Genomic DNA, 56,420 nt, shown 5'->3' with positions numbered 1-56,420 from the left:
CGGCGCCGGCGATCACCACGGTCATCGGGCACCTCCGGCCGGCTCGAACAGCGGCACGGTGACCTCGCCCCGCCGCTCGAACACCACCTGCAGCTCCATGTCCAGAGGCAGGTTCTCGGGGACGTTCGGCACGCCCACGATGTTGGTCATCATCCGCACGCCCTCCTCCAGCTCCACGACGGCGATCGCGTACGGGGCCTCCTCCTCGAAGCCCGGCGCCGGACGGTGGTTGATGACGTACGAGTAGAGGGTCGCCCGCCCGCTGGCGCGGACCCATTCGACCTGGTCGCCGCCGCACCGGGGGCAGGTGGGGCGGGGGTAGAAGTAGTGGCGCTCGCAGGTGGTGCAGCGCTGGATCCGCAGCTCGCCCGCGGCCGTCCCGTCCCAGAAGGGCTGGGTCTCCGGTGTGGGCTTAGGTGCCGGCTTCATCAGCCTCCCCAATCCTAGTTCTAGAATTCCACTCTAGATCTAAGTTCTGCCGCACCTCAAGAGCCCTGATGCTCAGCGACTGGGGATGCCGTTGCCGTTCCTGCCGCGGCCGGCCAGCACGTCCTCCAGCGTCGGGCGCTCCTCGGCGGGCTCGCGTGGCCCCGGCTGGGCGAGCTGGATGAGCACCCCGTGCGCCTCCTTGGGGTGCAGGAACACCTCCTGCCAGCGCGGATCCGACCGGTTGAGCCCGTGCAGCCGATAGCCGCGCTCGGTCAGCCGGGCCACCGCCGCGCCGAGATCGCTGACGTGGAAGTTGAGGTGGTGGACGCCGCCTCTGCCCCTGGTGAGCTCGAAGAAGCTGTCGAAGAACGTCGATCCGGCCAGCGGCTCCATCAGCTCGACCTTGCCGCCGTTGCCGTACGTGAGCTGCAGCGTGCGGTAGCCGGCCCGCAGGTTGTCGCCGCCGCCGCCGAGATGCCGGCCGCCCAGCAGGTCGCGGTAGATCGGCAGCAGGTCCCTGATCCGGGGCGCCGCCACGGCGGTGTGGTCGAAGTGTACGTCGAGACCGTCCAGTTCCAGGTCCACGCGGGGGGCTCCTCGCTCTCGGCAATCCTAGAATTTCATTCTAGCCACCGGACCCGGCTCACACCCTTGACGGAGTCAGATGTGAGAGGCAGCATCGCAGAAATAGATTCTAGAGCTGTCTTCTAGAACTACACGGGGGGTAAAGCTCGACCAGAAAGGTTGGCCATGAGGCTGTCCTACGTCCGTGAGCTCGACGAGTACCCGACCGGCGCCCGGCGCATGAAGATCCTCACGATGGCCGTACTGGCCATCCTCATCGGCTCGTACGAAGGCCAGATCGCCCCCGTCGTGCCCCTGCTGCTCAAAGACCTCGACATGTCGCTGGCCACGTACGGCGCGGTGTCCGGCGGCGCCGCCGTGACCGGGGCCATCGCCTCCATCATCGGCGGCCGGCTCACCGACCGCCTGGGGCGGGTCAGGCTGCTCATCCCCCTCATGGCGCTGACCGCCGTCCTCTGCTTCACCATGACCCTCGTCCACACCCCGCGCGACCTGCTGATCGCCCGGATCGCGCTGGCGTTCGTGGACGGCGTCGCCATGGCCAGCACCGCGCCGCTGATCCGCGACTTCTCACCGCGCCTCGGACGCGCCCAGGCGTTCGGCTTCTGGACGTGGGGCCCGGTCGGCGCCAACTTCCTCGCCGCCGCCGTCGCCGGATGGACGCTGCCCATCTTCAACGACTCCTGGCGCTCCCAGTTCGTCATCATGGGCTGCTTCTCGCTGGTCATCTCGATCGTCATCGCGCTGAACATCGCCGACCTCTCCCCCGAGCTGCGGGCCAGGATCCAGCACACGGAACGCGCCGCCAGCCAGGTCGTGGACCTCTCCAAGCCGCCCACCCTGCGCTCGCTGTTCAGGCGGCGCAACATCTGGGCCCACGTCGTCGGCATCTCCCTGTGGCTCGTCCTCTACATCACGCTCTCGCTGTTCGGGCAGACCATGCTGGTCGGCGCACTCGGCATCAGCAGCGCGGAGGCGTCCACGATCATGGCCGCCTTCTGGAGCCTCAACCTCATCACGCTCATCATCACCGGCCGCCTGTCCGACCGTACGCAGCTGCGCAAGCCGTTCTCGCTCGGCGGCACCATCGCCGCCGTCCTCGTCACCGCCTACCTCGCCGTCTCACTCGGCCAGGAAGGCGTCTCCACCGGCCTGCTGATGGTGATCGGCGCGCTGCTCGGCGGCTCGCTCGGCGTCGCCTACGCCCCCTGGATGGCCAACTACTCCGAGGACGCCGAGGACGCCGACCCGCGCCTGCAGGGCACCGCGTGGGGGCTGTTCGGCTTCCTCAGCAAGGGCATCGCGGTGATCGGCCTGCTCGTCATCCCGCACGTCGTCGAGGCCACCAACTGGCAGACGTGGCTGTTCGTGGCGCTCGGCTGCCTCGTCCTGTTCATCCCCGCCATCCTGCTGTTCAATGGGCCCTGGCGGCGGCCCTCGCAGCCCGCGCCCACTCCGGTCGCCGTCGGGGAGGCGGAGGCATGACGAAGCTGTCCGACGTCGCGGAGTCCTCGCTGCGGCAGATCCGCGACCTCGACATCGACGACGTCCTCGCATACGTGCACCACGACCTCAAGCGCCTGCCCAGCTACACCGAGCTCTACAAGCGTTACCTGCGCCAGCGCTGGGACGTCTACGAGCTCGACTTCTCCCAGGACGCCGTCGACTGGCGCGAACGCATGACGCAGGACGAGCGGGACGCGTTCGTCGGCATCTCGGCCGGCTTCCACCACGGCGAACGTCAGGTCGAGGTGGAACTGCCGGTGTTCATGCTGGGCGGCTCCGAGGAGTCCAAGATCTACATGTCCAGCCAGATCGAGGACGAGGCCCGCCACACCGTCTTCTTCGACCGGTTCTACCGCGAGGTCGTCGGCATGCCGGGCGAGTCCGTGCAGGAGGTGCTCGACGCGTCCTTCGAGCACGTGTCGGAGACGTTCGTGGGGCCGTTCGGGCTGCTCGCGTACCAGGCCGACGAGCTGCGCAAGGACCCCGAAGACCCGGCTGCGAGGGTGCGCTATGGCACCACGTACTTCCTGTGGATCGAAGGCGTGCTCGCGCTGTCCGTCATGAAGATCACGCTCACCTACTGCCGGCGGCGCGGCTTCCTGCCCGGCTACTACACCGGCTTCACCGCCACCTGCCGCGACGAGGCCCGTCACGTGCAGTCCGGGATGCGGTTCCTGCGCGACTCCGTCCAGGACGACCCGCGGCTGCTGCTCCAGATCCACGAAACCTTGCGCACCATCCTCGCCATCAACGGCGCCACCAGCCGGCAGCTCGCCCTGGAGGCGCTCGGCTGGACGCCCGAGGAGGTGCGCCGGCTGATGATCCGCCAGCTCGACATGAAGCTGACGGACGTCGGCATCGCCCTCCCGCCCGACCTGCGGGAGAAGGTCTCCCGCATCGAGCCCGAGCTGGCGGGAGGCTGACGCGCGATGACGTTCTCCTCAGGCGCGACGACGTTCTTCACCGCCGAATGGGCGCAGGCCGTGCGGGTGGCCGTCGACGACGGGCCGCCGCAGGAGGGCAAGCTGCCGTCGTACTGGCAGTGGATCGACCGGGCCCGCTCCGGCTACACCGCCACGTGGGCGCTCGGGGTGCGGGAGACGGGCGCGTACCTGGTGCTGGTCTGGAAGGACGGCACCTGCGTCGACGCCCACATCACCACCGACCCCGGCACTGCCGACTACGTCCTGGCCGCCACCGAGACGACCTGGCACGAACTCCGCGCCGGCGCCGACCCCGGGCGGGTGGTGATGTATCGGGGGCTGCGGCTGGAGAGCGGGGACGTGCTGGCGTTCTTCCGCGTCATCTACTTCTTCATCGAATCCCTCGCCGCCCTCAGCAAAGTCCCCTGAGCCCTGGCCGCCCTCCCCACCTTGACATCGAAGACCGCCCCCGCCCGAACGAGCGAACCTCGCCCCACCCGACACCCCTCGCCGGGCACCACCGCACCGCCGCACCGCCGCACCAACAAACCTCACCCGCGCCACAACCCCCGTGGCGCCATCCGGCACCACTGCCGCCACAGCACCTCAACCTCACGCGGAACCATCAACGCCATCGGCACCATCAATCTCACCGGCACCGTCAACCCATCAGAACCCCAGGCCCCACCCGGCATCGACCGACGCCTGGGAACGCCGAAACCACCACCATCAGGCAAATGCCGTGCGGCGCCTGACGGTGGTGGCGGTGTGCGTTTGAGTTACCTGCCGCACGAGCCCCGCGCGACCTACGGGATCAGTCGCGGTGGAGCTTGCGGTAGGTCACCCGGTGCGGGCGGGCCGCGTCGGCGCCCAGCCGCTCGATCTTGTTCTTCTCGTAGTCGGCGTAGTTGCCCTCGAACCAGAACCAGTTAGACCCTTCCTCCCAGGCCAGGATGTGGGTCGCGATGCGGTCGAGGAACCACCGGTCGTGGGAGGTGATCACGGCACAGCCCGGGAAGTCGAGCAGCGCGTTCTCCAGCGACGACAGGGTCTCGGTGTCAAGGTCGTTGGTGGGCTCGTCGAGCAGCAGCACGTTGCCGCCCTGCTTGAGGGTGAGCGCCAGGTTGAGCCGGTTACGCTCGCCGCCTGACAGCACGCCGGCCTTCTTCTGCTGGTCAGGGCCCTTGAACCCGAACGCCGCGATGTAGGCCCGCGACGGCATCTCCACGTTGCCGACCTTGATGTGGTCGAGCCCGTCGGAGACGACCTCCCAGACGTTCTTGCTCGGGTCGATGCCGCCCCGGCTCTGGTCGGCGTACGAGATCTTGACCGTGTCGCCGATGATGATGGAGCCCTCGTCGGGCGTCTCGCCACCGGTGATCATGCGGAACAGCGTCGTCTTACCGACACCGTTGGGACCGATGACGCCGACGATGCCGTTACGCGGCAGGTCGAACGTCAGCCCTTCCATGAGCAGCCGCTCGCCGAAGCCCTTGGTGAGCTTTTCCGCCTTGATCACCGTGGTGCCCAGGCGCGGGCCCGGCGGGATCTGGATCTCTTCGAAGTCGAGCTTGCGGTACTTGTCGGCCTCGGCGGCCATCTCCTCGTAGCGCTGGAGACGGGCCTTGCTCTTGGTCTGGCGGGCCTTGGGGTTGGACCGGACCCACTCCAGCTCATCTTCCAGGCGCTTCTTGCGCTTGGCGTCCTTCTGGCCCTCGACCTTGAGCCGCTGGGCCTTCATGTCGAGGTAGGTGGAGTAGTTGCCCTCGTAGGGGTAGCACCGGCCCCGGTCGAGCTCGAGGATCCAGGTGGCGACGTTGTCGAGGAAGTAGCGGTCGTGGGTGACGGCCAGCACGGTGCCCGCGTACTTCTCCAGGTGCGACTCCAGCCACTGCACGCTCTCGGCGTCGAGGTGGTTGGTGGGCTCGTCGAGCAGCAGCAGGTCGGGCGCCTCGAGCAGCAGCTTGCACAGCGCCACCCGGCGGCGCTCACCACCGGACAGCGTCGAGACGTCGGCGTCGGGCGGCGGGCAGCGCAGCGCGTCCATCGCCTGCTCGAGCTGGCTGTCGAGGTCCCACGCGTTGCGGTGCTCGAGCTGCTCCTGGAGCTTGCCCATCTCCTCCAGCAGCTCGTCGCTGTAGTCGGTGGCCATCTGCTCGGCGATCTCGTTGTAGCGCTCGAGCATCGCCATCGTCTCGGCGACACCCTCCTGCACGTTGCCGAGGACGGTCTTCTCCTCGTTGAGCGGCGGCTCCTGCTGAAGCATGCCGACCGTGAAGCCCGGCATCAGCTTGGCCTCACCGTTGGACGGCTGCTCCAGGCCGGCCATCATCCGGAGCAGCGTCGACTTTCCGGTGCCGTTCGGCCCCAGGACACCGATCTTGGCTCCGGGCAGGAACGACAGCGTGACGTCGTCAAGGACAACCTTGTCGCCGTGCGCCTTGCGCACGCGCTGCAGCGTGTAGATGTACTCCGGCATGCCATCTAGCTTAGGGGCTCCCGACCCGGGCTTCCGCCGCTCCCACCCGCCAACCCCACCAGCCACCGCCCCAAGCCCCGGGCTGTCACCCCCGACATGCGAGAACACCCCTCCTTGCGGGAAGCAAGCCCCAAGGGGCAACACAACCCTCCCCACCCCGCCCACCCAGAGGTCCACGATCCCCCGCCCCCCCGCCGTCGGCGGGCCCGCCGGCAGCGGACCAACCGACGGCGGAGCGACCGACGGCGGAGCGACCGACGGCGGAGCGACCGACGGCGGAGCGACCGACGGACGGGCTTGAGGTGCGGCGGCGATCAGGGCGTGCTGCCGGGGCAGGCATGCCCCCGCACCCTCAGCCCGGTGACCCCATGACCCCGCCGCCACGCCCCCAGCCCAGTGACCCCATGACCCCCGCCGCCACGCCCGAATCCGGTGATTCCATGACCCCGGCCCCCGCGCGCCCAGCCCGGTGATTCCATGACCCCGGCACCCACACCCCCAGCCTCCGAACCCCTCTCAACCCCGCGGCCGGGCCTCACCAGCCGACAGGCGTGACGGCACCGCCTGAACCCTTTTCAGACCCGCCGGGTGGTCGCCGTCCTGACAGCGCTGACACCACACGCCGCACACAGCGGCGGGACGGCGGGGAACGACGAGGTGGGGAAGGGAACGGCTTGCGGATGCCGGACGGAAGAGAACGGACATGCGGATGCCGGACGGAAGGGAACGGGCATGCGGATGTGGAGCCGGGAAGGCCGGGTGGCCTGGTCAGGGGGTGGGGTCGGGGTCGGGGTCCTGGTGCGGCGCGGGGGCGGGGTCGGGGGGTGGGGTGGTGTCCGTGGAGAGGGGGTGGGGTGGCGGGGGCGGGACGGCGGGGATGCAGACGCGGTCGCGGCCCAGCTCCTTGGCCCGGTAGAGCGCCAGGTCGGCGGCCGTCAGCAGGTCGATCAGGTCGTCACCGTGCACGCTCATCAACGCCACACCCGTCGAGACCGTGACCTTGACCAGGGTGTCCTCGACCGGGACGGCCATGTGGCTGATGTGGACGCGCAGGCGTTCGGCGACGCGGCGGGCCTCGTTGATGTCGGCGCCGGGCAGCAGCACCACGAACTCCTCGCCGCCGAACCGGCCCACCACGTCGTAGTCGCGCAACTGACTGCGCAGCATGGACGCCACCCCCACCAGCACCTCATCGCCGACGAGGTGGCCGTGAGCGTCGTTGACGCGCTTGAAGTGGTCGATGTCGATGATGAGGAGCGCCAGGGACTCGCCGGTGCGCCGCGCTCGTACGATCTCGGTGTCGGCCTCGCGCTGCCAGGCGGCCGCGTTGAGCAACCCGGTCTTGGCGTCAGTACGGGCGGCGGCCTGGAGCTGCGCGTGCAGGAGGCTGCGCTGCAACAGCACCACAGGCGGAAGCGCGAGCAGCAGCAGAGCCATGTTGAGCCCGCACGCGATCGAGACCGTGACGCCCAGGCACAGCTCGACGATGTCCAGCAGCACGCTCTCCCGGTCCCACAGCACCTCGCGCCAGGTCATGTCGGGGTCGGCGGTGTGGGCGGCGATGGCGATGAGCGCGATGTTGAGCACCGCGAAGAGCGCGGCGGCGGCCACCGCGAACATGATCGGCGCCCCGCTCCCCTGGGCCAGCACCGACGGGTCGGGAACGAACCAGTGGAAGCCCAGGGACGCCGTGCACCCGGCGAGCCCGATGGCGGCCGAGCTGAACACCCGGCGATAGAGGACGGTGGCGCGTACCCGCACCTGGAGCAGGATCTGCAGCACGATGGGGGCGAAGAGCGCGTACACCGGCGGGAGGAGCAGCGCCACCGGCAGCCACCACGCCGACAGCAGGTCGCGCGACACTCCGGCCGGCATGCCGAGCCGCCTGGTCGCTTCGATGCAGACGGCGCCGCACGCCATGAGAGCGGCGAACGTCAGCGCGTCCCGCCACTGGAAGACGGTGAACGCCGAGAGCATGACGATCGCGACGAGATCAAGAGCGACGATCGCGCACAAGTAGCCGACCAGCGGGCGACGTTGCCCGAGCAATGGCCAGCGGTCGGTCAGTGTTGACACTCCGTCGCGAGGCTTGATCGAGGCGTGACTGGTCACCGCCATCTCGTCTCCTCTCAGACTAACGATGTGTAACACAATAATTGCGGAGTGTGCGATGTGCGATGGGAACCGATACGTTTGGCAATGACCACACCTGCTCAATTCGCGAGCGGGCCATGACGGACAGCCGCGCTGGAAAGGAGCAACCATGGTGCGGGGCGTGACCTGGACATGACAGGTGCTCTAGCCCACTGAGGCGGGCAACACACCATCGGCCGTCCCTCGGGGGCGTTCGCGAAATTCCGGCCGGTGCCCCCCTCCCCCTCCCGCCTCACCACCAGCCCAGTCACACCGCCCAACGGCACGCACCCCGCCTCCCCACCCCTCCCTTGCTCCCTCCGCCGGACTCCCTCCCGGACAACTCCCTCCGCCGGACTCCCCTCCCGGACAACTCCCTCCGCCCAACTCCCGCCCGCCCGACTCCTCCCCCGCCCGATCCCCCATGCGCCCGTCTGCACCTCTCCCCCGGCCTCTCGCCCGTTCCCCTTTCCTGCTTGCGCGCGGCGCGTGCGCGCCACCACGGCGCAGTGGGGCTGGTGGCGACCTCAAACGATGCCGGCTGCGGACCAGGGACGCTGAGCGGTGAGCGCTGAGCGCCCCCGCCACCCGCTGGGCGTGCGGGGTGAGCGCGCCCGCCACCCGTTGAGCATGCAAGGTGACCGTGCCGCCGCCCGTTGAGCATGCAAGGTGACCGTGCCGCCGCCCGTTGTGTGTGCAGGGTGAGCACGCCCGCCACCCGTTGGACGTGCGGGTCAGCGCGCCCGTCGTCCGTTGGGCGTGCGGGGTGGACGGGGATGTCGGCGTGTTCCGCGGTGTCCCGTGCCGCATGGTGGTCAAGGCCGGTGCGGCGCTGGCCTATGCGGCACGGGGCGAAGTTGCCTGTCAGGCGGCGGCGCGTTCTTCTGCTGCCGGGTGGTCTTGCTCCTCAGTCGCTGCCGTCGCCTCGGGGTCGGTTGCTGTGGTGGTGGCGGTCAGGATGCGGACTGTGTCGTCGTTCGGGCCCAGGGTGCGGACGAGGGTGTTGCCCGACCTGGTGTCCTGAGCCGGTGACTGCGGCTGCTCCGAGTCCGCGGCGGTGAAGTCGGGCATGGGGGTGCGGCTGGGGCGGGTGCCCATGGCCCAGTCGCGGGTCTCCTCGTCGAGCTTGTCGCGCATCTCCTTGCTCATCGAGCCGATGCCGCTGCGCTCGGGCTTGGTGAACACGCCCGAGCCCCACCGCAGGTCGTGGCCCACGGCGCTGGCCTCGATCTCGGGCATGAAGCGGCGGTCTCCCTCGGTGCCGAACTCACGGATGCGGAGCTTGCCCGACACCACCACCGGCTGCCCCGCGCGTATGGACGCCGCGACGTTCTCCCCGAGCGCACGCCAGCAGCGAACCGTGAAGCAGACCTTCTCGCCGTCCGTCCACTGGCCGGTCTTCCTGTCGAAGTAGCGGTGTGAGGTGAGGACCTTCAGTGAGGTGACCCTGGTGCCTTCGTCGAAGCTGTACTGCCTGGGCTCGGCTGCGACGTTACCGGTGAGCGTGATGTAGATGTCGTTCATCCCGTGCCTCCCATGCGGCGGGCCCGCTGCCCGCGACCTGGGCAATACGGTGCCGCGGGAGGGTGGGGTCAGGGACGCCCGAACGGGGTTCTGTGGAGGAGCTGCCTAAACGGGCGCCGCCTGTGGACAAGGGGGCCCGTTCGCGATGGCGACACCGCAGGCGCCGGTCGATGGTGGCGGTGTCTCTAAGCGCTGAGCGGCGATGGTGGTGCCTCCACACGCTGAGCAGCGGTGATGGCGGTGCAAGAGCATGAAAAGGCTGCCCGTCGTACGAACGCGGGCAGCCCCCCGACACCCCTCAGACGGACAAGTCGCGCATGGCCGTGTAGAAGGCGTGGTGCCGTTTCAGCTCTTCCTCCACCGGCTCCACGACCATGGTCGCCGACACGGCCGCGACCCGCCGGCGCATCTCCCGTTCGAGGCGCTCCCGCTCCCGCGAAGCGCCCAGCTCGACGAAGTTCCGGGAGGCGATGCCGGACAAAGCCCCCAACCCCAGGACGGATGCCATCATCAGCCCCACCCACGGCAACGTCGCACTGTCACCCAGGAGCTCCAGGGCATCCGGCAGCTGACCGGGCATGAGCAGCCCGACGACGAGCCAGGCGAGCCCGGCCACGAACGCCAGCACCAGCAGGTACTGCCAGACCTTGAGCACCCACCACCACACCGGTACGCGATCGAGCTGCGGCGCCACCTCGGCGAGATCCTCGGTGAGCGCCTGCGGCAGCCCCCTTGACCGGCCACGAGCCGCCTTGTGGACGGCCGTCCGCCACACCGGATGCATGCCGCCGGACAACCCGTCGGCCAGCGCCTGCACCGCGTTCGCCACCTCGGCCGACTGCGCGGTGACCGACGTGGTGCTGATGCCGCGGATCTCCTGCGCCACGTCGTCGAGCTTGAGGCTCTTCAGCGGATCGGCACGGAACTTCTCGGCCCACCGCGGGTACGGCCACCCGACGTACCGGTTCGACCGTTCGGCGTACATGTTCTCCATGGCCTCGCCCACGGCCGGCACGCCCACCGCGTCGCACAGCGCGTCGGTGAGCCCCATGCGGCGGGCCTCGTCGACCGCGGACGGCGCCGACAGGGCCTCCCCCATCGGCATGGCCTGGCTGAGCTTCTGCTCCAGCCGCTGCAGGTCGGCTTCGAGCTTCTGGATGGCGGCCCTGCGCCGGGCCACCGCGGTGGCGATCACGCTCTTGAGACTCTCGACGCCGCGGCCGGTGACGGCGGAGGTCGGTACGACGCTGGGGTGCTCGACGCCTTCCTTGCGCAGCAGGTCGTTGAGGTCGATGACCAGCTCGGCCAGCTCTTCGGTGGTCAGCCGGTCGGCCTGGTTGAGCGCGAACACGGTGACCGCGTCGTGCCCGGCCAGCTCGGTGACGTAGCGCCGGTGCGTGGACGCGTCGGCGTACTTCTGCGGGTCGAGCACCCACACCACCAGGTCGGCCAGCCCGATCAGCCGGTCGGCCTCGGTGTCGGTGAGCGCCCTGATCGAGTCGTGGTCGGGCAGGTCGAGCAGGATCAGCCCGTGCAGCTGGCTGTCGCCCTTGTCGAGCGCGCTCGCCCGGGAGAAGCGGTGGCGCCACTGGATCTGCAGCCAGTCGAGCAGCGGCCCAGACCCGTCGAGCCCCCACACGCAGGCGTGGGTGCGGGCGGTGGTGGGCCGGCGTACGCCGGTGGGCGACAGCTCCAGCCCCGAGATGGCGTTGAACAGCGACGACTTGCCGCTGCCCGTGCCGCCCGCGAGGGCGACGACGGTGTGCTCGGACGACAGCTTGAGCCGGTCGCCGGCGCGCAGCAGCAGCGCACTGGCCTCGTCGAGCAGCTTCTGGTCGAGCCGCCCCTGGCCCAGCTCCACCACTTTGGCGAGCGCGGACAGTCGCGGGGCCAGCCCCGGCCTGGTGGTCGTGGTGGTCATCGAGCGACCTCGAGGTTGTACGTAGCCTGGTAGAGGCGGGTTGCGACGGAGTCGTCCGGGATGCCGGCGGAGTCGAGCGCCTTCACGTAACGCATGGCTTCCTCGTCGAAGAGCATGCCGATCCTGGCCCGGAGATCACTGAATGCCTTGGTGCCGATGCCGCGCAGGGACTCGGCGCCGAGCAGGGCGTTGACCAGGCGGTGCGGCACGCCCTCGCCGTTGCCCCCGCTGAACATGGCCACCATGAAGATCAGGGCGAGCGACTCGGGGTCGAACGAGACGATCTTCGACACCGAGCGCTTGGCCACACCCTCCGTGCGTACGAGCTCGCCGAGGTGGTCCTGCCAGGACGCGATCGCACGACCGGTGTGGCGTACGAGGTCGTCCGACGGCCTGTCGAGGTCCTCCCCGAGCTTGGCCCCCAACTCCGAGCGGTGCCGCCAGCGCGCCGCCACCTCCTTCGAGGCGCGGTTGGCCGCGGCGACGATCACCGACTCGAGCCCCGACCTGATCGCCGCCTTGAATGCCAGCACCCGCTCCGGCGCCTGCCTGGCCGCCCTGCCGCGCCTGCGCAGGTGCAGCGCGCGCATCAGGTCGCCGGAACCCGCGAAGTCCTGCCAGCGGGCCAGCACCTCGCCGTGCAGCAGCGAGCCGTTCTTGGACGCCTTGTCGATGTCGCTCAACGCGCTCAGGAACGCCGCCTCGACGTCGCCGCGCAGCTCCGCCCTGATCGCGGCCCCCGCCTCCAGGTGCTTGGCCAGCGCCGGCACGCGGGTGCGGAAGCTGTTGAGCACGCCGTTCAGCGTCTCGCGTACGGCCGCCGCCCGCCTTGCCTCGTCGACCGACAGCTCCGCCAGCCACAGCCGCAGCTCCGTCACCTCGCTGTCGGGCAACCTGCCGTCGGACACCTTCGACTCGTGGATGACGAACCGCTCGATGTCGCCCAGACCGTACTCGGTCAGCATGCGGACGAAATGCTTGAGCACCACGTCGGCGGACTTGTCGGGCACCCGGGACAGAACGATCGCCAGCCGGGCGCCACGCTCCTTGGCCAGGCGCAGCACGTTCCAGGCCGGCGCGTCGGCGTAACGGGCGGCCGTCGTCACGAAGATCCACAGGTCGGCGGTGTCGAGCATGCGGCGGGCGATCTCGTGGTGCTCCTCGACCACCGAGTCGATGTCGGGGGTGTCGAGCAGCGCCACGCCCTGCGGCAGCTTCTCCGTCGGGGCGATGACCACGCTGTCCAGGCCCGCCTCGGGGGTCGGCTTGTCGAGCCGCTCGAGGCCGCCCAGCAGCTCGCCCTCCGCGAACCACTTGTGGTCCTCCGGGTGGCAGACCAGCACCGGGGTGCCGGTGGTCGGGCGGCGTACGCCGGTGCGCGAGACGTTCTTCTCGGCCAGGCTGTTGACCAGCGTGGACTTGCCCGCGCCAGTCGAACCGGCCACCACGATCAGGGCCGGGGCCGTGCTCGTCCTGATTCTCGGGACGACGTAGTTCTCCATCTGGGCCAGCAGGGCCGCCTGCGCCTGCCGCGCCTCGGCCGACCCTGGCAGGTCGTCGCAGAAGCGTACGTCGGCGATGCTCTCGCGGAGGGCGTTCAGGGCCGTCGTGAGCGCCTCGACCGTCTCGGGCGGCAACTCCTCGACCCGCTCACCGGGCCCAGCCGGCGACGCCTCGGGCCACCCGGCCTCGCCCCCATCCTCCTGAGCGTCCTGGGCCTGGACGTCCTCGCCCTCAGCCTGCTCACCGTCGTCAGCGGACTCGCCGTCCTTCGGCTGCTCGTCGGAGGTCTGCTGCTCCCGGGAGCCGGTCTTCTCGCCGGAGGTGTGCTCGCTCTGGGAGCGCGGCTCGGACGCGGCGGGCTCGGAGGTCTCCGGCTTTCCGGCTTCGTCCGCGCTCACCGGCTCATCGGGCTGCCGAGCATCCTGTACGTCACCAGCGCCGGCCGACGGGGACGGCTGTTTGCCCACCGGTGGCTGCCGCAGCACGGCCGGCTTCTCGAAGAGCGAGGGACGCCCCGAGGAAGGCTCAGAGGACGCGGCCGGCACGTCGATGGACGGGAATGACGGCCAGTCGATCGACGGGACAGACGGTTCGTCCGTGGTCCGACGGGACGGCCCATCGCTGGACGGATAGGACGGCGCGTCCGTGGACGGGTACGAAGGCCCGTCGGTGGACGCGAAGGACGGCCTGTCACCGGGCGCGGGCTCCCGGAGGACGGCCGGCTTCTCGAACATCGAAGTGCGCCCCGAAGGCGGCTCGGGCTGCTGCTCGACCTTGCGCGCCGGGCGGAACGCCCACGAGGTCCCCTCATCGGCCGCCGGGCCCTCGGCACGGGACGACCGGCCGGGCGCCGGAAACTCACTGGAGGGGCTGTCGGTGGCAGGAGGGTTCTGCAACACGGCCGGCTTCTCGAACATCGAAGGTCTGGGGGACGAAGGCTTCTCGAAGAGCGAAGGCCGACGCCCGCCCCGCTCCTCGGACGCAGAAGCAACGGCATCCGCCCGCTCACCAGCATCCGACGCAACGGCATCCGCCTGCTCACCAGATCCCGGTGCCAGGGCATCCGCCCGCTCACCAGATCCCGGTGCCAGGGCATCCGCCCGCTCACTAGATCCGGACGCAACGGCATCCGCCTGCTCACCGGAGGCTGCGCTGACGGTGCTCGCCTCGGCCTGGCCCTGGGCAGCAATTTCAGCGCCCCCGGGAGCGGTCGCTTCCGCAGTCTGGGGCGGATCGGACTCAGCGGCTCCGGTCGGGCCGGTCTCTCCGGCTTCGGCTGTCTTGACGTCGCCGCCGGCGGCCGCTTCGGGCTCGCTGGGTTCGGGCGCATCGGCCTCGTCAGGCGTTACGGCGTCTGTGGCACCGGATGCCGCGGAGCCCTCGGATGCGGAAGCCGTGGAGTGCTCCGGGGTGGAAACTGTGGGGCGTTCCGGGGTGGAGGTTGTGGGGTCCTCGGGGGTGACCGGGGGGGCTTCGGTCAGGGGGGTCGCCTCCTGCAGGGGGTTGCGGGGCTTGGACTTCTTGGGGCGGCGCGGGTGGTCGTCGGCGGATGTGGGGTCCCCCGTGCCCTCTCCGGAAGCCTCTGGGAGGGCGTCGTCGGTTATCGGGCGGAAGCTCATCGTCTGCTCCCCGGGCGGCTCCGGCCGCCCGTCATCCATGGCCGTGTTCACGGCAAGCGCTCCGCTCGAACCATCTCGACCTCCTGGCCGACCCTCACGACGTCGCCGACGATGACGATCGCCGGCGGCCGGATCCCAGCCGCGGACACGCGGTCGGCCACGGTGGAAAGCGAAGCGGTGACCGCCCGCTGGGTCGGAAGGGTACCGTCCTGCACCACCATTACGGGAGTCTCTGGAGAACGTCCGTCACGGATGAGGGCTTCTGCGACTTTTGGCAGGCGTTCGACGGCCATCAGCAGCACCAGAGTGCCGTGAGAGCGCGCCAGGGCGGGCCAGTCGACGGTGGAGGCGGGGTCGTCGGGCGCCACGTGCACGGAGATCACGTGGAACTCCTGGCTCACCCCGCGATGGGTGACGGGCACGCCGGCCGCGGCGGGCACGGCGACGGCGCTGGTGAGGCCGGGCACGATGAGCACCGGGATGCCGGCCTCGGCGCAGGCGATGAGCTCTTCGCCGCCCCGCCCGAACACGAACGAGTCGCCGCCCTTGAGCCTGACCACGAACTTGCCCTGCCTCGCCCGGTCGATGAGCAGCTCGTTGATGGTCTCCTGGGGCAGCGAACGGCCGTAGGGGACCTTGGCGGCGTCGATGAGCTCGACGTCGGGGGCCAACTCGTCGAGCAGGGCGCGCGGCGCGAGGCGGTCGGCGACCACGACGTCGGCCTGGGCGAGCAGCTGGCGCCCGCGCACGGTGATGAGGCCGGGATCGCCGGGGCCGCCGCCGACGAGGGCGACACCGACGGGTTTGGTGCGGTTTCGCCGGGCGTCGACGGTGCCGTCGCGCAGCGCGCCGACGATGGCGTCGCGGATGCCCGCGGCCCTGCGCGGGTCGCCGCCGGCGGTGACGGCCACGCCGATCTCATCGACCCGCCCGGTGGCAGGGGTCCAGGCGGCGGAGGCGTCTTTGTCGTCGGCGCGCACGCACCACACACGCTTGGCCTCCGCCTCGGCGGCGACCGCCGTGTTGACCGACCGGTCGTCGGAGCACGCCTGTACGAGCCAGGCCCCGTCGCAGTCGCCGACCTCGTAGGGCCGGGCGTGCCACGTGACCCTTCCCGCGGCGATCAGGTCGTCGAGCGCCGGTGTGACGGACGGCGAGACGACCGTGACCTCCGCACCGGCCTCTAGCAGCGCGGGCACCCGGCGCTGGGCGACGCGGCCGCCGCCCACGACGAGCACCCGGCGGCCGGAAAGCCGCAGGCCGAGGAGGTAGGGACCCATGGGGGGAATCTCCCGTTCGCGAAGGTTGTGTTAGGAGGTAAACCTACCGGCTTCGCTTGTGTCATTTGCTGCGCACACGTTAACGAGCGTGGAAAGCGACCGCGCGAGGCCCGCCCTCATCGTCACCACGGCGTCCGGCCATCGCTGTCAGGCACCAAGGATAACCCGATCCCGCAGGCCATCGCCCTGGACGTACGCCTGCAGGCGCGGTGAAGAGCGGCGAGCCCCCGGTCGCCGTACGGCACGTCACACGGGCTTCTCGGTCACCCCGGCCGAGTCGAACGTGGCCACCTCGTGCAGCACCCGCACCGCCGCGCACACCGTCGGGAGCGCCAGCAGGCCGCCGGTGCCCTCGCCGAGCCGCAGCTCCAGATCCATGATCGGGCGCAGCCCGAGGTGGTCGAGCGCGGCGCCGTGGCCCGGCTCGGCGGAGCGGTGGCCGGCCACGCAATGGTCGGTGACGGCGAGGTCGAGCGCCGCGGCGACCAGCGCGGCGGCCCCGGAGATGACGCCGTCGAGTATCACCGGCACGCGCGCGGCGGCCCCGGCGAGGATGAACCCCGCGATGGCCGCGTGCTCGAACCCGCCGACGGCCGCGAGCGCACGCAGCGCCTCGCTGGGCGAGGAGGCGACGTCGGCGAGGGCGTGGGAGCGCATGGCCTGGCGGACGATGCCGACCTTCAGCTCGTACGTCTCGTCGTCGATGCCGGTGCCCCGCCCGGTCACCTCGGCCGGGTCCCTGCCGGTGAAGGCGGAGACGAGGGCGGCGGAGGCGGTGGTGTTGGCGATGCCCATGTCGCCGGTGATGAGGCAGCGGGCGCCGGAGTCCACGAGGTCCCTGGCCACCTGGATGCCCGCCTCCAGCCCCCGGACGGCCTGGTCGACGGTCATGGCGGGGCCCGCGGACAGGTCGGCGGTGCCGTACGCGATCTTGCGCTTGATGAGCCCCGGCGCGTCGGGCAGGTCGGCGGCGACGCCGACGTCCACCACGGTCACGGACGCGCCCGCCTGCGCCGCGAAGGCGTTGGCGACCGCGCCGCCGGCGAGGAAGTTGGCGACCATCTGCACGGTCACCTCCTGCGGCCATGGGCTGACGCCGCGCGCGTGCACGCCGTGGTCGGCGGCGAAGATGGCCAGGGCGGCCGGCTCGGGCATGGGCGGCGGGCTGACGCCGGCCGCGCCCGCGAGACGGATCGAGACCTCCTCCAGCGCGCCGAGCGAGCCGCGGGGCTTGGTGAGGCGGTCCTGGTGGGCGCGGGCGTCGGCGAGCGCCCCAGGGTCGGCGGGGCGGATCGCGGCGAGCGTCTCGGCGAGCACGAAAACCTCCACTTACGGGACGAGTTGGAGCGCTTCTTCGTAGCGGTCGATGACGACGTCAGCGAGTGTCTCGCAGTCGCCGATCACCTCGGCGCAGCGGATGTCGAGATCGGGGTGCCCGGCGCCGTACGCCAGCGCCTGCGCCCACACTCGCTCCAGCAGCCCGCCCGCGAACAGCAGGTACGGCACCACGATGACGCGCTTGGCGCCGAGCCGGCGGCAGCGTTCGAGCCCGCCGGGCACGCCGGGCGGCGTGACGGAGACGAACGCGGTCTCGACGGTCATGAAGTCGTAGGCGTGGGTCTCCCAGAACAGCCGGGAGACGCGGTGGATCTCCGCGTTGGCGGTGGCGTCGGTGGAGCCCTCGCCGACCAGGACGACGGCGGTCTCGCCCGGCTCGACGTGGGCGTGGAGGTCTTCGGACGGCGAGGCGTCGACCGCGCGCAGCCGGGGCCTGGCACCGGCGAGCTCCAGCGAGCGCGGACGGGAGATCTCGGTGGCGGCCTCGTTGAGCCGCTCGGCCAGCAGCGCGAGCACGCGCGGGTCGGGGCCGAGGGGGCGGCCGTAGTCGTACATGAGCGTGGGGTGGCGCTGCTGCTCAAGCGCCATCGCGGCCGGGAACTCCTCGCCCACCCTGCTGAGGCTCAGCGGCAGCGCGACCAGCCGGTGGTGCCCCCGCGCGACGAGGGAGGCGACCGAGTCGCTCAGCCGGGGCGTGGCCCGCTCGAGATAGCCGCCAGAGACGTCGGCGCCCGTCTGGTCGAGGCGGCAGCGCAGGCGGTGTACGAACCTGCCGAACTCGGCGGCGTAGGCGTCGTCCTGTGAGCCCTGCCCGATCAGCAGGAGCGGCGGCTTCATTGAGGGATTCTCCGGTGCGGTAGACAAAGTCACGCGAGGATAACCGATGCGCGCCGGTAGGGAACAGGTCACCCTGTGTGCGCGGGCCTGGCGTGCACCACGAAGACGGGGTCGGCGGCGGTCAGGCGGTGTGCGCCGTCGGGGTCGACGCTCAGCCTGGAGGCCAGGATCTGCGTACCCTCGCCCCGGTAGCCCTGCTCGCGCAGCCGGTCGAGCACGGCGGGCACCTGCTCGACCTTGCGCAGCGCGCAGACCAGCGCGCGTGGCCGCCGCGCGGCGCAGGCGTCGATCACGTCGAGCCCGCCGCCGCCCACGTAGACGGCGTCGGGGTCGGGCAGCGGCTCCAGCGCGGGCGGCGCCTGTCCCCTGGTCAGCGCCACTTTCACCCCATGTTCGAGTACGTTGGCGCGCAGCGCGGCACAGCGGGCCTCGTCGCGTTCGACGGCCACGACGGCCGCGCCGAGCCTGGCGCACTCGACGGCGATCTGGCCGACGCCGGCGCCGACGTCCCAGACCAGGTCGCCGAGCCGCGGCCCCAGCTTGGCCAGCACGTACGCCCGCACCTCGGGCGGGATCCCGTCGTCGCCGAACGCCAGCGCCCACTCCTGCGGCCCCGGCTGCGCGCCCGCCACCCAGCCCCGCTCGCCCGGCCGGTGCAGCGGATCGACGACGAGCACCACGTCGGGGTCCTTCCACGGCCGGGTGGTGGCCTCGCCCATGCGGCTGTGGGTGACGCGCTCGTCGGGGCCGCCGAGGTCCTCGCAGACGATGAGCGCGCGCGGCGTGGTGGGCGCCAGCTCCCTGGCGATCTCGGCGGGGCCGACGCCGGGCGCGACGAGCAGGGCGACCTTGGGGTGGGCGCGGCAGGCGTTGACCACCCTGGCGAGCTGGGCGGGCCCGGACGGCGCCACGACCAGGGCATCGTCCCAGTGCAGCCCGGCGCGGGCGAAGGCCCTGCCGACGAGGGACGTGGCGGGCAGGACGTCCGGTTTGAGGCCGTGTGCCCGCAGCTCGCGGACGACGCCGAAGAAGCCGGGGTCGCCCTGGACGAGCACGACCGCGGGGCCCTCGCCGTGTTCGAGATGGTCGTCGATGGTCTCCAGCAGCGACGTGTCCCGCGCGGTCGCCGCGTTCAGCTTGAGCTGCCCGATGATCGCGTCGGGGCCCACGACGAGCCCCGCCTCGTGCAGCCTGGTCACCGCCCTGGCCGACAGCTCGGAACCGTCCCAGCCGACCACCGTGATCATGCGCCTCACCGTCCTCACCTCAAGGGTGACGGCTGCGGAGGGGTTTCACAAAGGGGGACGGGGTCAGTCCGCCGTGCCCTCAGGCCAGATCCGACGGGATGAGGCTGTAGACGACCAGGTCCTCGCCGGCCAGCGACGAGCGCGCGACGCCCTCGCGGACGAAGCCGGCCTTCTCGGCGACCCGCTGGGAGGCGGTGTTGGCGGTGGCGGCGCGCAGCTGGAGCCGGGCGAAGCCGTGCCGCTCGAACAGCCAGCGGGCGACGGCCAGCACGGCTTCGGCCGCGTAGCCGTTGCCCCTGGCCCAGGGCGCGGTCATGTAGCCGACCTCGGCGGTCCTGTTGTGCCAGTCGAGGTCGCGCAGGTCGAGGTTGACCGCGTACCTGCCGGTCGCGAGCTCCTCGGCGGTCCAGGCGACGCCGATGCCGCGGATGCGCTGGCGCTCGGTGTGGGCGATGTAGGCGCGCGCGTGCTCCTCGGTGTAGCCGCGCGGCACGCCCGTGTACTCCTGGGTGAGTGGGTCGGCGCCGGTGGCCGCCAGGTGCGGCGCGTCGCGCGGCTCCTGGGGGCGCAGCCGGAGCCGCTGGGTGAGCAGGTCCGCCTTCGGCAGCGTGGCGCCGGGTGCCGGGCTGTCGGTGCGCAGCAGGCCGAGAACGACGAGGTCGTGCGTGCCGTCGTCGTCCAGCACGGCTTCGCGGACGACGCCCTCCCAGGTGAAGCCCGCTTTGCGGGCGACGCTGAGCGAGGCGTGGTTGTCCAGGTTCGCGGTCAGGTCGATGCGGCGCAGCCCGACGGTCTCGAACGCCCACTTCGCCAGCCCGCGCACCGCCTCGGTGGCGAAGCCGCGCCCCCGGTAGAGGGGGTGCACGCCGTAGCCGACCTCGGTCGTCCCCGTGCTCCATGAGGTCTTGAACAGGCTGATCGCGCCCACGATGATGCCCTCGCCGTCGGTCATCGCGAGGTGGATGCCCTGGCCGCTGCGGCGCAGCTCGTGCACGCCCTGCCGCAGCCACTGCTCGACGCCGCCGGCCTTGGCGGGCGCGCCCGGCGGCAGGAACCGTACGCCGGACTTGACGATCGAGCGGATCCTGGGCTCGTCCGCAGGGCCGAACGGCCGCAGCGTCAGCCGGGCCGTGGCGATGCGCACATCGGGGTCGAACACGCTGGGCAGGGTACACAGCCGCGATGTTTGCCCACGAAAGCGGGGGTAGGGGCGCATCAGAGAGGAGTGAGAGAAGCATGGAACGTGGGAGCGACAAGCACGGACCCCGCCTGGACGAGGAGCAGAAGCACGAGACCGAGGGCATGATGCGCGGCGGCGGCACGACGCACGCCGAGGAGTGGAAGGAGCCCGAGGCCATGCCGTCCGCCGGAGAGGAGTCGTCGTCGTACCCGCCCGGTCACGCGCCCGGCGTCTCGGAGGGCATGACGCAGCGTGACGTGGACGTCCGCAGCGACCTGGCGAAGTGGCTGAGCGACACCCATTGGCCGGCCTCGAAGGAGGAACTGCTGGCCAGGGCCCGCCGTGAAGGCGCTCCCGATCCCGTGACCGACATGGTGGAGTCGCTGCCCGATCGCGACTACACGAACATGTCCGACATCGCCAAGACCCTCGGTCTCGGCGTGGAGCAGCGGAGGTTCTGAACCGTGCGGCTCGACTTCATCCGCCCCCTGTACGACCGGCGCGGACCGTACGCGTCGGTCTACATGGGAGCGCTCACCGTCCCGGAGCGCAAGGCCCACTGGCGCAGCGTCCGCGACCGGCTCGACCACCAGGTGGACGACGCCACCATCGAGGCGCTCGAAGAGGAGGCGCTGCAGGCCGCCGCCGGGCGGGCGCTGTTCGCGACGGACGGCACGGTGGTGCTGGCGGAGTCGCTGGCGCGGCCGCCCGATGAGCTGGCCACCTGCTCGCCGCTGCCGCACGTCACGCCGATGCTGATGCGGCGCGGGGAGAACGTGCCGCACATCCGGGTCATCGTGGACCACGCGGGGGCCGAGGTGACCGTGTACGGCGGCGGCGCGCCGCGCAGGACGACGGTGGAGGCCGAGTCGTGGCCTTTGCAGAAGACGTCACAGGGCGGCTGGTCGCAGCGCCGCTACGAGCAGGCCGTCGAGGACACCTGGGAGAAGAACGCGGTCGCGGTCGCGCACGAGATCGACGAGCAGGTACGCAGGATCGGCGCGGAGCTGGTCCTGGTGGCCGGGCAGCCGAAGTCGCGCTCGTACCTGCTGCGCCATCTCGGCACCCAGTCGGCCGACCGCGTGACGATCGTCGAGCACGGGAGCCGCGACGACCACGGGCAGTTCGAGAAGGACGTGGAGCGCGCGCTCGACGAGTGGCTCGCCCGCCGCTGCGCCGAGTTGCTCGAACGTCACCAGGAGTCGGCCGCGCCCGCCGGGCCCGCGCGCGTCGCGCAGGCGCTGCGCGAGGGCCGCGTGCACGCGGTACTGATGCCCGGTGAGCTGCCCGCGCCGGTCTGGGTCGGCGATGGCGGCACGCAGGTGGGCACCGACCCCAACGAGCTGCGCCACTGGGGGGTGGCCGAGCCGGTGCGTGAGCGCGCCGACTCCGCGCTGGTCAGGGCGGCCGCGATGACGGACGCCGAGGTGTGGTTCACCGACGACGTCAAGGACGTCGCCGCGGTCCTGCGCTACTGACAGAAACGCCGCCACGGCGCCTCACCACAGGCCAGGACGCCGCCACGGCGCCTCACCACAGGCCAGGACGCCGCGACGGCCCATCGCCCAGACCAGGACGCCGCGACGGGCCACCGCCACCGGCCAGGACCGGCGGTGGCACTCAGCAGAGTGCCTCAGGTGCTGATGACCACTTCCAGGGTCCGGGGGCCGTGGACGCCCTCGACCCGGTTCAGCTCGATGTCGCTGGTCGCCGAGGGCCCGCTGATCCAGGTGAGGGGCCGCGACGGGTCGAGCCTGGCGATCGCTTCAGGCACGCCGGGGACGATCTGGTCCGCCCGCACCACGCACAGGTGGTAGTCGGGCACCAGCGTCTGCGCCCGCGTGCCCTGGCCGGGGCCATGGTCGAGGACGATGGTGCCGGTCTCGGCGACCGCGACCGCGCAGCCGGTGATCACGCCGTCGGCGGTCCGCAGGTCGGGCCAGCCGCCCTCCCGGTCGAAGCCGTCGGGGACGACCATCCTGCGCTCGCCCAGACACGCGTCGATGGTGGCCGGCACGTCGGCAGCCGCCACGACGTGCACGATCGCGCGGTAGTCGTCCACCCGCTCGGCGAACAGGCGTACCAGCTCGGCCGTGTCCACCTCCCGCCGCACGCGGTAGCCGCGCGGGATCTCGACATCGGGCGCCCCCGCCACGGCCCTGCCGATCCTGGCCAGGATCTCCTCACGCGCGCTCATTCCGCCTCCTCGCCCGCGCCGCCGCCGGTCCGCTTCCACCAGTCCCTGAACGGCTCCTCGGGGATCTCCGGCACGTCCCTGGTGTCGGTCCACGCCGACAGCGGCCCCGGCAGCCGTCTCGGTACCACCTTGCGCAGGCGGGAGGCCGCGCGCTGCGCCTTGGCCAGGCGTTCGTGGTCGTCGAGCACCCAGCCGGCCACCTTCATGCCGGCCTTCTCGGCCGCGCCGTGCGGCGCCTTGGCGCGCAGGTCCACCAGGACCTCTGGGATGTCGATGGCGACCGGGCACACCTCGTAGCAGGCGCCGCACAGGCTGGAGGCGTACGGCAGCGAGGCGTCCAGCTCCGAGGTCATGCCTCTGAGCTGCGGGGTGAGGATCGCGCCGATCGGCCCGGGATAGACCGAGCCGTACGCGTGGCCGCCGGCCCGCTCGTACACGGGGCACACGTTCAGGCAGGCCGAGCAGCGGATGCAGCGCAGCGCCTGGCGGCCCACCTCGTCGGCGAGCACGTCGGTGCGGCCGTTGTCGAGCAGCACCAGGTGAAAGTCCTGGCCCTCGACGGCGCCGGTCCACATGCTCGTGTACGGGTTCATCCGCTCGCCGGTGGAGCTGCGCGGCAGAAGCTGGAGGAACACCTCCAGATCCCGCCAGGACGGCAGCAGCTTCTCGATCCCGACGACGCTGATGAGGGTCTCGGGCAGCGACAGGCACATGCGGCCGTTGCCCTCCGACTCCAGCACGACGAGGGTGCCGCTCTCGGCCACCATGAAGTTGGCGCCGGAGATCGCGACCTTGCTCCTGAGGAAGCGTTCGCGCAGGTGGAGCCGGGCCGCCTCGGTCAGCGCGGGCGGGTCGTCGGTGAGGTCGGCCGAGACGCCGGGCATCTTGTCGAGGAAGATCTCCCGGATCTCCGAGCGGTTGCGGTGGATGGCGGGAACCAGGATGTGGCTCGGGAAGTCGTCGCCGAGCTGCACGATCAGCTCGGCGAGGTCGGTCTCGTACGCGCTGATGCCGTGCTCGGCGAGCGCCTCGTTGAGCCCGATCTCCTGGGTGGCCATCGACTTGACCTTTACCACCTCGTGCTCGCCGGTGGCCTTGACCAGCTCGGTGACGATGCGGTTGGCCTCGGCGGCGTCCCTGGCCCAGTGGACGGTGCCGCCGGCCGTGGTGACCGCGGCCTCCAGCTGGAGCAGGTAGCGGTCGAGGTTGCGCAGCGTGTGGTCCTTGATGGCCTTGCCGGCGGCGCGCAGCTCCTGCCAGTCGGGCAGCTCGCCGACGACGGAGGCGCGCTTGCCGCGAATGGTGTGGGTGGCCTTGCGGAGGTTGAAGCGCAGCTGCGAGTTCTGGACAGCTTTCTCCGAGTTTTCCGGGAAATTTCCTGGCATTCCGAGGAATGTCGCGCTCATTGGGCCTCCTCCGTGGACGCGAGGATCTCGGCCAGATGCATGGTCCTGACGCCCGCCCGCTGCCGGCCCAGCGTGCCGCCGATGTGCATGAGGCAGGAGTTGTCGGCCGCGCACAGCACCTCGGCGCCGGTGTCCAGGATGTTGCGGGTCTTGTCGGCGCCCATCGCGGCGGAGATCGCCGGGTTCTTCACGGCGAACGTGCCGCCGAAGCCGCAGCACTCCTCGGCGCCGGGCAGCGGGACGAGTTCGAGGCCGCGCACGTTCCGCAGCAGCCGCAGGGGACGGTCGCCCAGGTGGAGGCCGCGCAGCGAGTGGCACGTCGGGTGATATGTCACCCGGTGCGGGAAATATGCCCCGACGTCGTCAACCTTCAGGACGTCGATCAGGAACTCCGACAGCTCGTACACCTTGGGCGCGACCTCCGCGATCGCCGCCGCGCCCCGGCTGCCCGGCTTGGCCAGCTTCGGATACTGCTCGCGCACCATGGCCGCGCACGATCCCGACGGCGCCACCACGGCGTCGTACCCGGCGAAGACCTCCGTGAAGTGCCGCGCCAGCCGTACGCCCTCCGTCCGATAGCCGGTGTTGACGTGCATCTGCCCGCAGCAGGTCTGGGCGGCGGGGAAGTCCACCTCGCAGCCGAGCCTGCGCAGGAGCGACACGACCGCCTTGCCGGTGCCGGGGAAGAGCGTGTCGTTCACGCATGTAATGAACAGGGCGACTCGCACGACTCTCCTTCCAAAGGTATGGTCCGACCACAATATGGTCAGACCATACTCGAAGCCATCATGTCCGGCCAGGGAGGGCTGTTGGACGGAACCGGCTGGCGTCCCGTCAAGCGGACGCGGACGTTCGAGGACGTCCTCGCTCAGATCGAGCGGCGCATCGCCGAGGACGGCCTCACCGTGGGCGACCGGCTGCCCGCCGAGCGGCACCTCGCCGAGCAGTTCGGCGTGAGCCGCTCCTCCGTACGCGAGGCGATGCGCGTGCTGGAGACCCTCGGCGTGGTCTCGTCGCAGGCGGGACGGGGCCCCGACGCGGGCGCGGTGCTCACCTCGCGCCCCGACTCGGCGCTGAGCGACCTGCTGCGCCTCCACCTCGGCCTGACCGGCCTGGAGATGCGCGAGGTCATCGACACCCGGCACATGATCGAGCAGTGGGCGGCCGCCCACGCCGCCACCCGCGCCGCCACAGTGAGTGCCACAGTGAGTGCCGCAGGGGGTGCCGCCACCACGGAGCTGGCGGCGGCGCTGGCCGGGATGGACGCGGCCGGGTCGCCTGAGGAGTTCGTTGAGCACGACACGGCCTTCCACTGCGCGATCGCGGACGCCTCCGGCAACCGGCTGGTGGCCGCCATCATGCGGTCGCTGCGCGACTCGATGCGCAAGTACTCGGTGGAGGCGGTGCGCCGGCTGGGCGACACCTCGGTGCTGCGCGCCGACCACGTACGCATCCTCGAGGCCATCGACGGCGGCGACCCCGAGGAGGCGGCGCGAGCGGTCTCCGAGCATCTGGCGCACGCCTACCCCACGCTCTTCCGCTGACCCGCTCACTCCACCCGGTCTCACTCCACCCGGTCTCACTCCACCCGGTCGGCCTGCCGGCAGGTCGCCCCCGAGCACGCGACCATCGCCGACAGCCGCTCGTCCAGCCGGGCCAGCAGCGACAGGTCGGCGGACATGGCGAGGTTGTCGAGCTGGTAGGGGTCGGCGTCGAGGTCGTAGAGCTGCCGCTCCCCCGTCTCGTACCGCACGTACGTGTACTGCTCGGTGCGTAGCGCCTGGTAGGCGGGCACGGGCGTCTGGGCCGCCGACATGCGGTTGGCCGGGCGGACGAACTCCACGAGCACCTGTCTGCGCCACTCCGGCGGCGGCTGCCCGCGCAGCAGCGGCGCCAGCGAGCGCCCCTCGGCGAAGTCCGGAACGGTGGCGCCGCCCAGCTCGGCGACGGTCGGCGCGAGGTCGATCGTGGCGCTCATGTGCGCGACCGTCGAGCCGGGCGCGACGCCCGGCCCTCTGACGACGAGCGGCACCCTGATCGCCTCGTCGAACGGCGTGGTCTTGCCGTGCTTGATCCGGTGCGTGCCGAGGTGGAAGCCGTTGTCGGAGGTGAAGAAGACGTAGGTGTTCTCCAGCTTGCCCGACTCCTCCAGAGCCCGCAGCACCGAGCCGACCAGGTCGTCCACGCCGAGCATCGAGCGCAGCCTGGCGCGGTGCCGCTCGTCGACGGCGGCCTCCGCGCGCGGCGACAGCGGCGGCTGCATCTGCATCCACAGCGGCTCGGCACTGATGTCGTCCTGGTCGTACGACGGCGTGCGCGGCGCGACCTCCATCGGGAAGGCCTCGGCGTGCCGGAAGGCGGGATTGGCCGGATTGTGCGGGCCCACCGGGTTCAGATAGAGGAAGAACGGCTGGTCGGAGGCCGTGATGAAGGAGCGGGCGTGACCGGCGAGCACGTCGGACAGGTAGTCCTGCTCGGCCCAGCCGTAGTCGCGCAGCGCGCCGTTCTCGTTGAGCCGGTAGCCGTACTCCTCGTAGAGGGCGCGTACGGGGACCCGCCAGTCGTTCCAGCCGGGCGGCACGTACGTCTCGGGCGCCGAGTTCCCCGGATAGTGGTTGAGGAACTTGCCCATCAGCGCGGTGCGGTAGCCGGCCTGCTGCATCCAGGTGCCGAGGGTGGAGCGTTCCAGGCCCAGCTCGTGGAAGCGGTGGAAGCCGCCCTCGGGAGCGGTGTTGGTGAGCACGCCGTGGCTGTGGACGTGCTGGGAGCGCAGGATCGACGAACGGGACGGGCAGCACCAGGAGTTGGTCACGAAGTGGCGGTCGAACGAGGCGCCCTGGGCCACGAGCTGCTGGGTGATGGTCGGGAAGTGGTGGAGCGTGCCGGTCTCGAGGTCGTCGGCCATGATGACGACGATGTTGGGCCGCGACTGGCTCTGGGCCACGCTGGGCTCGGCCGCCGGCAGCAGGAGCAGCAGGCAGACGAGTCGCGACAGGGCCTTCAGCACAGAGTGTGACTTCCCCGGAGGATCCGCCATTGACACGTTGGGCCGCCACGGCAGTAATAGAACTTAATTCCGGAGGTGGTCCTTGAAATGAAGCTCGGCCTGAACCTCGGCTACTGGCAGCGCGGCGCCGACGACGCGACCGAATCGGTGCTGGCGGCCGAACGGCTCGGCTACGACTCGGTGTGGACCGCCGAGGCGTACGGCAGCGACGTGTTCACCCCCCTCGCCTGGTACGGCGCGCGTACCAGCCGCATCAAGCTCGGCACCTCGATCGCGCAGATCTCCGCCAGGCCGCCGGTCACGACGGCGATGACCGCGATGACCCTCGACCACCTCACCGGCGGCCGGCTGCTGCTGGGCGTGGGCGCGTCGGGCCCGCAGGTCGTGGAGGGCTGGTACGGCCAGCCGTTCGCCAAGCCGCTGGCCAGGACCCGCGAGTACGTCGAGATCATGCGCAAGGTGTGGCGCCGCGAGGAGCCGGTGACCGGCGAAGGCCCGCACTACCCGCTGCCGCTGCCGGGCGGCCTCGGCAAGCCGCTCAAGCTCATCACGCACCCGCTCCGGCAGGACATCCCCGTCTATCTCGGCGCGGAAGGGCCCAAGAACGTGGCCCTGGCCGCCGAGGTGGCACAGGGCTGGCTGCCGCTGTTCGCGTTCCCCGAGAAGATCGAGCAGATGTACGGCGACGCGCTCGCCGGCGCCCCCGCCGGCTTCGACGTGGCCGCCATGGTGCTGGTGGTGATCTCCGACGACGTACGGGCCGCGCTCGATGGCGTCAAGACCATGCTGACCCTCTACATCGGCGGCATGGGCGCCAAGCAGCGCAACTTCCACGCCGACATCATCGGCCGCATGGGCTACGCCGAGGCCGCCGAGCACATCCAGTCGCTCTACCTGGCAGGACGCAGGGACGAGGCGTTCCGTGCGATCCCGGACGAGCTGGCCGACGGCATCTCGCTCGTCGGCCCGCCCGGCCGGATCAAGGAACGCCTCGAGCTGTGGCACCGCAGCCCGGTCACCAGCCTGCTGGTGATGGGGGTGCGGGACGAGCCCTCGCTGAAGCTCGTCCGCGACCTCGTGCTCGGCTAGCGGCTAGTCGGGGCGCGGCGCGGGGTCGGTGGTGACCGAGCGCAGCAGCGGCCGGCTCAGCGCGCCCGCCCCGATCACCCCGGCGAAGCCGGCGACGACGCAGACCGCGAGGGTCAGCGCGCCGGTCACGTTGGGCTCGCCGAGCATGAACGGCAGCCCGCAGAACACCCCGGTCAGGATCGCGCCGCCGCCCATCACGGTCAGCGGGATGAGCGTCTCGGACCTGCGCGCCTTGTCGAGCACCTCCAGCGGCGTGCCGGCCAGGCGCAGCAACCCGTACGTCTGCCGCCGGTCCAGCACCGACGACATGGCGGTGATCCCCGAGCTGGTGATGGCCACCAGGAACGACACCGACAGCACCACGATCGTCCCGACCCTGATGTCGGCGAGGATCTCCGAGCCGAAGCGCCGGCCCTCCTCCTGGGTGGTGGGCGTGTGGCCGGGCACGAGGCCGGCCAGCGCGGTACGCGCCCTGTCCAGGGTCGCGGCGTCGGCCGAGCTGCCCAGCGCGGCGACCACGGCCTTGTCCCGCGGCTCGACGGTGGCGGTCACGCCGGCCTCCTTGAGCCGGTCGCGGGCCTGCCCGGCCACCTCGGCGAGCTTGCCCTCGGTGACGCTCACGCTGAGCTGGGGCGGCCCTGTGACCTCTTCGAACGCCCCAGGGCTGAGCAGGCCGAGGAAGCCCGCCACGAACCCGGTCAGCGCCACGCCGCTCACCGTGCGCCAGGCCGAGCGCGGGTCGTCCACGAGCCGCCGGGCGGCCAGCAGCCCGGCCGGAGCGCGCGCGCTCTTGGCCGCGATGCGGCCGATGACGCCGACCACCCAGGGTCCCGCCAGGTTGAGGCAGAGGAACGCCAGGGCGAGCGCGATCGCGATGAGGGTGACGCTGGTCTCCCTGCTCAGCAGGGGGAAGACGGCGAGGGCCGCGAACAGGGCGAGCACCCGGAAGATCCGCATGGCGGGCGGCGTCTCCCGCTTGGCCACGCCGAGCGGGCTCACCACGACCCGCCGCAGCCCGGCCACCGCCGACAGGCCGACCAGCAGCGGCACCGCGACCAGCGCCCCGGCGAGGAGCAGCGGGCCGGGCAGCAGGTCGCCGGCGAACCAGGGGCCGCCCTGCATCTCGATGCGCGTCAACAGCGGCACGGACAGCGCGTAGACGACGGCTCCGGTGAGCGCGCCGGCCAGCGCGACGAGCACCGCCTCGGTCACGGTCATCGCGACGACCTGGCCGGGTGTGGCGCCGACCAGCCGCAGCGCGGCCAGCCGCCGGTCACGTCTCGCGACCGTGAGCCGCGCCGCCGCCCCGCCGAACACCAGCAGCGGCACCACCATGAGCACCATGGCGATGGCGGACAGCCACTGGTAGGCGACCGCGTCCTCGCTCGGCTCCCCGGCCAGGCTCGCGACCTTGACCGGCGGCCTGGACATGACCCAGTCGTCGAGGCGGGGCGCCGTCATCGCGGGCGCGTCCGGTGCCTGGCCGAAGACCGCGACCAGCTCGCCCGGGTACACCAGGGCCTCGTCGCCGATGACGCCCGCGCGCTTCGGATAGCGCGCGGCCAGCTCGGCCGCGGGCAGCTCGTCGGCCAGCTCGGCGAGCGCGGGCGACAGCCACACCTCGCCGGGCGCGGGGAAGCGCGGCAGGCCGGGCGGCGCTTCCGGGTCCGCGCCCTTGAGCGCGGCCAGGTCGATGACGGTGATCTTCTGGTCGCGGACGAAGTCGAAGCGCTGCGCCTCGACGGCGACCGCGCCCGTGGTGGCGGGCACCGGGTTGCGCCAGGCACCGCGCTCGGCCCTGGCCTGGAAGGCGAAATTGGCGGCCACCGCGAACAGCAGCAGCGCCGTCGCCACGGCCACCGCCCCGAACGTCAGCCAGGTGCCGAGCATCCCCTTGCGCCCGCCGCCCTTGATGAGGCGCCAGGTGAGGTCTAGGTTCACGCCATCGCCCCGCTCGCCAGCAGGCGGCCGTCGCGGACCTCGACCGTGCGGTCGCACCAGGAGGCCACGTTGGGGTCGTGGGTGACGACGATCAGGCAGGCGCCGTTGTGCTTGGTCGCCTCCACCAGCAGCCGCATGGTCTCCTGGCCGGTCTGCTGGTCGAGCGCCCCCGTGGGCTCGTCGGCGAAGACCACCGCCGGCTTGGTCACCAGGGCCCTGGCGATGGCCACCCGCTGCGCCTGGCCGCCGGACAGCTCGCCCGGCCGCCTGGTCTCCATGCCGTTCAGCCCGAGCGGCCAGAACCACTCGCGGGCCTGGCGTACGGCCTGCGTCCGCGGCACCCCGCCCAGCATGAGCGGCAGCGCCACGTTCTCGTCGGCGGGCAGCTCGGGCAGCAGCTGGCCGAACTGGAAGACGAAGCCGAAGCGGGTGCGCCGAAGCGCGCTGCGCCTGCGCTCGCCGAGCTTGTCGATGCGCTGCCCGAGCAGGTGCACCTCGCCGTCGTCCGGCTTCATGATGCCGGCCAGGCAGTGCAGCAGGGTCGACTTGCCGGACCCGCTCGGTCCCATGATCGCCACCGCTTCGCCGGCCGGAACGGTGATGTCCACGCCACCCAGCGCCGTCGTCTGCCCGAACCGCTTGGTCAGGGCTCGTCCAACAAGTACGTCGTTCATGGCGACCAGCCTTCCGGGAAGGAAGGGACCGGCGGATCGGCCGTGCGGTCGGTCCGTCATCGGCCGAACGGCCGATCCTCGTCCCGGCCGCTCCATAGAGTTGTCGGGTGACTATTCGGGTACTCATCGCCGACGACCAGCAACTGGTAAGAACCGGCTTCCAAATGATCCTGGACGCGCAACCGGACATGGAGGTCGTGGCCGCCGTCGCCGACGGGGCGGAGGCGGTGGCCGAGGCCAGGCGGCTGCGCCCGGACGTGTGCCTGCTCGACATCAGGATGCCCAAGCTGGACGGGCTGGAGGTGACCAGGGCGCTGGCCGGGCCGGGCGTGGAGAACCCGCTGCGGGTCGTCATCGTCACCACGTTCGACCTGGACGAGTACGTCTACGGCGCCCTGCGCTCCGGCGCCACCGGCTTCCTGCTCAAGGACAGCGGCCCCACGCTGCTCGTCGAGGCCGTCAGGGCCGCCTCGGTGGGCGACGCGCTGGTGTCGCCCTCGGTGACCGTACGGCTGCTGCAGCACCTGTCGCAGCCCCGCACGCCGGCCCCGCTGCCGGCCGCCGACCCGCTGACCGACCGCGAGCTGGACGTCGTGCGCCTGGTGGCCAGGGGACGGACCAACAAGGAGGTGGCCGCCGAGCTGTTCGTGTCGCTGTCGACGGTGAAGACGCACCTCGGGAGCATCCAGGCCAAGCTCGGCGTGCGCAACAGGGTCGGAATCGCGGCATGGGCGTGGGAATCCGGCGTGGTGAGCTGATTAACAGCGGGGCTCCCGGGATACAAGTGAATCAGAACCTCAGCGCATGGCCCGGGGGGAGAACAACGTGCGCTACACCCAGGCATCACCCGCCAGAGCCGCCGCCGTCTACGTGACGCTGACCGCCCAGGTCCTCTCCCTCGCCGCCCTCGTGATCTTCGAGCTGACCCGCGGCCGCGACCTCGCCGTGCAGCTCGCCGCGTTCGGCGGGCGGCCCCAGGGGGCCGACGCCGAGGCGGTGGTGGGGGCGGTGACCCTGTTCGCGGTGCTGATGATGCTGGTGGCGGGCACCACGATCGCCGCCGCCGCCGCGTACGCGACCTGGTTGGTACGTGCCAGGCGGGCCAACGACCGCTCGGCGGCGACCGGTCCGGTGGCGGCGGCCTGGCTGATCCCGCTGGTCAACCTGGTCGCGCCCGTGGTGCTGGTCGATCAGGTGTGGCGGGGCGCCCGCCCGCCGGCCGGCCGCCGGGGCAGGTGGCTGGTCCTGCTGGCCGCGTGGTGGCTGAGCTGGCTGGCCACGCTGGCGATGGTGACGATCCGGCTGCCGCTCGGCTCGTCGGACGTCGACCTGACCGGCGTGGGCGTGCCCGAGCTGGCCTGCGCGGCGGTGGCGGCGGTGCTGTGCGCCGCCACGGTGCGGGAGCTGGCCGGGCTGCAGCGGGCCGCGCGGACGACGTGGACCCTGGAGTCGGGCACCCTGCGGGTCTCCGCGCACCCCAAGCCCGCACCCCAGCCCCGGACACAGCCCCAGACACAGCTTCAGACACAGCTTCAGACGCAGCTTCAGCCGGTGATCCCGCAGCAGCCGCAGGCGCCCGTACAGACCCCTGTGCAGCCGCCTGTTCAGGCTCCTGTTCAGGCGCCGCCTCAGACGCAGCCGCAGACCGGCTGAGCGGTCACGCCGCCGTCGGGCCCGAGCTGCCGGGGCTGGCGTGCCAGAGCTGCCGCGGCGGGTTCGTGGTGACGGCGGGGGCGAGGTCGGAGTAGGGCGACAGGCGGAAGCCGTTGGCGTACTCGATCGGCCGGCCGCCGACGCCCGCCGCCTCCTCGGGAGTCCGGTCGATGAGGGCGCGCACCGCCTCGATGCCCTGCGAGCGCCAGAGCGCGTCGAGGTCGGCCAGGTTCCAGCAGTCGACCGCCCGCATGGTCACCGCCCGCGCCCCCGTGCGCCTGACCACTCCCCTGGCCAGCATCAGCCACGAGCCGAACACGATCGAGGCGCACCGGCCCTGCACCGACTCGAAGAACGTCAGGTCGATCGGCCCGGTCGAGTCGTCGAGCGTGGTGAAGATGATCCGCTGGCCCGAGCGGATGGCCGGCGTCTGGGTGGCCACCTTGACCCCGGCCACCAGGATCTCCGCCCCGTTGCGCTGGCGGAGCAGGTCGCTGGAACGTACCACTCCGAGCGCGTCGAGCAGCTCCTGGTGGAAGCTGATGACGTGCCGGCTGACGTCGATGCCGAGGATGTCCAGCTCGGCCTCGACCATCTCGGTCTCGGTCATCTCGGGCAGCTCCCCCGGCGGCAGCCTCTCGCCGAACCCGAGCGGAAGCTGCACCGCCGGAGGAGCCGCGTTCTGGGGAGGCGACACGTCCCTTTGAGACATGTGGGAGCTGTAGCGGCGGGACTTGCGCGGGCCCGCCTGCACGCCGTGGGCCGAGGCCCGGTCGAGCACGCCCACCTGGGCGATCAGGTCGCGGCGGGTCAGCTCGCCGGGCCGCCAGCGCGGGCCGCCCGGGTGCAGGTCGTGCAGCGCGTCGAGGCCGCCGACCTGGACGATGCGCTCGATCGTGGGCCGCGACGGCCTGGCGCGGTCCCAGAAGTCGGCCAGCGACGTGTACGGCTGCCCCGCCACCATCCGCTCGACCTCCGCCTCGCTCACGCCCTTGATGGCCGAGAACGGCACGCGCAGCGCGTACCCCTTGCCGATGTCGCCGATCCTGAACTCCCTGCGCACCCGCGAGCCGCCCTCCAGCCCGGACGGCCGCACCCGCACCTGCACCCGCGGCCCGAGCCGCTCGACCTGCCAGTCCTTGCCCGACTTGTTGACGTCGAGCGGGAGGATCCGCACCCCGCACTGCCTGGCCTCGTCGATGATGACGCGCGGCGGGTACATGCCGGGCTCGTGGGTGAGCACGCCGGCGAAGAACGCCGCCGTGTGGTGCCGCTTGAGCCAGGCCGACTGGTAGGTGGGCAGCGCGAACGCCGCCGCGTGCGCCTTGCAGAACCCGAAGGAGCCGAACGCGTCGAGCACCTGCCAGGCCCGCTCCACGGCCGCGTCGTCGAACCCGTTGGCCCTGGCCAGCGGCATGAACGCGCGGCGCACCCGGGCGCGGCCCTCCGGCGTGTCGAGCGTGCGGCGCAGCTTCTCGGCGTACGACAGGTCGCGCCCGGTCATCACCGAGATGATCTTCAGCACCTGCTCGTGGAACACCACCACCCCGTGGGTCTCCTTCAGCGCCTCGCGCAGCCGCTCGTGCGGGTAGTACGGCTGCCGCCAGCCGCCCCTGGCCTCCAGGTAGGGGGTGACCATGTCGGAGTTGACCGGTCCTGGACGGAACAGCGAGATGTCCACGATCAGGTCGTGCATCCTGCGCGGCTCCAGCTTGGCGACCAGCTCGCGCTGGCCGGGCGACTCGATCTGGAAGCAGCCCAGGGTGCGGGAGGCGCAGATCATGTCGTACGTCTCCTGGTCGTCGTGGGGGACGTACTGGACGTCGGGCTGCTCGTCGCCGTGCTGGGTGTCCAGCTTCACCTCGATGCCGTCCACCCGCTTGATCTCGCTCAGCGCGTACGCCAGGGCCGACTGCATCCGCACGCCCAGCACGTCGAGCTTGAGCAGCCCAGCCTCCTCCACGTCCTCCTTGTCGAACTGCGACATCGGGAACTCCAGCAGGCTGCGCTCCACCGGCGTGCGGTCGCGCAGCCCCGCGTTGCCGATCAGCACGCCGCACGGGTGCAGCGCGATGTGCCTGGGCAGCCCGTCGAGCTTCTCCGCCAGCCGGAACACCCGGTCGAGCCCCGCGTCACCGAGCCGGCTCTCGCGCAGCTCGGGCAGGTCGTGCAGGGACGCGGTGATCTGCTTGGCCCTGATGTGCGGGAACGCCTTGGCGATGGCGTCGATCTCGTGGGGCGGCAGGCCCATGGCGCCGGCGACGTCGCGGATGGCGCTGCGGGCGCGGTAGGTCTCCATCATGGACACGCAGGCCACCCTGGACTCGCCGTAACGCTCGAAGATGGCCTGGTAGCAGTCGAGGCGGCGGGCCGACTCGACGTCGACGTCGATGTCGGGCAGCCCGATGCGGCCCTCCGACAGGAAGCGCTCCATGAGCAGGCCGTGGTCGAGCGGGTTCACCTCGCCGATGTCGATGAGGTAGTTGACCAGGCTGCCCGCGCCCGAGCCGCGGATGGCGCAGCGGATGCCCATGCCGCGGATCATGTCGGTGATGCCGGCCACCGCGATGAAGTAGCCCGACAGGCGCTTGCGCTCGATGATGGCCAGCTCGTCGTCCAGCCGCCGCCTGGCCTCGGCCGAGCGGTCGAGCCCGCGCCTGAACAGGCCGTCCTCGACCCGGTTGCGCAGCAGCGGCACCGGGTCGCGGCCGATCTCGGGCAGGTGCAGCGCGGGCGGGTCGTTGCGCAGCGCCAGCAGGTCGAGCGGGTCCATCGCGCAGGCCTCCGCCAGCCGCCTGGTGGTGCGCAGCAGGTGGACCATCCGCTCCTGGTCGCCCGCGCACACCTTGGCCGCCACCTGCAGCATCTCCTTGGTGCCCTTGAGGTAGGCGTGGGAGGTCGTGCGGTCGAGGTGGCGCGGGTGCAGCGGGACGAGCTGGCGGGCCGCGTCGAGCACGTCGCCCACCTGGTGGTCGGCGGGGTCGAGGTAGCGCACGGCGTTGGTCAGGACTGCGGGCACGTCCATCGACTCGGCCAGGCCGAGCATGCGCACGGCCGTGGTGGCGTCGCGGAAGCCGTACTGGTCGACCAGCTCGACCACCACGCCGGGCAGGGCGGCGCGCCACAGGCCGAGCAGCGTCCTCGCGTGCTCGTCGCGCCGCTCCGCGACCGCGCGGCCCACGTCGGAGCGGGGGCCGAGCAGCACCACGAGGCCGTCCTCGGCGCCGAATCCGGGCGTGCCGGGGCCGCCCGCCCACTCGGCGAGCAGCTCGCGGGTCACCTTCGGCGCGCCCCGCTCGCCCGCGTAGTGGGCGGCGGTGACCAGGCGGGCCAGCCGCGACCAGCCCTTGCCGCGGGCCAGCACCGTGACGCGGTCCTCCGCCGCGGGGCCGGTGCGCGGGCGCGGCGTGCGGATGCCGGGCACCGGGGTGAACGCCCCGGCGGGCGCGTCGAGGGCCAGGTTGACGCCGACGACGGGCGCGATGCCGGCCTCGGCGCACGCCTGCACGTGCTTGATCGCACCGTAGAGGCCGTCGCGGTCGGTCAGCGCCAGGATGTCCATGCCGTAGTCGGCCGCCCTGCTCACCAGCGCGCGCGGGAACGCGGTGCCGTAGCGCATCGAGTAGGCGGAGCTCACGTTGAGGTGGGGGAACGGGGGCGCCATCAGTCCCACGCCCTCAGCAGCAGCCAGCCGTTGCCGGCGGTGTCGTAACGCAGCTCGTAGGAGCCCACCTCGCGGCCGGGGCTGGCCTCGACCCGCCAGAACTGACGCTCACCCGGGTCGCCCTCGCCGGTCTTCCACCACTCGCGCGCGACCACCCACTGGTCGAGCACGCGGCGGACGAGATAGAGCCGGTCACGCCAGACGAACTGGGTGGGCTCCCCGTCTCGGGTCCACACCTCTATCGGATCGCCATAGAGTCTGCTCAAGACGCGTCTCCCCGCGGCTCTGGTGGTGCCTGTGCTGAGCCACCCGGGGGAAGACGGGCGCTTATGACTCGAACATATGTTCTCCCGGCCCGAAACGCAAGTCGCCCGCCTGCCGGGCGAGCGGGTTCGCGCCGATCGAGTTGCGGATGCTGAAGGCCACGCTGCCCGGGCGATAGCGGTCGTCCGACGACTCCACCGGCCTGCCCTCGTGGGTGGTCGTCACCCGTCGCTGGCGCAGCAGCGGGCTGCCCCTGCGCACGCCCAGCAGACGGGCGTCCTCAGCGCCCGCGGCCACGGCGTCGATGAGGTGCTCGCCATAGGCGAACACCAGGCCGGTGGAGGCGTACAGGGCCTCGGTGACGGACTCGCAGTCGGCGGGCAGCTCCTCGACGGCGGCGGCCACCCACCCGGCGTACACCGTGCGTTCCAGCAGCACGGGCTCGCCCTCCAGCGAGCGCACCCGCAGCACTTCCAGCACCTCCTCACAGGCGAGTCTGGCCGACTCGGCGCCGCTCGCGCGGCGGCGGCGCTGGGCGATCACCTGGCCGCCGAAGCGGTAACCGTTCGCGCGGGCCCACTGAGCGAAGCTGTGCAGTTCGGCGAAGCTCTGGCTGCGCGCTCTGCCGAGCACGATGCGCCTGGCCCCCTGCCGGGAGCCGACCAGGCCCTCGGCGGCCAGCACGGCCACCGCCTGGCGTACGGTGCCGCGCGCCGCCGCGTGCCGCTCCGCCAGCTCGGCCTCGCTGGGCAGCTGGGAGCCGACCGGGTGCACGCCGGACAGGATCTCCTCGCGCAGGGCATCGGCGATCCGTTCATAGCGCGCGACCATTCCCGACCCTCCCCATTCATGAAAGAGCAACATTCATGCGACTTACTGGTGCTCGCTTGTTTGTACAAGTTCCCCTACCTTCTTGCTACACCCCCTGGAAAATGGAGGCGTCGTGTTCACACCTCGCGCCCGTGCGGCCGGCGTTGCCGCAGTCCTGACCCTCCTCACCGCGGCGTGTGGCGCCGCTCCGAGCAGCCGACAGTCCACAACGGCGCAAGGCGGCGTGAACGCGGCCACCGCCACCTCCGCCGCCGACTTCGGCGGGTTCGACAAGCTCGTCGAGGCGGCCAAGAAGGAGGGCAACCTGCACGTCATCGCCCTGCCGCCCGACTGGGCCAACTACGGCGAGATCATCGAGAAGTTCCAGGCGAAATACGGCATCAAGATCGAGAGCGAGACCCCCGACGCCGCCAGCGCCGACGAGATCAACGCGGTGAAGACCCGCAAGGGCCAGGACCGCGCCCCCGACGTGCTCGACCTCGGCCAGTCCTTCGCCATCAGCGGGGCCAAGGAGGGCCTGTTCGCGCCGTACAAGGTGCAGACCTTCGACAAGATCCCCGAGGGGCAGAAGGAGCCGACCGGGCTCTGGGTCAACGACTACGGCGGCTACGTCTCCATCGGCTGCGACGCCAAGCAGATCAAGACCTGCCCGACGAGCTTCGCCGACCTGCTCAAGCCCGAGTACAAGGGCCAGGTCGCGATGAACGGCAACCCCACCGAGGCCGGCTCGGCCTTCGCCGGCGTGTACGCCGCCGCCATCGCCGGCGGCGGCTCCTTCGACGACATCGGCCCCGGCATCGAGTTCTTCAAGAAGCTCAAGGACGCCGGCAACTACAACCCGGTCGAGACCACGCCCGCGACCATCGAGAAGGGCGAGACCAAGATCAGCATCGACTGGGACTACAACAACGCCGCCTACGCCCCCCAGATGGCCGCCAAGGGCATCGACTGGAAGGTGAACGTCCCCACGGACGGCAAGTACTTCCAGATGTACGCCCAGGCCGTCAACAAGGACGCGCCGCACCCGGCCGCCGCCCGCCTGTGGCAGGAGTACCTCTACAGCGCCGAGGGCCAGAACCTCTACCTCAAGGGCTTCGCCAGGCCCGTCCTGCTGCCCGCCATGACCGCAGACGGCACCGTCGACAAGGCGCTCGCCGCGCTGCTCCCCGAGGTCGAGGGCACGCCCACGTTCCCCACCTCCGAGCAGGTCGACGCGGCCAAGGCCAAGCTGGCCACCGACTGGGACGCCGCGATCTCGGGATGAGCCGCTCCCGGTCCAAGGGCTGGCTCGGCACCCTGCCGCTGCTCGCGTTCTTCGCGCTCGTGTTCGGCGTCCCCGCCATCGCGCTGGTGGCGGGGGCCTTCACGGCGCAGGGACGGCCGAGCCTGGCCAACGTCACACAGAGCCTGCAGGGCGGCTACCTCACCGCCATGATCGGCAGCATCAAGCTGTCGGCCATGGTGGCGCTGCTCGGGGCCGTGCTCGGCACGTTCCTCGCGTACGCGGTCGTCACCTCGCGCTCGACCCTGCTGCGCGAGGCCGTGCTGACCGCCTCCGGCGTGCTCGCCAACTTCGGCGGGGTGCCGCTGGCGTTCTTCTGGATCGCCACGCTCGGCAACTCCGGCGTCATCAGCGGCCTGGTGGGGCTGCCGTCCGGCTCCCTCTACACGTTCTGGGGCCTGGTCGTGGTCTACCTGTACTTCTCGATCCCGCTCATGGTGCTCGCCATGGCCCCCGCGCTCGACGGGCTGCGCCCCCAGTGGCGCGAGGCCGCCGCCGGCAGCGGGGCCACCGCCTGGCACTACTGGCGCTTCGTGGCGCTGCCGGTGCTCGCCCCCGCCATGCTGGGCGGCGTCGTGCTGCTGTTCGGGTCGTCCTTCTCCGCGTACGCCACCGCCAACGCCATGGTCGGCACCGTCGTCCCGCTCGTCACCCTGAAGATCGCCAGCGCGCTGACCGGCGACGTGCTGATCGGCTACGAGAACATCGCGCTCGCGCTCAGCCTCGACATGGTCGTCGTGGCCGGGCTCGTCATGGCCGTCTACCTGCCGCTGCAGAGGAGGACCTCGCGATGGCTGCACTGACCGGCCTCGAACGCGTCTCGGGCGACGTCGCTCGCCGCCCCCGCCCGCGGGCCTGGCGGGGCCTGGTGTTCGCGCTGGCCGCCGCGTACTTCCTGATCCCGCTCGGCACCTCGCTCTGGTACACGATCCACACGCCTGCCACCGGCGTGTCGTTCGCCCCCTACGGCGAGTTGCTCACCGCCGACGGCTTCGTCCGCTCGCTGACGCTCTCACTCGGCCTCGCGCTGGCCACCATCGTGCTGGTGCTGCTCCTGACGCTGCCCGCCATGCTCGCCGTACGGCTCTTCGCGCCCCGGCTGCGGCCCGTCATGGAGGTGATCTGCACGCTGCCGCTGGTGGTGCCGCCCATCACGTTCGTCGCCGGGATCGGCACCACGCTGCGCAACGGCACCGAGCTGCTCGAACCGACGCCGTTCTGGGCCACGATCATCGCCGTGCAGGACCCCGGCTTCCCCGTCGTGCTCGTGCTGGCGTACGTGGTGCTGGTGCTGCCGTTCGTCCACCGGTCGCTGGACGCCGGGCTGCGCACCATGGACGTGCGGACCCTCGTCGAGGCGGCGCGCAACCTCGGGGCGTCGTGGCCGTACGTGCTGGCCCGCGTCGTCGTGCCCAACCTGCGCTCGGCCCTCGCCAGCGCGTCGTTCCTGACGCTGGCGCTGGTGCTGGGCGAGTACACCGTGGCCAGCCTGCTCGGGTACGAGCCGTTCGCGGTGTGGATCGTGACCGTCTCCGGCTCCAAGGGCCAGCTGTCGGTCGCGGTGTCGATACTCAGCCTGCTGCTCATCTGGTTGCTGCTGCTCGCCGTGTCCACGGTGTTCGGGAAGAAGAAGGAGGGGAAATGACGGCATCGGTGGAGTTCAGGGCGCTGCGGCGGGTCTTCGGCAGGACGGTGGCACTCGACGGCCTCGATCTGGTCATCGCGCCCGGCGAGTTCGTGGCCCTGCTGGGGCCGTCGGGGTGCGGCAAGACGACCGCGCTGCGCTGCGTGGCCGGCTTCGAGCGTCCCGATTCGGGGGCCGTGCTCGTCGACGGCCGCGACGTCACCGACGTGCCGGCCAACAAGCGCGACGCCGGCATGGTGTTCCAGTCGTACTCGCTCTTCCCCAACCTCAACGCCCGCGACAACGTCGCCTTCGGGCTGCGGGTGCGCAAGGTGCCCGCCCCCGCCCGGCGGGCCAAGGCCGACGAGCTGCTCGAACTCGTCGGGCTGCCCTCCCACGCCGACCGCTACCCGCACCAGCTCTCCGGCGGGCAGCAGCAGCGCGTCGCGCTCGCCAGGGCGCTCGCGCTCGAACCGCGCGTGCTGCTGCTCGACGAGCCGCTGTCCGCCCTGGACGCCAAGGTCCGCGTCACGCTGCGCGAGGAGATCCGGCGGCTGCAGCTCGACCTCGGCATCACCACCATCTTCGTCACCCACGACCAGGAGGAGGCCCTGTCCGTCGCGGACCGGGTCGCGGTGCTGCGGGACGGGCGCCTCGAACAGGTCGGCGCACCCGCCGAGGTGTACGACCGGCCCGCCACGCCGTTCGTCGCCGAGTTCGTCGGCACCATGAACCACCTCGCCGGGCAGGTGGCGGATGACCGGGTGTCCGTTCTGGGGCAGTCGTTGCCGCTCGACGGGCCCGTACCCGATGATCCCTCCGTGGACGTGCTGGTCCGCCCGGAGGCCGTCCAGGTCACCGCCCCCGAGGAGGCTGGAGGTGCTCGCGCCGAGGTCCTCGCCGCGTCCTTCCGGGGCGCCTCCGTACGGCTGCGGCTCGCCGTGGCCGGCGGCGAGGTCCTGGCCGACGTCCCCGGCCACGAGGCCGCCCGTCTCGGCCCGGGGGCGCAGGTGTCGGTCCGCCTGGTGGAACGCCCGGTCCTCGTGGCCCCCCGCACCGTCACGACCCCGGCCCCGGCCGTCGCAGCCGATGCCCTCTGACGTCTCCGGCCCTTCACCACCCACCGCCCCGGACGCGGTGTTGCTGGACATGGACGGGACCTTGGTGGACACCGAGCGGCTGTGGTGGGAGGCGGTCGCCGACGTCGCCGGCCGTCCGCTCACTCAGGACGACGTCCCGCACGTCCATGGGCGCACCATCGAGGACGTGGCCCACCACCTCGGCGAGCCCGCCCTCGCCGCCCGCCTCACCGAGGCGTTCGCCGATCGGGTGGAGCGCGACGCCACGGTCCTGCCCGGCGCGGCCGAGCTGCTGTCCGGCCTGGCCGCCGTCGACATCCCCACCGCCCTCGTCAGCGCCTCGCCCCGCAGCGTCGTGGACCTGGTGCTGCCCCGGCTGGGCCACACGTTCGACCTGATCATCGCCGACGAGGACACCGAACGCGGCAAGCCCTGGCCCGACCCGTACCTGGAGGCCGCCCGCCGCCTGGGCGCGAGGCCCTCGCGCTGCGTGGCCATCGAGGACAGCCCCACCGGCATAGCGGCGGCCCGCGCCGCGGGCTGCCACGTCCTGGTCGCGGGCCCTGAGCACGGGCTCCCGTCCCTGCGCAGGGTGTGCGCCTGCGTCACCCCGTGAAGGCCGTCATGCGGTGAAAAGGCATCTCATGTACGCGTGTCGGGGCCGAGATCTGCGGCGATGCCGCAGGTGTCGGTAAGCTTGCGCGGCGTGAGCGGTGAAACCTCCCACATCGGGCGCTACAGGCTGCTAAGCGTGCTGGGGCGGGGTGGGATGGGCACGGTCCACCTCGCCGAGGATCCCGCTGGGCAACGGGTCGCCGTCAAGGTGATCAACCCGGAGCTCAGCCAGCACGAGCAGTTCCGCATGCGGTTCCGCAGGGAGGCGGACGCGGCGCAGCGGGTGCGCCGCTTCTGCACGGCCGCCGTCCTCGACGCCGCGCTCGAAGGCAACCAGCTCTACGTCGTCACCGAATACGTCCCCGGCCCCAACCTCGACGAGGCCGTACGCCAGTCCGGCCCGCTGCGCGGCTCCAGCCTCGACGCGCTGGCCGTCAGCGTGGCCACGGCGCTCACCGCGATCCACGCGGCCGGGGTCGTGCACCGCGACCTCAAGCCGTCCAACGTGCTGCTGTCCCCCGTCGGGCCGCGCGTGATCGACTTCGGCATCGCGCGGGCACTCGACACGATCGGCGGCGTCACCAGCACCGGCGAGGTCATCGGCACGCCCCGCTACATGGCGCCCGAGGTGCTGCGCGGCGACCCGATCTCCCCCGCCTGCGACGTGTTCTCGTGGGGCTGCCTGGTGGCGTTCGCGGCGAGCGGACGCGCCCCGTTCGGCGGCGACACGCTGCCTGCCATGGTCTACCAGGTGCTCAACACCGAGCCCAATCTCGAAGCCATCGACCCCGGCCTGCGCGAGCTGGTCGCCGCGGCCCTGAACAAGGACCCGTCCCAACGGCCCACCGCGCAGCAGCTCCTCGACGCCCTCGTGGGCCGGTCGGCGGCGCCCGAGCAGGCGGCGCACACCGTACAGGTGGCCTGGCAGCAGTCCACCGCCCCCTACACGGTCGCCCCGGCGCCGGGCGGCGTGCGGGCGCGGCGGGGCAGGCTGTACGCGGCGGTGGCGGCGGCCGCGGCGGTCGTGCTGGCGGCCGGGGTGGGCGCCTGGGCGCTGTTCGTCCCGAGCGGGCCGCCCAAAGACCTGGGGCTGCTCTACCAGGAGGACTTCACGCAGACGACGGGCGGCTGGACCGGCTCGTACGACCCGCAGTCCGCGGGCAGCGTCGGCTACCGGACCGACGGCACGTACGGGATGGACGCCGAGCCCGACTACGAGGAGCGGTGGGCCAGGGCGCCCGTACCCTACCTGTTCTACACGCCGACCGCGACGCCCGACCCGACGGCGAGCCCGACGCCGATGCTGCCCCAGTCGGTGGTCATGGCCGTCACCGCCGACGTCACCAAGACCGTCGGCACCGGCGAATACGGCCTCTACTGCCACAACTCCGAAGACGGCGACAACTACTACGAGTTCACCCTCGACACCAAGGGCAACGCCCGCATCCGCCGTATCGTCGACGGCTCGGGCGGCATGATCGCCCAGCCCGTGAAGGTGGACGCGTTGCCCGGCAAGGCGCGGATCACGGTGGCGTGCGAGCAGAGCGGCAAGACCGTGCGGCTGTCGATGTGGGTGAACGACGAGCTCGTCCAGGAGGCGGAGGACCCGAACGGGATCGGCAACGGCTCGCTCGGGCTGTTCGCGCGCACACCGAAGGACGACAGGTCGGTGGTGCGCACGACCTGGGACGACTTCGAACTACGCGGCCGCCTGGAGCCGTAACCTTCGCACAAAGGACGCCCGCGCGGCGCTCTGCTCAAAGTCCGCCGACGCGGACCCCTGGTGAGAGGTCGCCCGCACGGCGCCTCGCTTGAAGAACGCCGGTTTGACGGACGCCGGTTTGACGGACGCCGGTTTGACGGACGCCGGCTTGGGGCGCCCGCTTGGACGCACCAGCTTGGAGGGACCGGCTCATAGGACGCCGGCGCGGGCGGCGGCGAGGGCGGCGTCGGCGGCGCGGTCGGCGTCGCGTTCTGTGACCGGCTCGTGGGCGACGAACAGCCGGTAGTAGACGGGCGCGACCGCCACTCTGATCACCTCCCGGGGATCGACGACGCCGGGCAGCTCGCCGCGCTGGACCGCCCGGCGTACGACAGCGGCCGACTGCTCGTGGCGCGAGACGAAGAACTCGTGCAGCGAACGGGCGGCGGCCTCGTTCTGCACGGCGGCGGCCACGAAGGCGGACGACACGGGGCCCAGCTCGGGATCCTGGAAGCCGACCCGTACGAGCTGGACGATCCCCCGCAGATCACCCTCGATCGACCCCGTGTCGGGGATGGGCCACGGCTCGTCGGCGGCGAGTTCGAGCGCGTCGGAGATCAGCCCCTCGACACCGCCCCACCGCCGGTAAACGGTCGTCTTGTGCACGCCTGACCGCTCTGCGACCCGCTCCACGGTCAGGCCCGCGTAGCCGTGTTCGGCCAGCTCGGCGAGGGTCGCCTGGCGTACGGCGTCGCGTACGCGGGCGCTGCGCCCACCCGGACGCTTGACGGGCTCTTTGCGCTCCAAAAACTACTCCAGTTGCGTTAGTTGTGATCTTGTGCCATCCTAAAGCAACACCAGTTGCGATTGGAGTTCCATCCTGATCAGTCTTCGCGGGGTTTTCAAGTCCTACGACGGACGCGCCGTCCTCAGCGACGTGTCCATGTCCGTACGCACCGGCGAGCGCGTCGGCATCGTCGGCGAGAACGGCTCGGGCAAGTCCACCTTGCTGCGCCTGCTGGCCGGAGCCGAGCGGCCCGACGAGGGCGAGGTTCGGGGCGAGGTGCGGGGCGAGGTTCGGGCGGGCGCCGACCTCGGCTACGTCGGCCAGACGCTCGCCGAGACGCTCGGCCTGCCGTCCGGCGGCACGGTCCGCGAGGCCGTCGACGCCGCGCTGGCCGACCTGCGTGCCATGGAGCGCAGGATGCGCGAGCTGGAGTCGGCACTGTCGGAGGAGGCGACGCAGCAGGTCATGGACGAATACGGCGAGCTGTGCACCGCCTATGAGCTGCGCGGCGGTTACGAGGCCGACGCGCGGGTCGAGCGGGCCTTCCACGGCCTCGGGCTGGCGCACGTGGGCCACGACCGCATGCTCGGCAGCCTGTCCGGCGGCGAGCAGGCGCGGCTCGGCCTGGCCTGCGTGCTGGCCGCCGCCCCCCGCGTGCTGCTGCTCGACGAGCCGACCAACCACCTCGACGAGTCGGCCCTGACCTGGCTCGAAGACCGGCTTCGCGAGCACAGGGGCGCGGTGGCCGTCGTCTCCCACGACCGCGTCTTCCTCGACCGGGTGGCCACCGCGATCATCGAGGTCGAGCAGGGCTCGGTGAGCCGGTTCGGCGGCGGCTACACCGGTTTCCTGGCGGCCAAGGCGGCGGCCAGGGCGCGATGGGAGCAGGCGTACGCGGCCTGGTGCGCCGAGGTCCGCCAGGTCCGCGAACACGCCGCCACCACCGCACACCGGGTCGCGGCGGGGCGCGTGATGCGCGACAACAACAAGATGGCCTACGACCGTAACGCGGGGCGTGTGCAGAGCTCGGTCGCCAGCAGGGTCCGCAACGCCCACGAGCGGCTGCGCCGCCTGGAAGCCGACCCGGTCCCCCGCCCACCCGCTCCCCTGCGCTTCCACGCCACCTTCACCGCCGACCCCCTCCCCCCACCCACCACCGACCTCGCGGGCCCAGAACCAACCGCACCGACGCAGCGGCCCGGCGGCGGCACCTTCTCCTCAGCCAGGGGCCCACAGCGGGCCGATGGAGAGGGAGCCGCGCCGGCCGCAGGCGCAGCGCCGCTGGAGGCGGGTGCTCCTGTCACGGGTGCTGTGCTGGTGGAGTTGCGGGACGTTCGGGTGGGCGATCGGCTGCGGGTGGACGCGCTCACCATCAGGGCCGGTGACCGGGTCCTGGTCAGAGGCGGCAACGGCGCGGGCAAGTCCACGTTGCTGGGCGTCCTGGCCGAGCGGGCCCGGTGCCGGGTCGGTCACCTGCCGCAGGAGGTGAGCTTCGACCCGTCGCTGCCGGTGCTGGAGGCGTACGGCGAGGGTCATCCCGACGACCGCAGGGCGGCGCTGCTGGCGACCGGCCTGTTCCGGCCGCACACACTCGACCAGCGGGTGGGCGACCTGTCGGTCGGCCAGCAGCGGCGGCTCGCGCTGGCCAGGCTGCTGGCCCGCGAACACGACCTGCTGCTCCTCGACGAACCCACCAACCACCTGTCGCCGGTGCTGGCGGAAGAGCTCGAACGCGCACTCGACGGCTACCGCGGCACCCTCGTCATGGTCTCCCACGACCGGGCACTCATCCGGCGCTTCCGCGGCAGGGAGATCGAGCTCGCGGGAGGACGCATCCTTTGACCGCAACCGAGATCGAGCTAGCACGGGGTCGCATCCATTGACCGCGACCTAGACGGAGCTAGCACGGGGTCGCATCCATTGACCGCAACCGAGATCGAGCTAGCACGGGGTCGCATCCATTGACCGCGACCTAGACGGAGCTCGCAGGAGCGCGACTTTTGACCACGACCATCGGGGGGACTCCCATGTTGACCATCATCGACTCCGGCTCGCCTTACGGCCTGGCCACCGCGGCCGACGGCGCCCTGTGGTTCACGCTCGTCCACGAGGGGCGCGTCGGGCGGCTGGTGCCGGGCGAGAAGCCCGAGATCCACCAGCTCGACCCGGCCGACGGGCTGCCCACCATGATCGTGCGCGGCCACGACGACGCCGTGTGGTTCAGCGAGTGGAAGGGCGGCCGGGTCAGCCGCATCACCGCCGACGGGCGGCGCACCACCTACACGGTCGACTCGCCGTACGGGCTGGCCGCCGGCCCCGACGGCGCGATGTGGCTCACCCAGATGTCGACCGACAGGATCGGCCGCATCGCCACCGACGGCACGATGACCTCCTACGACGTGCCGGTGAAGGGCGGCATGCCGTCGTTCATCGTGGCGGGGCCGGACGACGCGCTCTGGTTCACCATCAACCAGGGCAACGCCATCGGCCGCATCTCGCTGTCGGGCGAGGTGACCGTGCACGAACTCCCCACGGAGAACGCGGCCCCGGTTGGCATCACCCGCGGCCCCGACGACGCCCTGTGGTTCGTCGAGATCGGCGCAGGCCAGATAGGCCGGATCGACGTACAGGGCAAGATCACCGAATACCCCCTGCCCGATCGCGCCGCCCGCCCCCACGCCATCATCACCGGCCCCGACAACGCCCTGTGGTTCACGGAATGGGGCACCGGCCACCTGGGCCGCATCACGGTAGACGGCGAGATCGAAGAACACCCTCTCCCAGCGGTCCCAAAGCCAGCCGCCGCGCACGGCCCCGACGCACCGAACGCGGAGCAGGGGGACAACCCCCAGGAACCGAGCACGGAAGAGGAGGACAACTCCCAAGGACCGAACGCCGAACCGGGGGACGACGCACCGAAGCCCGAGCGAAAGGCGGAGCCACACGGTCTGACCGTGGGCCCGGACGGAGCGATCTGGGTGGCGTTGGAGGCCGGCGCCCTGGCCCGCCACATGTGACGACCCTCAGACGGAGGACGCGAACGGGCCCCAGCCATGCCATGACCCCCGCGCGACCGCGAACAGCCCCATCGGGGTGTCGGGGCCGCGGGCCGGCTGGCGGGCGGGTGCCCAGCAGCGTGCACGGCTCTACGCCCGCCTGGTTGGCGGTCCCATGGGTGGGATCGCTGATCAGCGGTCCCCTAGTGAGACCGGCTGGAGGGCTGGGGGGTGGGTGACAGGTGATGGGTGGGGCGGAGTTGACTAGGGGGCATGCGTGCGATCATGGTGTCCGCTCAAGGCGGGCCAGAGGTTCTTGAGTATGTCGAGCGTCCCGATCCGGTGCCCGGGGACGGTGAGGTGGTCGTGGATGTGGCCGCCAGTGGGGTGAACTTCATCGACATCTACCACCGGTCTGGTGCTTATCCGCTCGATCTGCCCACCTCCATCGGGTCCGAGGGGGCCGGGACGGTGTCCGCCGTCGGCCCGGGAGCAGAGGGTGTCGCGGTGGGTGACACCGTGGCGTGGGCGAGTGTGCTGGGGAGTTATGCCGAGAAGGCCGTGGTGCCGGCGGATCGGCTGGTGCCGGTGCCGGACAGCGTGTCGGCCGAGCTGGCGGCGGCGGCGATGCTGCAGGGCATGACGGCCCACTATCTGACGCACTCCACGTACGAGGTCAAGGAGGGCGACCGGGTGCTCGTGCACGCGGGGGCCGGCGGCATGGGGCAGCTGCTCATCCAGCTGGCCAAGCTCAAGGGCGCCAAGGTGTACACGACGGTCTCCACCGACGAGAAGGAGAAGCTGGCGAGGGAGGCGGGCGCGGACGAGGTGCTGCGCTACGACGACTTCGCGCAGGCTCTGCGGGGCACGATCGACGTGGTGTACGACGGCGTCGGCAAGGCCACGTTCGACGGCGGGCTCGAGGCGCTGCGTCCGCGCGGGCTCATGGCCCTGTACGGCGCCGCCAGCGGCCCGGTGCCGCCGCTGGACCCGCAGGTGCTCAACAAGCAGGGCTCGCTCTTCCTGACCAGGCCCACGCTCGTGCACTACGTGGCGGAGCGGGCCGAGCTGCTGCGGCGCGCCTCCGACCTGTTCGGCTGGATCGGCGCGGGCCAGGTGCGGATCAACGTCTCCCACCGCTACCCGCTGGCCGACGCCCGGCAGGCGCATGAGGACCTGGCGGGGCGGCGGACCACAGGGAAGCTGCTCCTCATACCCTGACCTTCATGGACATCGCCACCTCCATCTGGTCGTTCGCCGCCGTGGTCGCATTGCTCACGGTGACGCCCGGGCTCGACACAGCGTTGATCCTGCGGACGTCCCTGCTGGCCGGGCGGCGTCCGGCCTTGGGGGTGACGCTGGGCATCCAGCTCGGCACGCTGGTGTGGGGTGTGCTCACCGCCGCGGGGCTGTCGGCGTTGCTGGCGGCCTCGCAGGTGGCCTATGACGTGCTGCGGTGGGCGGGGGCGGCGTACCTGGTGTGGATGGGGATGCGCATGCTGCTCAAGCGGGACGCCGGGCGTGAGGTGGTGGATGGGCAGGAGGTGCGGTTCTGGAAGGGGTTGCGGCGGGGGCTGCTGACGAACCTGCTCAATCCCAAGGTGGGGGCCTTCTACGTGGCGATGCTGCCCCAGTTCATCCCGGACGGGGCGCCGCACGCGGTCATGGGGCTGGTGCTGGCCGGGGTGCACGTGGTCGAGGGGCTCGTGTGGAGTGCCGGGTTGATCGGGTTCGCGTCGTTGATGAGCGGGGTCCTGCGGTCGGCTCGGGTGCGGCGGGTCCTCGATCGGGTGACCGGAGTGGTGATCGTGGGGTTCGGGGTACGCCTGGCCGTCAGCGAATGAGCCGTCGGGGCGCGCATGTGTCAGCCGGCCGGATGACGACGCACAGGACCGATCCGGACGACGTCTACGAAGTGCCACGCGCTGATCGCCGATGACTGAGCATGCTCAAGCGGCTGACCACGATCAATGCGCGGGCGGTTGTGGTCAGAAGGCGGCCGGCCAGTTCAGCAGGCGGGCGCCGAGAACGGCCGTCTCCAGGGTGAAGCGTTGTGTCGGGTCGTCCGGGGAGAAGCCGGTCAGGCGGCGGATGCGTTCCAGCCGGTACGTCACCGCCCGCGGGCTCACCCGTAACCGCCGCGCGGCGGCCGTCTGGTTGCCGTGGGAGGCGAAGACGGCCTCCAGGGTCTCCAGCAGCGGCTCCGGTCCGCCCCTGGCGTCGAGGAGCGGGTCGAGCACGCTGGTCACCAGGTCCTCGATGGCGCCTCTGTCGCGCAGCAGCACGGGGAAGACCAGCAGGTCGGCGGCCTTGACGACGTCGGCGGTGAGGCCGAGCCCGTCGGCCAGTTCGAGGGCCTGGGCGGCCTCGCGGTAGGAGGTCACGACTCCGCCGGGGCCGCGTTTGGGGCGGCCGACGCCGACGCGCCAGCCGGGCGGGAAGCGGTTGCGTACGTGGTGCACGAACTCACCGACGGCGGCCGCCAGCATGGCGGGGGCGACGCAGACAAGCAGCCCGTCGCGTACGGACACCAGCACGTTGTGGGAGCCGAAGCGGGCGATGAGGTCGCGTTCGATGCGGTCCTGGTCGCCGTCGCGCAGCCCGCGGGCCACGGCGACCACGTACGACTCGGCCAGCCGCAGCCCGAAGTGCTCGGCCCGTTCCGCGAGCCGCTCGGCCCGGCCCTGGAGCAGGTCGTCCACGAACTCCCTGCGCGCGCTCTCCTCCTCGCGGATGGCGGTGAGCTGGGCCTGCTCGTACCCCTCCATGAGCGCGGACACGGCCCTGCGCAGCGCGGGCAGCACGCCGGGCACGCCTTCGCCCGCGGCGAGCGCGCGGTCGACGAGGAGCCGCAGCGGTACGCCGGCCCGGGCGGCCTGGCTGCCGGCGGCGCGGTAGGCGTCGAGGGCGCGCCGGTCGAAGGCCCGTCCGGTGGCCGCATGCTCGGCCAACCGCCGCCGGTGCCCGTCGAGCAGCCCGTCGAGCAGGCCGGTGGGCAGGCCGGTGGGCAGGCCGGTGGGCAGGCCGGTGGGCAGGCCGGTGGGCAGGCCGGTGGGCAGGCCGGTGGGCGCGGCCGGGGGTGGGTCCGTGGGCGGCATCAGACTCCTACGTCGCGCCTGTCGAAGGCGAGCACCGCGGTGAGTGCGAGCACGGCCGTCGCCCCCGCGAGGACAAGGTAGTCGGTGACGGGCAGCCCCTCATAGAGCGGCCGGCCGTCGGCGTAGTAGTGGAACGGCGAGAGCCACCGCAGCCAGGCGACGGCGTCCCATGAGCGGCCCACGGTGACGACCGCGTACCCGAGGACGGCCCACACGCCGACGGCGGACGAGGCGGCGGCCCGGCGCCCGGCGACGGCTCCGACGGCCAGGGCCAAAGCGCCGAAGAACAGGGCGAGCAGCAGGACGCCGACCTGCGCGGCCAGGATGCGGTCGAAGGGCACCCCGGTCCGTACGAGCGCACTCATCGCGACCGCGACCAGCAGCGTCACCACGGCCACCACCACGAGTGCGACGGCCAGCGCGAGGAACCTGTCGAGCACCAGCCGCCGCCGGTCCACCGGCAGGGTGACGACGAGTTCGAGCGTGCCGGCCTCCTCGGGCCCGGCCAGTGCCCGGTTGGCGAGCAGCGTCGCGCAGGCGATGAACAACATGGGGACGAAGAGCTGGTAGACGACGGTCTGGAGGTAACCGGCGCCAGAGGTCATGTCCGGCATGCCGCCCATGAGGTCTCGCAGCGGGCCGGGGAACTTGTTCAGCATGGCCGGCCCGTACGTGTCGGGGTTCGCGCGGACGGCGCCGTAGACGGCGACGTACAGGGCGATGAAGGCGCTGATGCCGAGCGTCCACCACAGGAGCGGGCGGCGGTGCTCGCGCAGGCTTCTGGCGATCATCGGACCGCCTCCTCGTCGCTGTAGTAGGTCAGGAAGATCTCTTCGAGGTCGGGTTCCGCGCTGACGAGGTGCACGACGGTGAACCGGGCGGCGGCCTTGACCAGCGCGTCGGGACGTCCGTCGATCGTGCACCGCACGGCGGCGCCCTCCACCCGCAGGTCGCGTACGCCGGGCAGGCCCTCGAAGGCGTCACGCGGGACGGGCGCGGCGAAATGCAGCTCGACGCGGCGCACGGCCTTCTCGCGCAGCACGGCGACGTTCTCGACGGCCACCAGTCGCCCGCCGCGCACGATGCCGACCCGGTCGGAGACGCTCTCGACCTCGGCCAGCACGTGGGAGGACATGAGCACGGTACGCCCCGACGCCCGCACCTCGCGGACCAGCGCCAGGAACTCCTGCTGCACGAGCGGGTCGAGCCCCACGGTCGGCTCGTCGAGGAGGACGAGCTCCGGTTCGTGCATGAACGCCTGGATGAGCCCGATCTTCTGCTTGTTGCCCTTGGAGAGCTTGCGCATGGGCACCGACAGGTCGGCGTCGAAGCGCTCGGCCAGGGCCTCGATGCGGGAGGCGGGCACGCCGCCGCGGACTCTGGCGAGGAAGCGCAGGTAGTCGGTGGCCCGGTCGCGGCCCTCCAGCACCAGGTCACCGGGCAGGTAGCCCATCCTGGCGCGGACGGCGGGCTCGCGCGGGTGGCCGCCGAGCACGCTCACGGCGCCCCGGGTTGGCCTGATCACGTCGAGCAGGAGCCGGAGGGTCGTGGTCTTTCCCGCGCCGTTGGGCCCCAGATAGCCGAAGATCTCCCCGGGCTGGATGTCGAGCGTGAGGTCCTCCAGGCCGCGTCGGGCGCGGTAGTACTTGGTCAGCCCCTCGGCCTGCACCACTGCTGTCATGCCCGTATCGTCGTGCCGCGGGGCGCTGCGCGTCATGGGGGAGGTCCGGAAGTCTGCGGACGAATTCGCTGCCGGATTCCGGCAAAGACATCATCCCAGGTTGGCGGGGTAGGGGGCGGGCGTAACCGGAAGAAACGGGGAAAAGGTCATGAGCCGCATCGGAGAGTGGCTGAAGAAGGCAGAGAACCTGGCCAGGGGACACTCCAAGCAGGCCGACCAGATCGTCGACCGCGCCGAGCAGTACGCCAAGGAACGCACCGGCCACAAGTACGACGAGCACATCAGCAGAGGCGCGGACACCGTCCAGCGCCGTTACGGCGGCGGGCAGGACCAGACCGGCCAGCAGACCGGCCAGCAGACGGGCCAGCCGACGGGCCAGCCGACGGGCCAGCAGCCAGGACAGCAGCCAGGACAGCCGGGCCGGCAGGCCGGGCAGCAGCCGCCCCCGACCCAGGAGGAGCAGGAGCGGCGGATGCCGCCTCAGGGCTGACCGCACGGGCCGGCGGCGGGCGTCTTCCGAAGACTCCCGCCGCATCCCGCGAGGCCGGCGGCGGGCGTCTCAACGGCCCTCGCCGCCGGGCGTCCGCGAGAGCCCGCACGGCGGACGGGTCAGTGGCGGGCGTCCTCCAGGACCTTCGCCGCGTCCCGTTCGAACGACGCCCTGGCGCCCAGCGTGAGCAGGCCGCCCACGACCATGGGGGCGATCAGGACGTACATGCCGGTCAGCAGCGAGCCTGTCCCGTCGGAGACGATGCCGACGACCAGCGAGCCGAAGGCCGTGCCGACGGTCAGGAAGAGCTGCAGGACGGCGAAGCCGAGCCCGCGCGCGGCGGCCGGCACCACGTCGGCCAGGCAGGCGGTCATGTTGGGGATCGCGATCGACATGAGCGCGCTGGCCAGCAGCATCAGCCCGGCCAGCGCGCCGACCGAGTCCATGGACAGCGCGCCGGCCAGGACCACCGAGCCGGCCGTGATGCCGCCGCCGCCCGCGAGCAGGCGCCCGCCCTTGATCGTGCCATGCCACTTCCTGCCCAGCCAGGAGCCGACCAGCGTGCCGGTCAGCGTCCCGGCGATGGTGAGCAGGCCGCTGAGCGAGCCGGCGGTGGCGACGCCCGCGCCGAGGGCGCGCACCATGAACGTGGGCAGCCAGAAGAAGATCCCGGCCAGCCCGAGGCTGAGCAGCGCGAGCCCGACGCAGACGAACAGCAGCGTCGGGATGGCCATGACGCCGCGCACCTGCGCCAGGAACGGCGGCTTGACCTCGGCCCCGGCGGACGGGGAAGGCGCGGGCGCAGCGGCCCCACCACCGGCACCACCACCGGCACCGGCCATGGACGGTTGCGGGGCGATCCCGCCGTTCGCGACCATGCGGTCCAGCTCGCCGCGGCGCGGCTCGCGCAGGAACCAGACCAGCAGCGCCGTGAGCACGCCTGGCACGACCATGATGAGGAACGCCGTACGCCACGAGAACGCGGCGGCGAGCTGGGCGCCGAGCAGGGTGCCGACACCGCCGAGGTACGTGGTGACGCGGGTCAGCCCGTACGCCTTGGCCCGGCTGGCGGGCGGGTAGTAGTCGGCGAGGAGGCTGCCGGCGGCTGGGTTGTCGATGTTCTCGGCGGCGGCCAGCAGCACCCGCATCAGGTAGAACATGGCGAATCCGGTCGCGATGCCGGAGCCGAGCGTGGCGAGCGCCCAGCAGAAGACGACGATCGCGATGATCCGGGTCCTGCTGAACCGGTCGGCAAGGTAGCCGGCGGGCAGGGCCACCACGGCGGCGGCCAGGGCGGAGGCGGTCGGGATGGAACCGGCCGCGGTGTCGCTGAACTGCCATTCCCGCTGGATGACCGGGAGCACGCCCGACAGCAGGTTGGCCTCCATCCTGTCCACTAGTCCGACGATGAACAGCACCACCAGGGGTGCCCAGCCGAATGGCGCGCGGGATCGCGCGTCGATGGTGCCCGTCCGTGGCGAGCCGAACGTCCCGACCATGCCCACCCTTTCGCGTAGGTGACTCTAGAATCCAGTTCTAGTGCGACGTTCTAGCCAGAGTGACAGAAGTCACAGCATTCGTAAATGGCCGGTTTCCGGGAAATTTCGTGATCTGCGGCTTCGATACGGTGTGGCCATGGTCAACGGCGCACTCCTGGTGGCGGGCACCACATCGGACGCGGGCAAGAGCGTGGTCACGGCCGGGATCTGCCGCTGGCTGGCCCGCCGTGGCGTGCGCGTCGCGCCCTTCAAGGCGCAGAACATGTCGCTCAACTCGTACGTCACCGCCGACGGCGCCGAGATCGGCCGCGCGCAGGCCGTGCAGGCGCAGGCCGCCGGCCTCGAACCGGCCGCCGACATGAACCCCATCCTCCTCAAACCGGGCAGCGACCGCCGCAGCCAGGTCGTGCTCATGGGCCGGCCGGTCGCGGACGTGGACGCCATGGAGTACGGCGCCCTGAAGGACCTGCTGCGCACGACCGCGCTGGAGGCGCTTGAGCGGCTCAGGAAGCAGTACGACGTGGTGGTGTGCGAGGGCGCGGGCAGCCCGGCCGAGATCAACCTGCGCCGCGGCGACATCGCCAACATGGGCCTGGCCAGGGCCGCGAACCTGCCCGTCATCGTGGTCGGCGACATCGACAGGGGCGGGGTGTTCGCCGCCTTCTACGGCACCGTCGGCCTGCTGGACGACGCCGATCAGGCGCACGTGGCCGGGTTCGTGGTCAACAAGTTCCGCGGCGCGAAGGAGCTGCTCGAACCCGGGCTCGACATGATCAGGCGGCTCACCGGCCGCGAAGTCTACGGGGTGCTGCCCTGGCTGGACGGCCTCTGGCTGGACGTCGAGGACTCACTCGCCCTCGACGGGCGGCAGGTGGCGGTGCGGCCTCCGTACGGGCGGCGGACGCTACGGGTCGCCGTTGTACGGCTGCCGCGCATCTCCAACTTCACCGACGTGGACGCGCTGGCCGCCGAGCCCGGCGTGGTGGTGCGCTTCGCCACCTCCGCCGGCGAGCTGGACGACGCCGACCTCGTCGTGCTGCCCGGCTCCCGTGCCACCGTCGCCGACCTGGCCTGGCTGCGGGAGAGCGGGCTCGCGGCGGCGCTGCGCGCGCGCACCGGGCCCGTGCTGGGGATCTGCGGCGGGTTCCAGATGCTCGGGCGGGAGATCGTGGACGACGTCGAGTCGGGGGCGGGCCGGGTCGAGGGGCTCGGGCTGCTGCCGGTGCGGGTCACGTTCGGGGCGGACAAGCGGCTCGGCCGGCCCGTCGGGTCCGCGTACGGGGAGGCGGTGCGCGCGTACGAGATCCACCACGGCGTCGCGACCGTCGAGGGCGGCGAGCCCTTCCTGGACGGCTGCCGCTCGGCGAACGTCTTCGGCACCACCTGGCACGGCGCTCTGGAGAACGACGGCTTCCGCCGCGCCTTCCTGACCGACGTCGCCGACCGCGCCGGCCGCGCCTTCACCCCCGCCCCTGACACCGACTTCGCCCGCCTCCGCGAGGACCGCCTGGACGCCCTCGGCGACCTCATCGACCACCACATGGACACGGACGCCCTGCTCCACCTGATCGAGCAGGGCCCCTCCCCCACCCTCCCCACCCTCCCACCCGGCGCCCCCTAGAGGGGCCCTCAGCTGTCAGCTGAATCATCAGTTTTCATCAGTCTTTATGTGAGGTCATCAGTGTGTGAAGCTCTCTGAGTGGGCCAGGCGGAACGGCGTCCACTACCAGACCGCCTGGCAGTGGGCCCGGGACGGCAAGATGCCCGTCCCTGTCGTCAAGACCGCAACCGGCCGATACCTGGTACTCGAGCCGTCCGCTGGCAGGGACGGCCGGACTGTGGCGTACTGCCGGGTGTCGAGTGCCGACCAGAAGGCGGATCTCGAGCGCCAGGCCGGGCGAGTCGTCACCGCCGCGACCGGGATGGGCTTGACGGTCTCCGAGGTGGCCACCGAAGTCGGGTCCGGGCTGAACGGCAGGCGGCCGAAACTGGCCCGGCTGCTGCGGGACGCGTCCGTGTCGGTGATTGTGGTCGAGCATCGCGACCGGCTGACCAGCTTCGGTCTCGAGCATTTGTCTGCTGCGCTCGAGGCGGTGGGCCGCCGCATCGTCGTGATCGACGACGCTGAACCCGACGACGATCTGATACGGGACATGACCGAAGTTCTCACGTCGTTCTGTGCTCGCTTGTACGGGCGGCGTTCGGCATCGCGCCGCGCCAATGCGGCGGTGCGCGCAGCACGGGACGCGGCATGACCTCCCGGCAGGGCTTCCGCGTCGAACTCGCCCCGACGCTCGAGCAGCGCGCCCGACTCGGCCGGCACGCCGGACTGTCGCG

49 protein-coding genes (1 of these 49 running past the window's edge) are annotated in these 56,420 nt (G+C 71.6%); 22 read left to right on the top strand and 27 right to left on the bottom strand.

From position 1 onward, the window contains the following. The 3 genes from AB0K28_RS41530 to AB0K28_RS41520 all read right to left on the bottom strand — a co-directional run. Window positions 1–25: the start of a thiolase gene (locus AB0K28_RS41530; protein WP_364381308.1), read on the bottom strand. It extends 1,103 nt beyond the left edge of the window; only the first 25 of its 1,128 coding nucleotides appear in the window; the start codon lies at window positions 23–25; its stop codon lies off the left edge, out of view. Then, window positions 22–429, bottom strand: a complete 408-nt coding sequence (locus AB0K28_RS41525) for a Zn-ribbon domain-containing OB-fold protein (protein ID WP_345388117.1) — start codon at window positions 427–429, stop codon at window positions 22–24. The genes AB0K28_RS41530 and AB0K28_RS41525 overlap by 4 nt, the downstream gene beginning before the upstream one ends. Window positions 430–501: 72 nt before the next feature. Then, complete coding sequence (locus tag AB0K28_RS41520) at window positions 502–1,014, bottom strand: VOC family protein (RefSeq protein WP_345388119.1); 513 nt, start codon at window positions 1,012–1,014, stop codon at window positions 502–504. Window positions 1,015–1,179: 165 nt separating this feature from the next. On the opposite strand from AB0K28_RS41520, the gene AB0K28_RS41515 reads away from it, so the two are divergent. Genes AB0K28_RS41515 through AB0K28_RS41505 form a run of 3 tightly spaced genes read left to right on the top strand, consistent with a single transcriptional unit; the run spans window position 1,180 to window position 3,872 of the window. Further along, window positions 1,180–2,499 (top strand): MFS transporter, encoded by a 1,320-nt coding sequence (locus AB0K28_RS41515; protein WP_364381304.1) that lies wholly within the window; start codon window positions 1,180–1,182, stop codon window positions 2,497–2,499. Continuing rightward, window positions 2,496–3,443, top strand: a complete 948-nt coding sequence (locus AB0K28_RS41510; RefSeq protein ID WP_345388125.1) for a ribonucleotide-diphosphate reductase subunit beta — start codon at window positions 2,496–2,498, stop codon at window positions 3,441–3,443. Before AB0K28_RS41515 ends, AB0K28_RS41510 begins: the two co-directional genes overlap by 4 nt. Before the next feature lie 6 nt (window positions 3,444–3,449). Further along, a complete protein-coding gene (locus tag AB0K28_RS41505) occupies window positions 3,450–3,872 on the top strand; it encodes a hypothetical protein (protein WP_364381300.1) in 423 nt (140 codons plus the stop codon). Window positions 3,873–4,257: 385 nt separating this feature from the next. Here AB0K28_RS41505 and ettA read toward each other — a convergent pair whose 3' ends face one another. The 10 genes from ettA to AB0K28_RS41455 all read right to left on the bottom strand — a co-directional run bounded on the left by ettA (window position 4,258) and on the right by AB0K28_RS41455 (window position 20,483). Further along, a complete protein-coding gene (gene ettA, locus AB0K28_RS41500; RefSeq protein ID WP_364381297.1) occupies window positions 4,258–5,922 on the bottom strand; it encodes an energy-dependent translational throttle protein EttA in 1,665 nt (554 codons plus the stop codon). Between the two features lie 768 nt (window positions 5,923–6,690). Beyond that, entirely contained in the window at window positions 6,691–8,040 is a 1,350-nt protein-coding gene (locus AB0K28_RS41495) for a GGDEF domain-containing protein (protein ID WP_364381294.1), read from the bottom strand. A gap of 879 nt (window positions 8,041–8,919) precedes the next feature. After that, complete coding sequence (locus AB0K28_RS41490) at window positions 8,920–9,579, bottom strand: single-stranded DNA-binding protein (RefSeq protein ID WP_364381291.1); 660 nt, start codon at window positions 9,577–9,579, stop codon at window positions 8,920–8,922. Window positions 9,580–9,877: 298 nt separating this feature from the next. After that, on the bottom strand, window positions 9,878–11,500 hold the full coding sequence (locus tag AB0K28_RS41485; RefSeq protein WP_364381288.1) for a GTP-binding protein: 1,623 nt from the start codon (window positions 11,498–11,500) through the stop codon (window positions 9,878–9,880). Then, window positions 11,497–13,401 carry a GTPase gene (locus tag AB0K28_RS41480; RefSeq protein WP_364381285.1) on the bottom strand — a complete coding sequence of 635 codons (1,905 nt, stop codon included), beginning with the start codon at window positions 13,399–13,401 and terminating at the stop codon, window positions 11,497–11,499. The genes AB0K28_RS41485 and AB0K28_RS41480 overlap by 4 nt, the downstream gene beginning before the upstream one ends. A gap of 1,268 nt (window positions 13,402–14,669) precedes the next feature. Then, the gene (gene cobA, locus AB0K28_RS41475) at window positions 14,670–15,902 is read right to left on the bottom strand and encodes a uroporphyrinogen-III C-methyltransferase (protein WP_355420020.1); all 1,233 of its coding nucleotides are present in this window, start codon (window positions 15,900–15,902) and stop codon (window positions 14,670–14,672) included. 246 nt (window positions 15,903–16,148) lie between these two features. After that, a complete protein-coding gene (gene cobT, locus AB0K28_RS41470) occupies window positions 16,149–17,219 on the bottom strand; it encodes a nicotinate-nucleotide--dimethylbenzimidazole phosphoribosyltransferase (RefSeq protein ID WP_364381282.1) in 1,071 nt (356 codons plus the stop codon). 12 nt (window positions 17,220–17,231) lie between these two features. Beyond that, window positions 17,232–18,077 (bottom strand): sirohydrochlorin chelatase, encoded by an 846-nt coding sequence (locus AB0K28_RS41465; protein ID WP_364381279.1) that lies wholly within the window; start codon window positions 18,075–18,077, stop codon window positions 17,232–17,234. 68 nt (window positions 18,078–18,145) lie between these two features. Continuing rightward, complete coding sequence (locus AB0K28_RS41460) at window positions 18,146–19,324, bottom strand: SAM-dependent methyltransferase (protein WP_345409334.1); 1,179 nt, start codon at window positions 19,322–19,324, stop codon at window positions 18,146–18,148. 79 nt (window positions 19,325–19,403) lie between these two features. Next, the gene (locus AB0K28_RS41455) at window positions 19,404–20,483 is read right to left on the bottom strand and encodes a GNAT family N-acetyltransferase (protein WP_364381276.1); all 1,080 of its coding nucleotides are present in this window, start codon (window positions 20,481–20,483) and stop codon (window positions 19,404–19,406) included. Between the two features lie 77 nt (window positions 20,484–20,560). Here AB0K28_RS41455 and AB0K28_RS41450 point away from each other — a divergent pair, with 77 nt between their 5' ends. Further along, the gene (locus tag AB0K28_RS41450) at window positions 20,561–20,965 is read left to right on the top strand and encodes a DUF2795 domain-containing protein (RefSeq protein ID WP_345388156.1); all 405 of its coding nucleotides are present in this window, start codon (window positions 20,561–20,563) and stop codon (window positions 20,963–20,965) included. Between the two features lie 3 nt (window positions 20,966–20,968). Next, entirely contained in the window at window positions 20,969–21,982 is a 1,014-nt protein-coding gene (locus tag AB0K28_RS41445) for a Vms1/Ankzf1 family peptidyl-tRNA hydrolase (RefSeq protein ID WP_364381272.1), read from the top strand. 155 nt (window positions 21,983–22,137) lie between these two features. Here AB0K28_RS41445 and AB0K28_RS41440 read toward each other — a convergent pair whose 3' ends face one another. Genes AB0K28_RS41440 through AB0K28_RS41430 form a run of 3 tightly spaced genes read right to left on the bottom strand, consistent with a single transcriptional unit; the run spans window position 22,138 to window position 24,835 of the window. Next, window positions 22,138–22,701, bottom strand: a complete 564-nt coding sequence (locus AB0K28_RS41440) for an LUD domain-containing protein (protein ID WP_364381269.1) — start codon at window positions 22,699–22,701, stop codon at window positions 22,138–22,140. Then, on the bottom strand, window positions 22,698–24,107 hold the full coding sequence (locus AB0K28_RS41435) for a lactate utilization protein B (RefSeq protein ID WP_364381266.1): 1,410 nt from the start codon (window positions 24,105–24,107) through the stop codon (window positions 22,698–22,700). Before AB0K28_RS41435 ends, AB0K28_RS41440 begins: the two co-directional genes overlap by 4 nt. Continuing rightward, window positions 24,104–24,835, bottom strand: coding sequence for a (Fe-S)-binding protein (locus AB0K28_RS41430; RefSeq protein ID WP_345388164.1), 732 nt, complete (start codon window positions 24,833–24,835; stop codon window positions 24,104–24,106). Before AB0K28_RS41430 ends, AB0K28_RS41435 begins: the two co-directional genes overlap by 4 nt. Window positions 24,836–24,916: 81 nt before the next feature. On the opposite strand from AB0K28_RS41430, the gene AB0K28_RS41425 reads away from it, so the two are divergent. After that, the gene (locus AB0K28_RS41425; RefSeq protein ID WP_364381263.1) at window positions 24,917–25,651 is read left to right on the top strand and encodes an FCD domain-containing protein; all 735 of its coding nucleotides are present in this window, start codon (window positions 24,917–24,919) and stop codon (window positions 25,649–25,651) included. Window positions 25,652–25,686: 35 nt separating this feature from the next. Here AB0K28_RS41425 and AB0K28_RS41420 read toward each other — a convergent pair whose 3' ends face one another. Next, entirely contained in the window at window positions 25,687–27,114 is a 1,428-nt protein-coding gene (locus AB0K28_RS41420) for a sulfatase (protein ID WP_364381260.1), read from the bottom strand. An 87-nt stretch (window positions 27,115–27,201) separates the two neighbouring features. Between AB0K28_RS41420 and AB0K28_RS41415 the strand changes: the two genes are divergently transcribed. Further along, a complete protein-coding gene (locus tag AB0K28_RS41415) occupies window positions 27,202–28,203 on the top strand; it encodes an LLM class F420-dependent oxidoreductase (protein WP_364381257.1) in 1,002 nt (333 codons plus the stop codon). Between the two features lie 3 nt (window positions 28,204–28,206). Here the strand turns inward: AB0K28_RS41415 and AB0K28_RS41410 are convergent, their stop codons facing one another. Then, complete coding sequence (locus tag AB0K28_RS41410; RefSeq protein ID WP_364381255.1) at window positions 28,207–30,144, bottom strand: FtsX-like permease family protein; 1,938 nt, start codon at window positions 30,142–30,144, stop codon at window positions 28,207–28,209. Further along, on the bottom strand, window positions 30,141–30,818 hold the full coding sequence (locus AB0K28_RS41405) for an ABC transporter ATP-binding protein (protein ID WP_345388174.1): 678 nt from the start codon (window positions 30,816–30,818) through the stop codon (window positions 30,141–30,143). Before AB0K28_RS41405 ends, AB0K28_RS41410 begins: the two co-directional genes overlap by 4 nt. Before the next feature lie 107 nt (window positions 30,819–30,925). Here AB0K28_RS41405 and AB0K28_RS41400 point away from each other — a divergent pair, with 107 nt between their 5' ends. Together AB0K28_RS41400 and AB0K28_RS41395 are read left to right on the top strand one after the other, a co-directional pair. Next, window positions 30,926–31,576: a response regulator transcription factor gene (locus AB0K28_RS41400; RefSeq protein WP_345388176.1), complete on the top strand. Its 651-nt coding sequence runs from the start codon at window positions 30,926–30,928 to the stop codon at window positions 31,574–31,576. 46 nt (window positions 31,577–31,622) lie between these two features. After that, complete coding sequence (locus AB0K28_RS41395) at window positions 31,623–32,471, top strand: DUF4328 domain-containing protein (protein WP_364381251.1); 849 nt, start codon at window positions 31,623–31,625, stop codon at window positions 32,469–32,471. A gap of 4 nt (window positions 32,472–32,475) precedes the next feature. Here the strand turns inward: AB0K28_RS41395 and dnaE are convergent, their stop codons facing one another. From dnaE to AB0K28_RS41380, 3 genes are all read right to left on the bottom strand, one after another. Next, window positions 32,476–36,135: a DNA polymerase III subunit alpha gene (gene dnaE, locus AB0K28_RS41390; protein WP_364381248.1), complete on the bottom strand. Its 3,660-nt coding sequence runs from the start codon at window positions 36,133–36,135 to the stop codon at window positions 32,476–32,478. Beyond that, window positions 36,135–36,401 (bottom strand): DUF6504 family protein, encoded by a 267-nt coding sequence (locus tag AB0K28_RS41385; RefSeq protein WP_253759025.1) that lies wholly within the window; start codon window positions 36,399–36,401, stop codon window positions 36,135–36,137. The genes dnaE and AB0K28_RS41385 overlap by 1 nt, the downstream gene beginning before the upstream one ends. A 61-nt stretch (window positions 36,402–36,462) precedes the next feature. Then, complete coding sequence (locus AB0K28_RS41380; protein WP_345388186.1) at window positions 36,463–37,230, bottom strand: GntR family transcriptional regulator; 768 nt, start codon at window positions 37,228–37,230, stop codon at window positions 36,463–36,465. Window positions 37,231–37,453: 223 nt separating this feature from the next. On the opposite strand from AB0K28_RS41380, the gene AB0K28_RS41375 reads away from it, so the two are divergent. The 6 genes from AB0K28_RS41375 (at window position 37,454) to AB0K28_RS41350 (ending at window position 43,553) form a co-directional block, all read left to right on the top strand. After that, entirely contained in the window at window positions 37,454–38,494 is a 1,041-nt protein-coding gene (locus AB0K28_RS41375) for an ABC transporter substrate-binding protein (protein WP_364381244.1), read from the top strand. Then, complete coding sequence (locus tag AB0K28_RS41370; RefSeq protein ID WP_364381241.1) at window positions 38,491–39,315, top strand: ABC transporter permease subunit; 825 nt, start codon at window positions 38,491–38,493, stop codon at window positions 39,313–39,315. Before AB0K28_RS41375 ends, AB0K28_RS41370 begins: the two co-directional genes overlap by 4 nt. Then, a complete protein-coding gene (locus AB0K28_RS41365) occupies window positions 39,303–40,157 on the top strand; it encodes an ABC transporter permease subunit (RefSeq protein WP_345388194.1) in 855 nt (284 codons plus the stop codon). Before AB0K28_RS41370 ends, AB0K28_RS41365 begins: the two co-directional genes overlap by 13 nt. Continuing rightward, the gene (locus tag AB0K28_RS41360) at window positions 40,154–41,236 is read left to right on the top strand and encodes an ABC transporter ATP-binding protein (RefSeq protein WP_364381238.1); all 1,083 of its coding nucleotides are present in this window, start codon (window positions 40,154–40,156) and stop codon (window positions 41,234–41,236) included. Before AB0K28_RS41365 ends, AB0K28_RS41360 begins: the two co-directional genes overlap by 4 nt. Then, the gene (locus tag AB0K28_RS41355) at window positions 41,226–41,831 is read left to right on the top strand and encodes an HAD family phosphatase (protein ID WP_364381235.1); all 606 of its coding nucleotides are present in this window, start codon (window positions 41,226–41,228) and stop codon (window positions 41,829–41,831) included. The genes AB0K28_RS41360 and AB0K28_RS41355 overlap by 11 nt, the downstream gene beginning before the upstream one ends. A 90-nt stretch (window positions 41,832–41,921) precedes the next feature. After that, window positions 41,922–43,553: a serine/threonine-protein kinase gene (locus AB0K28_RS41350; RefSeq protein WP_364381232.1), complete on the top strand. Its 1,632-nt coding sequence runs from the start codon at window positions 41,922–41,924 to the stop codon at window positions 43,551–43,553. A 189-nt stretch (window positions 43,554–43,742) separates the two neighbouring features. Here AB0K28_RS41350 and AB0K28_RS41345 read toward each other — a convergent pair whose 3' ends face one another. After that, on the bottom strand, window positions 43,743–44,339 hold the full coding sequence (locus tag AB0K28_RS41345; protein WP_364381229.1) for a TetR/AcrR family transcriptional regulator: 597 nt from the start codon (window positions 44,337–44,339) through the stop codon (window positions 43,743–43,745). 70 nt (window positions 44,340–44,409) lie between these two features. Between AB0K28_RS41345 and AB0K28_RS41340 the strand changes: the two genes are divergently transcribed. From AB0K28_RS41340 to AB0K28_RS41325, 4 genes are all read left to right on the top strand, one after another. Beyond that, complete coding sequence (locus AB0K28_RS41340) at window positions 44,410–46,161, top strand: ABC-F family ATP-binding cassette domain-containing protein (RefSeq protein ID WP_364381442.1); 1,752 nt, start codon at window positions 44,410–44,412, stop codon at window positions 46,159–46,161. A 185-nt stretch (window positions 46,162–46,346) separates the two neighbouring features. Next, entirely contained in the window at window positions 46,347–47,336 is a 990-nt protein-coding gene (locus AB0K28_RS41335; protein WP_364381226.1) for a virginiamycin B lyase, read from the top strand. 252 nt (window positions 47,337–47,588) lie between these two features. Beyond that, window positions 47,589–48,536, top strand: coding sequence for a quinone oxidoreductase (locus AB0K28_RS41330; protein ID WP_364381223.1), 948 nt, complete (start codon window positions 47,589–47,591; stop codon window positions 48,534–48,536). A gap of 5 nt (window positions 48,537–48,541) precedes the next feature. Then, window positions 48,542–49,159: a LysE family translocator gene (locus AB0K28_RS41325; RefSeq protein ID WP_364381220.1), complete on the top strand. Its 618-nt coding sequence runs from the start codon at window positions 48,542–48,544 to the stop codon at window positions 49,157–49,159. Window positions 49,160–49,303: 144 nt separating this feature from the next. Here AB0K28_RS41325 and AB0K28_RS41320 read toward each other — a convergent pair whose 3' ends face one another. The 3 genes from AB0K28_RS41320 to AB0K28_RS41310 are packed head-to-tail and all read right to left on the bottom strand — an operon-like array spanning window position 49,304 to window position 52,094. Next, entirely contained in the window at window positions 49,304–50,413 is a 1,110-nt protein-coding gene (locus AB0K28_RS41320) for a helix-turn-helix domain-containing protein (protein WP_364381217.1), read from the bottom strand. After that, on the bottom strand, window positions 50,413–51,204 hold the full coding sequence (locus tag AB0K28_RS41315; protein ID WP_364381214.1) for an ABC transporter permease subunit: 792 nt from the start codon (window positions 51,202–51,204) through the stop codon (window positions 50,413–50,415). Before AB0K28_RS41315 ends, AB0K28_RS41320 begins: the two co-directional genes overlap by 1 nt. Further along, complete coding sequence (locus AB0K28_RS41310) at window positions 51,201–52,094, bottom strand: ABC transporter ATP-binding protein (RefSeq protein WP_364381211.1); 894 nt, start codon at window positions 52,092–52,094, stop codon at window positions 51,201–51,203. The genes AB0K28_RS41315 and AB0K28_RS41310 overlap by 4 nt, the downstream gene beginning before the upstream one ends. Before the next feature lie 148 nt (window positions 52,095–52,242). On the opposite strand from AB0K28_RS41310, the gene AB0K28_RS41305 reads away from it, so the two are divergent. Further along, complete coding sequence (locus AB0K28_RS41305; RefSeq protein WP_364381208.1) at window positions 52,243–52,584, top strand: antitoxin; 342 nt, start codon at window positions 52,243–52,245, stop codon at window positions 52,582–52,584. Window positions 52,585–52,703: 119 nt separating this feature from the next. Here the strand turns inward: AB0K28_RS41305 and AB0K28_RS41300 are convergent, their stop codons facing one another. Beyond that, on the bottom strand, window positions 52,704–54,083 hold the full coding sequence (locus AB0K28_RS41300) for an MFS transporter (RefSeq protein WP_364381205.1): 1,380 nt from the start codon (window positions 54,081–54,083) through the stop codon (window positions 52,704–52,706). Between the two features lie 136 nt (window positions 54,084–54,219). Between AB0K28_RS41300 and AB0K28_RS41295 the strand changes: the two genes are divergently transcribed. Both AB0K28_RS41295 and AB0K28_RS41290 read left to right on the top strand, forming a co-directional pair. Further along, on the top strand, window positions 54,220–55,704 hold the full coding sequence (locus AB0K28_RS41295; RefSeq protein WP_364381202.1) for a cobyric acid synthase: 1,485 nt from the start codon (window positions 54,220–54,222) through the stop codon (window positions 55,702–55,704). 64 nt (window positions 55,705–55,768) lie between these two features. Continuing rightward, a complete protein-coding gene (locus AB0K28_RS41290; protein WP_364381199.1) occupies window positions 55,769–56,338 on the top strand; it encodes an IS607 family transposase in 570 nt (189 codons plus the stop codon). The last annotated feature ends 82 nt before the right edge of the window (window positions 56,339–56,420 follow it).

The organism is Nonomuraea sp. NPDC049504, assembly GCF_040676845.1.
Classification (GTDB): domain Bacteria; phylum Actinomycetota; class Actinomycetes; order Streptosporangiales; family Streptosporangiaceae; genus Nonomuraea; species Nonomuraea salmonea.
This window is presented reverse-complemented; position numbering and strand designations above follow the sequence as displayed.

Excerpts from the sequence above, each read along its gene's own strand:
- AB0K28_RS41525 (WP_345388117.1), bottom strand. The coding sequence starts at position 429 with ATGAAGCCGGCACCTAAGCCCACACCGGAGACCCAGCCCTTCTGGGAC.
- AB0K28_RS41515 (WP_364381304.1), top strand. The coding sequence starts at position 1,180 with ATGAGGCTGTCCTACGTCCGTGAGCTCGACGAGTACCCGACCGGCGCC.
- AB0K28_RS41510 (WP_345388125.1), top strand. The coding sequence starts at position 2,496 with ATGACGAAGCTGTCCGACGTCGCGGAGTCCTCGCTGCGGCAGATCCGC.
- AB0K28_RS41505 (WP_364381300.1), top strand. The coding sequence starts at position 3,450 with ATGACGTTCTCCTCAGGCGCGACGACGTTCTTCACCGCCGAATGGGCG.
- ettA (WP_364381297.1), bottom strand. The coding sequence starts at position 5,922 with ATGCCGGAGTACATCTACACGCTGCAGCGCGTGCGCAAGGCGCACGGC.
- AB0K28_RS41495 (WP_364381294.1), bottom strand. The coding sequence starts at position 8,040 with ATGGCGGTGACCAGTCACGCCTCGATCAAGCCTCGCGACGGAGTGTCA.
- AB0K28_RS41490 (WP_364381291.1), bottom strand. The coding sequence starts at position 9,579 with ATGAACGACATCTACATCACGCTCACCGGTAACGTCGCAGCCGAGCCC.
- AB0K28_RS41485 (WP_364381288.1), bottom strand. The coding sequence starts at position 11,500 with ATGACCACCACGACCACCAGGCCGGGGCTGGCCCCGCGACTGTCCGCG.
- cobA (WP_355420020.1), bottom strand. The coding sequence starts at position 15,902 with ATGGGTCCCTACCTCCTCGGCCTGCGGCTTTCCGGCCGCCGGGTGCTC.
- AB0K28_RS41465 (WP_364381279.1), bottom strand. The coding sequence starts at position 18,077 with ATGAAGCCGCCGCTCCTGCTGATCGGGCAGGGCTCACAGGACGACGCC.
- AB0K28_RS41460 (WP_345409334.1), bottom strand. The coding sequence starts at position 19,324 with ATGATCACGGTGGTCGGCTGGGACGGTTCCGAGCTGTCGGCCAGGGCG.
- AB0K28_RS41450 (WP_345388156.1), top strand. The coding sequence starts at position 20,561 with ATGGAACGTGGGAGCGACAAGCACGGACCCCGCCTGGACGAGGAGCAG.
- AB0K28_RS41440 (WP_364381269.1), bottom strand. The coding sequence starts at position 22,701 with ATGAGCGCGCGTGAGGAGATCCTGGCCAGGATCGGCAGGGCCGTGGCG.
- AB0K28_RS41435 (WP_364381266.1), bottom strand. The coding sequence starts at position 24,107 with ATGAGCGCGACATTCCTCGGAATGCCAGGAAATTTCCCGGAAAACTCG.
- AB0K28_RS41415 (WP_364381257.1), top strand. The coding sequence starts at position 27,202 with ATGAAGCTCGGCCTGAACCTCGGCTACTGGCAGCGCGGCGCCGACGAC.
- AB0K28_RS41405 (WP_345388174.1), bottom strand. The coding sequence starts at position 30,818 with ATGAACGACGTACTTGTTGGACGAGCCCTGACCAAGCGGTTCGGGCAG.
- AB0K28_RS41395 (WP_364381251.1), top strand. The coding sequence starts at position 31,623 with ATGGCCCGGGGGGAGAACAACGTGCGCTACACCCAGGCATCACCCGCC.
- dnaE (WP_364381248.1), bottom strand. The coding sequence starts at position 36,135 with ATGGCGCCCCCGTTCCCCCACCTCAACGTGAGCTCCGCCTACTCGATG.
- AB0K28_RS41380 (WP_345388186.1), bottom strand. The coding sequence starts at position 37,230 with ATGGTCGCGCGCTATGAACGGATCGCCGATGCCCTGCGCGAGGAGATC.
- AB0K28_RS41370 (WP_364381241.1), top strand. The coding sequence starts at position 38,491 with ATGAGCCGCTCCCGGTCCAAGGGCTGGCTCGGCACCCTGCCGCTGCTC.
- AB0K28_RS41365 (WP_345388194.1), top strand. The coding sequence starts at position 39,303 with ATGGCTGCACTGACCGGCCTCGAACGCGTCTCGGGCGACGTCGCTCGC.
- AB0K28_RS41360 (WP_364381238.1), top strand. The coding sequence starts at position 40,154 with ATGACGGCATCGGTGGAGTTCAGGGCGCTGCGGCGGGTCTTCGGCAGG.
- AB0K28_RS41355 (WP_364381235.1), top strand. The coding sequence starts at position 41,226 with ATGCCCTCTGACGTCTCCGGCCCTTCACCACCCACCGCCCCGGACGCG.
- AB0K28_RS41335 (WP_364381226.1), top strand. The coding sequence starts at position 46,347 with ATGTTGACCATCATCGACTCCGGCTCGCCTTACGGCCTGGCCACCGCG.
- AB0K28_RS41330 (WP_364381223.1), top strand. The coding sequence starts at position 47,589 with ATGCGTGCGATCATGGTGTCCGCTCAAGGCGGGCCAGAGGTTCTTGAG.
- AB0K28_RS41325 (WP_364381220.1), top strand. The coding sequence starts at position 48,542 with ATGGACATCGCCACCTCCATCTGGTCGTTCGCCGCCGTGGTCGCATTG.
- AB0K28_RS41320 (WP_364381217.1), bottom strand. The coding sequence starts at position 50,413 with ATGCCGCCCACGGACCCACCCCCGGCCGCGCCCACCGGCCTGCCCACC.
- AB0K28_RS41315 (WP_364381214.1), bottom strand. The coding sequence starts at position 51,204 with ATGATCGCCAGAAGCCTGCGCGAGCACCGCCGCCCGCTCCTGTGGTGG.
- AB0K28_RS41310 (WP_364381211.1), bottom strand. The coding sequence starts at position 52,094 with ATGACAGCAGTGGTGCAGGCCGAGGGGCTGACCAAGTACTACCGCGCC.
- AB0K28_RS41305 (WP_364381208.1), top strand. The coding sequence starts at position 52,243 with ATGAGCCGCATCGGAGAGTGGCTGAAGAAGGCAGAGAACCTGGCCAGG.
- AB0K28_RS41300 (WP_364381205.1), bottom strand. The coding sequence starts at position 54,083 with ATGGTCGGGACGTTCGGCTCGCCACGGACGGGCACCATCGACGCGCGA.
- AB0K28_RS41295 (WP_364381202.1), top strand. The coding sequence starts at position 54,220 with ATGGTCAACGGCGCACTCCTGGTGGCGGGCACCACATCGGACGCGGGC.